Raw genomic sequence first — 56,778 nt, forward strand, 5'->3', positions numbered from 1 at the left:
GAGTTCGACGCCATCCGCAAGGGCCAGATCGACGCCACCGTCTCCCAGCCGGCCGACCTCTACGCCAAGTACGCGCTGTACTACGCGAAGGCCGCTGCCGAGGGCAAGACCTTCAAGCCGGGTGCGACCGACCACGAGTCCACGATCATCAAGATCCCGAACGGCCTGGAGGACCAGCTGCCCGCCCCGCTGGTCACCAAGGACAACGTGGACGACAAGACCCTGTGGGGCAACAACGTCGGCTGACGGCCGGCAGCTCACGCCCGCGGTGCGGAGAGACGGGCTGTCCCCTCTCTCCCCACCGCGTCACACCCGCGTTCCCCGCCCCACCTCCGCACACGAAGGACGGTATCCACCATGGCGGACACCGCGACCGCCCCGGCGACCGGCCCCGAGCGCCCGGCCCCGGTGGCCGAGGCGACCGGCATCAGCAAACGGTTCGGCGCCACCGTCGCGCTGCGCGACGCACGCATCACCATCGCAGCGGGCGAATCGCACGCCCTGGTCGGACGCAACGGCGCCGGCAAGTCGACGCTCGTGTCCATCCTCACCGGCCTCCAGCAGCCCGACACCGGCTCCCTGCGCTTCTCGGGCGAGCCGGCGCCGTCCGTCGGCGACATCGACGCCTGGCGCTCCCGCGTCGCCTGCGTCTACCAGCGCTCCACGATCATCGGTGACCTGACCGTCGCCGAGAACCTCTTCCTGAACCGGCAGAGCGCCGGAGCGGTACAGCCCATCCGTTGGAAGCAACTCCGCCTGCGAGCCGAGGAGTTGCTCGGCGAGTATGGGGTGGCTGTCGACCCGGCCGCGCGGGCGAAGGACCTGACGGTCGAGCAGCGGCAGTTCGTGGAGATCGCCAGGGCGCTGTCCTTCGGCGCGCGCTTCATCATCCTCGACGAGCCGACCGCGAAGCTCGACGCCCGTGGCATCGGCAGGCTCTTCGACAAACTCCGTGACCTCCGGGACCAGGGCGTCGCCTTCCTCTTCATCTCGCACCACTTGCAAGAGGTGTACGACCTCTGCAGCACGGTCACGGTCTACCGCGACGCGGCCCACATCCTCACCGCGCCCGTGGCCGAACTCGGCCACCAGGACCTGGTGGAGGCGATGACGGGGGAGTCCGCCTCCTCGGGCAGCGCCGTCGTGAGCGGGCCCTCGGCGGCGCGGACCGGTGGCGCGGAGCTGCTGGCGATCGACGGCCTGACGCTGTCCGACGCCTGCCAGGACCTGTCCCTGTCGGTCCGCTCCGGTGAGGTGGTCGGCCTCGCCGGAGCGACGGCCAGCGGCAATGTGCAGGTGGGCGAGGCGGTCGCCGGTCTCCACCGGGCCGAGGACGGCAGGATCTCGGTGGGCGGCAGAAACGTGCGCACGGGCAGTGTGCCGTCCGCCCTCGCCGCCGGGGTCGGTTTCGTCCCCGAGGACCGCCACCTCCAGGGGCTGGTCAACAACCGCAGCGTGGCGGAGAACGCGACGCTCACCGTCACCGGCCAGCTCGGCCCGTTCGGCACCGTGCTGCCGGCCCGGACCAGGGCCTTCGCCGGGCGCATGATCCGGGACCTCGACATCAAGACGCCGGGGGCGGCCACCCCGGTCTCCGCGCTGTCCGGCGGCAACCAGCAGAAGGTCGTCGTCGCCCGCGCCCTGGCCACCGACCCCCACGTCCTGGTGGCCATCCGGCCCACCAACGGCGTGGACGTCAAGTCCAAGGAGTTCCTGCTCGGCCGGATCCGGCAGGTGGCCGACGCCGGCAAGGCCGCGCTGATCGTCTCCGACGAGCTCGACGACCTCAGGGTGTGCGACCGGGTCGTCGTCATGTTCCACGGCCGGGCGGTCGCCGAGTTCGCCGGCGGCTGGAAGGACGAACATGTCGTCGCCGCCATGGAAGGCGTCGGCACCACCACCGCATCCACCGCATCCGGCACCGACGAGCACGGAAGGTAGTCATGTCCGCCACCACAGATCTCACCGAGTCCACCGCGAGCGCGGCGGAGCCGGCCACCGCGGACACCGCCCGCCGCCGGGTCGACCTCGGCCGCTTCCGTGAGCTGTCCCTGGTCCCGGCGATCCTGGTCCTGATGGTGATCGGGTTCATCGTCTCGCCGGCCTTCCTGACCGCCGACAACCTCATCGGCGTGGCCCAGCAGTCCACCGAGCTGAGCCTGCTCGTCCTCGCCACCACCTTCATCCTCATCAGCGGTCGGATGGACCTGTCCCTGGAGTCGACCATCGGCGTCGCTCCGGTCATCGCCGTGTGGCTCGTACTTCCCTCCAGCGGCGGGCGCTTCACGGGTCTCGGGCTGTTTCCCGAATGGATGGCGGTCCCGCTCTGCCTGCTGGTGGGCGCGGCGATCGGCGCCGTCAACGGCTTCCTCATCCTCAAGCTGCGGCTCAACGGCTTCATCGTCACCCTCGGCGCCCTGACCATGTTGCGCGGCCTCCAAGTCGCCCTGTCCGAGGGCCAGTCCATCGTCGAACTGCCCTCCTCCTTCACCTACCTGGGCAAGGCGTCCTGGCTGGGGATGCCCGCCGCGATCTGGGTGTGCGGGCTGCTCTTCGCGGTCGGCGGCAGCGCGCTGGCCTGGCTGCGGCACGGCCGGGCGCTGTACGCGATCGGCGGCAACGCGGAGGCGGCGCGCACCGCGGGCATCCGGGTCGACCGGATCGTCTGGGTCGTCCTCATCCTCGGCAGCCTGCTGGCCGCGTTCGCCGGCATCCTCTACAGCGGTCACTACGGTTCCATCTCCGCCACCCAGGGCAGCGGCTGGATCTTCCAGGTCTTCGCCGCGACCGTCATCGGCGGGGTCAGCCTCAACGGCGGCAAGGGCTCCGTCTTCGGCGCCCTAACCGGCGTACTCACCCTCCAACTGGTCGTCAACGTCATGACGCTGGCGGGCGTGCCACCGCTGTGGAACCAGTTCCTCAACGGCGCGATCATCATCGTCGCGCTGGTCATCTCCCGCTTCGCCTCCGGCGAGAAGCAGGAGTAGACGCCGGCTCACGGCGGCTCCGCCCGGCGCCCTCAGGTGCACCGGGCGGAGCGCGACGGCCCCTACGCACTCCGCACAGAGAGGCACCCTCGTGGCACTGACCGACGAGGCGATGGACAAGATCAAGGCGATGATCGTCGCCGGGGAACTCGCGCCCGGCTCCCGCCTGCCCAGGGAGGACGTCCTCGCCGGACAGCTCGGCCTGTCCCGCAACTCGCTGCGTGAAGCCGTCCGAGCACTGACCGCCATGCGGATCCTGGTCACCCGGCAGGGCGACGGCACATATGTCTCCAGCCTGGAGCCCCACCTCCTGCTCGAGACGCTGTCCTTCGCCGCCGACGTCTCCCAGGGGCGCACCGCCCTGCAACTGCTCCAGGTACGCAGATTCCTCGAATCCCAGGCGACCGGGCTGGCCGCGGCCGTACTGCAGTCGCAGGACCTCCAGGAACTCCGCGACATCCTCGACCGGTGCCGCTCCGCCGCCACGGTCGAGGAGTTCGTCGCCCACGACATCGCCTTCCACCTGCGCATCGTCGAAGCCGTGGACAACCCGGTCCTCTCGATGCTGCTCCAGGTCCTCTCGACCCGCACCCAGCGGGCAGCCTCCGCCGCGACCGTCCACATCACCGCCGTCGAGCAGTGGCTGGCGACAAGCCTCAACGACGCCCCCCTCCCCCCGATCGACTGCTGACCGCCCGGCCGGCCTCGGTGTCTCAGGTGCGCTGCATGCGCCCCAGCATCATCGTTGTCAGCCCCAGCACAATGGCCACCGCTCCGGTGATGACGTTGCTGACGACGACCTTCGCCGTATCAGGGGCGCCGGAGACGGCCCACGGAGCGATGATCGTCCAGACGCCGATCGCGGCCGCGACCCACCCCATGCCGTAGGTGCGCTCGTACACCCATCCGAAGCCGAGGGCCAGTACCGCGAGGGCGATGCCCGTGACGAGGTTGTTCACGGTCAGCGTGCTGCTTTCGTTGAACCCGACGACCCAGGGGGAGATCGCCAGGTAGAGCCCCGCCAGCAGGGTGAGGCCCTCGGTCGCCTGAGCGGTCGGCCTCGCCGATGCCTGCGCATAACGAGTGCGCAGGGCCATGATGTCGGGGTGTTGCTCGATCCGTGACGGTTGCGTGGCCATTTCGGCCGCTCCCTTCACTTGAAAAAGCTGCCTTCTTTATCCGTGTGTTTCCTGATTCACCGAGGCGAACCATTGCACAGGGCAAAAATCCTCTTGGGGCTGACGAAAGAGGTGTTAAGCGGCAGCACCAGGGGGTACCGATGACGGGCGGCGCGCCAGGTGCCGTCCGTGGTCGCTGGGAGGCTGGCATGGATGCTTCGGTGGACCGGATCGCGCAGCCATGGGGCAGCCGTACTCCGTACGGCCGAGACGAGCCGTGGCCCGAGCGCGTGGACACGTATCTCATGGCGGGTGTCGAACCCGGCCAGGTGCAGCGCTGGGTGCAGGCCGCGTCGGTCCTGCATTCCGACGGTGATGCCATGGACATCGCGGTCGTGGACGGGCGTATGGCAGGGGTGCGCGGGCGGGCGGACGACCGAGTCAACCGTGGCCGGCTGGGGCCGAAGGACCTTTTCGGCTGGCAGGCCAATGCCTCACCGGACCGGCTGACGATGCCGCTGGTCCGCGAGGGAGGTCGTCTGGTGGAGTGCGACTGGGGCACGGCGATGGATCGGATCGTCGCCCGCTCGCGGGACCTGCTGGAGAAACGTGGTCCGGGGTCGATCGGTTTCTACACCACCGGGCAGCTCTTCCTGGAGGAGTACTACACGCTCGCGGTGCTGGCACGGGCCGGGATCGGCACCAACCACCTGGACGGCAACACGCGCCTGTGCACGGCGACGGCCGGCGAGGCATTGAAGGAGTCCTTCGGCTGTGACGGACAGCCGGGCAGCTACGACGACATCGATCACGCCGACGTCATCGCGCTGTTCGGGCACAACATCGCCGAGACGCAGCCCGTGCAGTGGATGCGGATCCTGGACCGCCTGGAGGGCGCCGACCCGCCCCGCCTGATCTGTGTCGACCCGCGCCCCACGCAGGTGGCCCGCAAGGCGGCCGTGCACCTGGCTCCGCGCCTCGGTACGAACGTGGCGCTGCTCAACGCACTCCTGCACGAGATCATCCGCACCGATCGGGTCGACCACGACTACATCGAGACGCACACCGTCGGATTCGAGGAACTGGCCTCCCGGGTGGGGGAATGCACCCCGCGGTGGGCGGCCCGGATCTGCGACGTGCCGGCCGCGCGGATCGGCGAGGCCGCGGAACTCATCGGCACCGCCGACCGGCTGCTGTCGACGGTGCTGCAGGGCGTCTACCAGTCCCACCAGGCCACCGCGGCGGCCGTGCAGGTCAACAACCTGCACCTGATCCGCGGCATGCTGGGACGGCCCGGCGCCGGCGTGCTGCAGATGAACGGCCAGCCCACCGCCCAGAACACCCGCGAGTGCGGCGCCAACGGGGACCTGCCCGGCTTCCGCAACTGGCAGAACGACAGCCATGTCGCCGACCTGGCGAAGGTATGGAACGTCGACCCGGAGACGATCCCGCACTACGCCCCGCCCACTCACGCCATGCAGATGTTCCGCTACGCCGAACAGGGCTCGATCCGCATGCTGTGGATCAGCGGCACCAACCCCGCGGTGTCGCTCCCGGAACTGTCCCGCATCCGCTCGATCCTCGGACAGGACCGCCTCTTCACGGTCGTGCAGGACCTGTTCCTGACCGAGACCGCACAGCTCGCCGACGTGGTCCTGCCCGCCGCGACCTGGGGCGAGAAGACCGGCACGTTCACCAACGCCGACCGCACCGTGCACCTGTCCGACAAGGCCGTCGAACCGCCCGGCGAGGCGAGGCCGGACCTGGCCGTCTTCCTCGACTACGCGGCCCGGATGGACTTCCGCGACAAGGACGGCGCCCCGCTCATCACCTGGCACGACCCGGAGTCCGCGTTCGAGGCGTGGAAACGGTGCAGCGCCGGCCGGCCCTGCGACTACACCGGCCTCACCTACGACAGGCTGCGCGGGGCAAGCGGGATCCAGTGGCCGTGCAACGAACAGGCCCCGCACGGCACACAACGCCTCTACACCGACGGGATCAGCTGGGCGCACCCCGACGTCTGCGAGAGCTACGGCAAGGACCTGGTGACCGGCGCGACCGACGACGTGGTCGAGTACCGCTCCCTCAACCCGGACGGCAAGGCAGTGATCAAGGCGGCCGCTTATCTGCCACCGCACGAGATGCCCGACGAGCAGTATCCGTTCCAGCTGACCACGGGCCGCACCATCTACCACTTCCACACGCGCACGAAAACCGCGCGGGCGCCCCAGCTGAACGCGGCGGCTCCCGACGTGTGGGTCGAGGCCTCCGCTGCCGACGCGGCCGCGCTCGCACTGGACGAAGGCGACCTGGTCGAGGTCAGCACCCCGCGCGGCGCCCTGCGCGGTCGGCTGCGGGTGACCGACATCCGGCCGGGACTGCTGTTCGTTCCCTTCCACTACGGCTACTGGGACACCGAGGCCGGACACCGCCCCGATGGCGCCACGCCCGCGCGTGCCGCGAACGAGACGACCGTCACCGACTGGGACCCCGCCTCCAAACAGCCGCTGTTCAAGACCGCCGCAGCCGCCCTGCACCTCGTGGAACGCGGAGACGGCCGCCCTGCCCCGGCACCGACCACCACTGCGTCCGCGCCCTCGCGCGCCGACGCCGTACCGGCGACCGCGGGCGGAACGTCCGCCCGCGCGACGCAGGCGGTGCCCGCCGGCCGTAAGGAGGCCGCCGAGTGAACGGCATCACCCTCACCCTTCGCACTCTGCACCACGGCGAGAAACACCTCGCCCGGCACCTGACGACCGTGGCCGAACGCCACCGCACCAACCACGAGATCCACCATGTCGCCACCGACCTCGCCGCATGGTCCCGCGAACACGTCCAGCGCCTGGCGGACACCGCCCACATCCATGACCTCGACCTCCACGGCGCACCCGGCGACCCCACCCCCGGCGTCCTGTCGACGCTCCGGGAGAAGGCCGCCGAAGCCGTCGGCCACCGCCCCGAAACGGGCCTGCTGCTCCTGCGCGACCTGCGGGAACTGCACCTGGACGCCACCGAGAACTCGCTCCACTGGGAGATGCTCGCCCAGGCCGCGCAGGCCACCAAGGACGACGAACTCCTCACCCTGGCCTCCGCGTGTCATCCGCGGACCCTGCGACAGATGCGCTGGACCAACACCATGATCAAAGTCCTCTCGCCCCAGATCCTGACGAGCCTGTGACGGGCAGGCGCAGGGCCCCGGAGCGCGTGGCGCAGCGCCCTCCGGCCGGGGCCCGGCACCCGGCGGGGCCCGGTTCGCTCGGCCGTCCGGGTGGTGGCATGCCGTGTCCGTGAAGCCTTGGCGTTCGAGTGGGACGTATGGCCTCTGAGCGCTGCGCCGAGCCGGGCGTCCAGGACCACCGACACCACCGAAGGCTGTGCACCGAGAGGAGTGCCCCGTCATGGGACATGAAGGAAACGTCATCCAGGAACTCATGGCCGATCACCGCGAGGTCGAAGCGCTTTTCGAGCAGATCGGAAGGCAGACGGCGGACGCCGACGCGCGCCGTGCCCTCGCCGACCAGTTGACGATGGAGCTGGTCCGGCACTCGGTGGCCGAGGAGCAGCACCTGTACCCGGCGGTCCGCCGGTACGTCGACGATGGTGATGATCTCGCCGACAAGGAGGTCGCCGACCACAGAGAGGTAGAGCGAATGCTGAAGGAACTGGAGGACTGTCAGCCTGCTGACGCACGGTTCGACCTGCTCATCAACCAGCTGAAGTCATCGGTCACGGCACACGTGAGGGACGAAGAGGACCGTCTCTTCCCGCTGCTCGCCGAGGCATGCCCGGCCGAGTCGCTCAATGAGCTGGGCGACAAGGTCCGGGCGGCGAAGAAGACCGCTCCGACCCGTCCCCACCCGGCGGCACCGGACACACCGCCGCTCAACAAACTCCTCGCACCGGGAGCCGGCATGGTCGACCGCGTCCGCGACATGCTCACCGGGCGAGGCCGGCAGGGCTGAACGCCAAGCAGGCGTGGCGGTCTCGATGCGCCACCGTCGGCGTCAGACTGTTCCGCCCTTCGGGGGACGGCGGCCTCCCTGGGGTGAACCCGGCGGGGCCGGGTTGAGCGGGTCGTCGACGAGGCCATGGACGCGGCGAACTTCGTCGAAGGGGTCCACGGCCATCTCGTCGGCGGCCTCGGTCAGCGCCCTCAGGGCGGGAACGAGAGCCGAGCGCGCTTCGGCGGGCAGGCGTTGCACGAGAGCGCGGATCTCGGTGCGCCGGTGGGCGAGGACGCGCTCCACCAGTTCTCGCCCTGCGGGCGTGAGGCGAAGGATGACCTCGCGCCGGTTGTCGGGATTGGTTCTGCGGTCCATGTGACCGGCGGACTCCAGGCGTTCGACCATGCGCAGGGCCGTCGAGGGGTTGACTCCCAGGGTCGAGGCCATGGCGGCGAGTTTGACGGGTCCGCAGGTGTTCAGTACGACCAGGGCGCGCAGCTGGGGCAGGGTCAGGGTGTCGTCGGTGGAGGCGAGCGCGCGGGCGGACACTGCCACGAGCAGCCTGGATGCCGCCATGACGGCGAGCGTGACCTCCTCGGCCTCCTGGTCGAGTTCCGCATGAGAGGGCGGCGGCTCGGTGGCGGGCTCGAGCCGGTGTGCTTTCTGCCGCGTCATCGTGTCCGTCCCACCTCTTTCTTCGGTGACCTCACGGTCCGGCACGGTCTGCTCCGCCACCGCAATCATTGCAGAATGCAATGTTAAGCTGGGTGTGACAGCTCTGGAGCCGCGCGGCGCGACGATTCCGGGACGAGGGCGTGATGACGATGAAGTCCGGGCCGATACATGAAGCCTATTCGTTCGTGTGTCTGCGCTGCGGGCATGCCTGGGAGGGCACCTACGAGATCCGGCACTCGGTCGATGGTCAGGGCCGGGTACGCGCGGACTACTACGTACACAGCCTCAAGGTCCCTTCACCGCTGACCGCGAACCGGTGCCGTGTCTGCTGCGGCTGCCGGATCCGGATCCTCCGTCCCGGTCGAGTGCGGTCGGCCAGCCCACGGTTCGACTGACCGTCGCGCAACAGTCTCCCTGTGCATGCCCCCGTGGAGTTCGCCGACGACCAGGACCTCGAAACGACGTCCCCGGTCAGGCGGTCACCCGCTGGAACTGCTGGTTGGTGCCGGTCCCGCAAGCCCACTGGATTCGCCGGGCGCCGTTGGCGGTGGACGCGTTCGCCACGTCCAGGCACTTGCCGCTGTGCCGGGCGATCAGCTTGTAGTCGGGACCGCCGCCCGCCCCGCCGATCGTGCCGGCGTCGGTGTCGACGGGGATCTGCGGGTACCACGGCAGGTGCGAGTCGTTGACCGTGCCGCCCATGGAGTCGCCCCAGCGGTCGCCCATGTACAGGTACGAGGTCTCCTGAGTGCCCTGGACGGGCAGCACGAACGCGGTCTGGGAGCCGTAGGCGGTGTCGTCACCGACGTCGGTCATGACGGTCCAGGGCCCCGTGATGCTCGTGGCGGTCGCGTACCTCTGCTGGTTGGGCTTCCAGCCGCTGTTGCCGGAGGTGAGCATGAAGTAGACACCGCTCCGTTTGAATAGCGCGGGAGCCTCGCGGAACGTGCCCGGCCAAGGATTGGTGGCCAGGCTGTCGTAGGAGGTGTGGTCGGCGCTCAGTTTGAAGATCTGCAGGTCGGCGTTGTTGTTGGCGGATCGGCGTTGTTGTTGGCGGAGGTGATCTGGTAGGCGGTGCCGTCGTCGTCCTTGAACAGCGTCATGTCGCGGGACGTGGTGCCGGTGGGCGGCCGGAAACTGCTCTGGTAGGTGTAGTCGACGGTGTTGGACACGGCGACGACGGCGCGGGCCTGCGTGTAGTCGCTGCCGTTCTCCTTGTGCATACACATCACGTAATTGCCGGTCGTGCTGTGGTAGATGACCTTCGGGCGCTCGATGTTGGCGACGGCCAGCTCGGGGTCACTGCTCTGCGTCAGGACGTTGTGCGAACGGGAGAGCGTGGACCCGGTGCGGGCCACGCGGGCCCATGTCGCTCTGCATGTAAGAGAGTTGCGCCAAACGCGTCTGCAAGGACTACATCAACCGCACGATCATCCCGGCGCCATGCACGAAGGCCGGGTCCCCGCCAGCGACGTCCGCGCCTAAATCACCAGCCAGGCCCAACTCCTCGAAGCCAGGGAGAACCTGCAGCGCATGCTCGCCGCCATTCCGCTGACCGAGGACGAGCAGGCTGCCGTTGATGACGGCCAAACCGCCATTGACGCTCTCCTTGCCCGGCTTTCCGACATCCCCACACCCGCCGGCCCCGCATCGCGGGAGCTTGGCCTCCCCGTCAACGTCACCATGCTGCCGATCGTCGAGGTCCGGCGGGATGCGGACGACGGTCGGTGGCACCCGCACGTCAGCGGACGTCGGGCGCCTCCGGGACGCCGGATCGGCCGCCAGACCGATGCCGCAACTACGCAGAGTTGCTTGCCGCTTCGCCGAGCCTCAGGGAAGCCCGTGCATTCGGTTGGGTCGATACTCTTCGCGGCATCAGCGAAATCGAGCGAGGAGTCGACGATGCCTAACACGAAGACCCGAGGCCAGCGGGTAGTCGCTACCCGTAAGAAGAGCAGGACCGAGTCGCAGGAACGCCGCCGGAGCGACCGTATCCGTCTCCTTGCCGCGCTGGTAGGAGTGTCCCGGCTGGCCTGGGACATCGCGCTCAAGCTCACCGCCTAGAGGCGCTCGGCTCGGCCTGCCTTCGACGACAGGTCAGCGCACGTCCCTCGGCAATGCTGCGGCTGTCCCCTGGACCGGACAAGGTCGGTATCTCCCGCGATGGGGACCCTGCGGCCAACGACCGGCACCCGAACGTCCTCAAGGTGCACAGGCGCTGCGATCCGGCCTGCGACCACTGCTACGTCACACGCCGTCGACTACTGAGCGTTACCCACCTGTGAGATCGGATCCCCAGAAGCGAGTCCGGGTCGGCAGCACGAGATCCGAGGCCAAACGCTGGTACAGGCCGAAGACGGCGATCGAAAGCAACGGCATTGCGGCCAGGGGGTGTTCCCTCGATCTTGGAGTATCTGTCCTGATCGGGTGGTGCAGCCTTTACGCTGCGGGAATGCAGGAGTAGCCCCAGCTCTACGGCATCGCCTACCGCGTCCTCGGCAGCACCGCGGAGGCCGAGGACATCCTCCAGGAGGCGTGGCTGCGCTGGCAGCACACCGACCGCGGCGCGGTCCGCGAGCCCAAGGCGTTCCTCGCCACCGTCACCGCCCGGCTGGCGATCAACCTCGCCCAGTCCGCCAGGGTGCGGCGCGAGTCGTACATCGGTCCCTGGCTGCCGGAGCCGATCGACACGCGAGCCGATCCGCAGTTGGGCGCCGAGCGGGCCGAGGCGCTCGACCTGGCGGTTCTCTTCCTCCTGGAGAAACCGCCCGCGCTTCTGGCCGCGCAAGGAGATCGAGTGGGTCGAGGCCAACGGCGGGCCGGCCGCTCTTGTCTAGGACGGTGGGACGGCCGTGGTCCTGCTGACCCTCGACATCTCGGAGCGCGGCATCGAGCGGGCCATGTGGGTCATGAACCCGGAGAAACTGACACCTTACGTGGCATCGCTGGGCACCTGAACGGGCCGGGTCGTCACACCATCGGGCACTCGTCGGTCAACCAGTGGTCCGAGACCCCATGGCGGCCCACGGGAGAGCCTCGGGGAGGGCGCGCTCGGACGACGGGATCCTCGACCTCGACCTGCGCCTCCCCGCCGAACTGGGCGGAGACGGCCGGGGAACCTACCCCGAGCAGCTGTTCGCCGCCGGGTTCGCGGCCTCGCGCACGCCTTCGACCTCAAGTCGGCCGCGCTCGCCGCCCGGCCCACCCTCGAATCGGCGCTGGAGCGCCGCGAGACGCGTGGCTGCCACAACCGCAGTGACTACCCCGGCCTGGATTCCGCTCTACAGGTGAATCTCGTGTGGTCCCCGACGACGGGCGTCACCCGCGAGAGCATTCCGGCCGTCCCCGACGAGATTTCCCCCCTGATGGCGGAAGTCGCGACCACGGGAAAACTCGTCGAATAGAAGTCGACCAGAAGGTGTCACAAACAGATCCGGTGCCCGGTCTCTACTGATACAGGCATCAGGAGAACCCGAAAGGAATTCCGTCATGAAGGTCGTAGTGATCGGTGGAACCGGGCTCATCGGCTCGAAGGTGGTCGCCGGGCTCGGCGAGCACGGGCACGAGGCGGTCGCGGCGTCGCCCAACACCGGCGTCAACACGCTGACGGGCGAGGGGCTGGCCGAGGTCCTGGAGGGTGCGTCGGTGGTGGTCGACGTGTCGAACTCGCCCTCGTTCGAGGACGAGGCCGTCATGGGGTTCTTCCGCACCTCGACGACCAACCTGCTGAAGGCCGAGAGCCAGGCCGGCGTGGCGCATCACGTGGCGTTGTCCGTGGTCGGCACCGACCGCCTCCAGGGCAGCGGGTACTTCCGCGCCAAGCAGGTCCAGGAAGACCTGATCAAGGCGTCCGGCAATCCCTACTCCATCGTCCACGCCACCCAGTTCTTCGAGTTCGCGAAGGGCCTCGCCGACGGGGTCACCCAAGGGGACACCGTGCACCTCCCCGATGCCAAGATCCAGCCCATCGTCTCCGACGACGTGGCCGCGGCCGTCGCCCGCACCGCGGTCGGCGCACCGGTGGGCGGAGTGGTGGAGGTCGGGGGCCCCGACGTGTTCCAGCTGGAGGAGTTCATCCGCATGGGGCTGACCGCCCTGAACGACCCGCGCAAGATCGTCACGGATCCGCAGGCGACGTACTGGGGCGCCCCGCTGCAGGAGAACACGCTCCTGCCCGGCCCGGACGCGCAGATCGCCGGGACCCGGTTCGCCGACTGGCTTGCCCAGCAGAAGTAATTCCTCGGGGGTCGCCCTCACCGAAAGGAGAGGGCCACCCAAGTCCTTTGCGTTGTTCAAAATCGAGAGGGCACGGCAGATCCTCGGGGACAAGGTGCCGGTGGTGCAGGCCGATGCGCGCGATCTCGATGCGCAGCGTGGCCTGGCGGAGCGGGTGGGTAAGCATTTCGGGGAGCTGGACGTGGCGTTCCTGAACGCCGGCGTCTCGGACTGGCGGCCGTTCGAGGACCACACGGAGGACAGTTACGACCGGCTCTTCGACATCAACGTCAAGAGCGTCTTCTTTCTCACCCAGGCCCTGGTGCCCGTGCTTGCCAACCCGTCGTCGGTCATCCTCAACGCGTCCAACAGCGCGCACGGAGGCTACGGGCAGTCGAACGCCTACGCCGCGACGAAGGCGGCTGTCGGCTCGCTGATGCGGTCGTGGAACGCGGACCTGCTCAGGTCGCAAGGCATCCGGTTCAACGCGGTCAGCCCCGGCCCGGTGGACACCCCGCTGTACTCCAAGCTCGGGATCGAGGATCCCGCGCAGCAGACGGCGGTTCTGGAGGCGATCAGCTCCGGCATTCCTCTGGGTCGCATGGGTATGCCCGAGGAGGTCGCGGAAGCCGTCGTGTACCTGGCCTGCGATGTCTCCGCTTTCGCTGTGGGCCAGGACCTTATCCTGGACGGCGGCCAGACCATCCTCTGACATGTGAGGACGCGTCTGAGGAACGCGACAAGGGGCGTGGGTATGACGGCGGCGGACCGTGACCGAGCGGAAACCGGTGGCGATACGTGCCAGGCTGGGTATCACGCGCAGATCAAGGCGGAGAACCGCGCGCGCATCATCCGCGCTGCCCGCGACCTCTTCCTCGCCCGGGGATACGACAAGACCTCCCTGGCCCAGATCGCCAGGGAGGCCCGAGTCTCCACCGGCACCCTCTTCAAGCGGTACCCGTCCAAGGCCGCGCTGTTCGCAGCCGTCACCTCCGAACAGTGGCAGCTGGATGTGCAGTACGCCGAAGCGCCCCCGCCCGGCGATCCCCGGTACGGTCTGGACCACATCGGCCGCGACTATGCCTGCCTGGTCTCGCGGCCCGGCACGGCGGCGCTGTGCCGCCTCATCATCACCGAACTTCCCCAGATGCCGGAACTCGCCGACATCGTCGGCACCGGCTTCGCCATCGACCGCGGACCCTTCTTCGACCGGCTCCGCGACTACCTGGATGCCGAAGCACAGGCCGGCACACTCGACTTCCGTTCGGCCGACGGACAGACACAGCCGACATCCGCCGTCGCCGAACAGTTCCTCGGCATGATCTGCGGCCAGCTCCTGTGGCCCCAACTCGTACGGACCGACTTCATTCCGCCCGACCCCACCGACACCACGATCGTGGACGAAGCGGTAGCCCTCATGCTCACCCGCTATCGCGCCGGATCCTGGCATGGGTGGACTCGGCCGACAACGAATACGGACGAGTGAGGTTCCCCCGAGATGCAGGGAGAGGTGACAGCAGGCCAGATGGGGCTCACGAGAGGAGTTCTGACGATGCCTGCCCCGAGGAAGTACCAGCTGGAGTTGCGTGAGCGTGCGGTGCGGATGTAGCGCGCTTCCGAGCCGAAGCCCGTGATCCGCCGCATGGCCGAGGAACTCGGCGTGCACCATGAGGCCCTGCGTAACTGGATTCGCCAGGCCGAGGCCGACGCTGGCGAGCGAGGCGACATGCTCACCACCGCCGAGCGTGAGGAGCTTGCCGCCCTGCGTAAGGAGAACGCCCAGCTCAAGCGTGCGAATGAGGTATTGCGGACGGCCTTGGCTTTTTTCGCGGCCCAGCTCGACCCGACCCGGCCCAGGTGACGGCGCTCGCCTGATCACTCACCGCCATGTCCAACGCCTTTGCCTCTCGGTAGCCCGGGGATGCGAATCGAACCGAGCACTGCCGGGAGGCCCTGACGTCGTCAACTCCGCGCGCGTCTATACGATGATTCCGCAACGTCTGATGGAAGGTCACCATACATGCACAGAAGTCGGGTTTACGCCGTCATAATCGACACACCCGAAGCCGAGTCTGCCCAGTCAGCGAACTTCTGGGCAGCGGCTCTCGGCGTCGATGCTCAACCGTTTCGCCCGGCACCACAGTTCACCACCCTCCATCAGGCTCTGCCAGGACTCATCACTGCCGTCCAGGCGGTCGACGACGCACCTCGTATCCACCTGGACATTGAGACTGACGACGTCGAGGCGGAAACAACGCGCTTGATCGCCCTAGGTGCGGAGCAGATTTCACGGTGGCAGGAGTGCCACGTGCTACGCGTACCTGGTGGGCACCTGGTCTGTGTACTACCCGTGGAGAGCGGTCCCGAAGTCTTCCAAGCAGGAGCCACCGTCTGGCCGTAACGACGCAGCTATAGCTATGCAGATCTTGGGACGTGCGGGTCGAACAGGTTTCCCGCCGGGGTGATCTTCCCGTTGGGCACGCCGAGTCCGTCCAGTTCAACTCGACTGCACCATCGTGTGATTGCCTCGCCCACGTGTACGGCAACGCGGCCGACCATCCCGATCGGGTCCGTCGGTATCCGTCGGACGGGGAGGCTTGTCTGGCAATGCCCAGGGCCGTATCGGCGGCGTCTATGAGGGCGGTGTGGGACGCGGTCTACGACGCGCCGTCGCTGGCAGCCTCGCTGCGATGCGGCTCCAGGCGATCGACTGCTTGCTCGCTCCATGCCCGGATGACTGATGCCTGCTCGGGGGTCAGTGAGTCGAGGAAGTGGCGGCGGATGTTGCCGCCGTGCACGAGGACGGCACTCTGCGCGGCGCGACGACCCTCGGTGGTCAGCCCGATCCCCGCGCGACGACCATCAGCCCCGTACTGCGTGCGCTTGACGAAGCCGCGTTTTTCCATGCGAGTCAGCTGATGCGAGACGCGGCTCTTGTCCCAGTCGAGCGACTCGGACAGCTCGCCGACACGCATTTCGCGGCCGGCGGCCTGCCACAGCGGTGCATGAGGCCCGGTTCGTGGCCGATCACGTGATAGGACGTGGCGAGCTGACGCACGCTGCATGGGAGGCGCTGAAGCCCCTACTGTCAGCTACCGATGGGCCAGGCGGCCCGTGGCGCGACCACCGGCAGGCGGCAGGTGATCAACGGCGTGTTAGGACCTGGGCCCACCTCCTGGAGCAGATTTAGGCGCAGGACGACTCTGTCGGAGCGGTGGATTGGACGGTGTCGATGGACTCCACCATCAACCGCTCCCACCAGCAGGCGGCCGGCGCCCGGAAAGGGGGGCGGGCGCGAACGGCGGGCTGGAAGGTCCGGCACGCTCGGCGGCCGACCAGGCGCTGGGTCGCTCCCGCGGCGGGCTGACCACCAAGGTCCACCTCGCCTGCGACGGTCGTGGCCTGCCCCTGGCTGTCGTCCTCACCCCCGGCAACGTCAACGACCGCACCGTATTCAAAGCAGTCCTGGAATCTGTGCGGGCCCCGTGCAGGCGCCGGGCGGCCGCGGCAAAGACCCGACACGGTCATCGCAGGCAAAGCGTACTCATCACGGGAGGTCCGACAGGACCTGCGGCGCAGGGCCCTGCTGCGTTGCGGTCAAGGCTGCTCCTTGCTACTGACATTCCAATGTCGGAATTGCCTCCGCCCGTATCGCACCGCGCGGGGCAACGCCAATGATCAGGAAACCAGCCGGTTTGGCTAACCGGCGATCGGCTGTTATGTTCCGGCGCTGTCTGGCCCGCCACCGCCGGCCTGCATGCTCAGATGCCCACGCCAAGGGCCGGCCGACGTCCCAGGACGCCCCCCGGTCCGTTATGCGATCAGTGAACCGCGTGGCGACGCCCCTCCAGAGGTGGGCAGCGCACGTGAGGATCGTCCTCTTCGTCGTGGCAAGCGTCTGGGTGAGGGGCGACCGATTCCCTGGCCAGGACCTGACGGAGTGTCAGCAAAGTCGGCATTTGGTCAGCATGAGTCCTGGAAAACCCTGCAGCCAGCACCCGCACACGAGACTGGTCGTTTTCTTAAGAAACTGGTTCTGACCTGCAACGATTCAAGCAGAGGGCCTGATATCGAGGTCACCTCCGGACCGCGCTGAATTTTCCTGAGGAAAATGCCAAAGGTGTCGCTTTCGGCCGACACTTTCCGTAGCCTCAGGGTCACCTGAACGACCCCGCGCCGCACCGCACTTGATCCGCATCAGTCGACAACGCGCCGAAGGGACACCGGTCATGGCCGTCGAGGCCGAGGTTCTGAACGAACTGCACCGGCTGCGCAGCCGTATGCCACAACTGACGGGGTCGTTGGCGGCCAGCGTCGACGGACTCGTCCTCGCCCAGGACATGCCGGACGGGGAGCCGGAAGGGCTGGCCGCGCTCACCGCCGCGGCGCTCGGCGTGGGGCGCCGCATGGTCGATGTCGCGACCCGCGGCGAGTTCCGCGAAATGATCGTGCGCGGCGCCGGTGGCTACCTCGCGACGTACGCCGCCGGTCCGTCCGCCATCCTGACGCTGCTCGCCGACGACCGCACCAACGTCGGCCGTCTGCACCTGGAGGGGCGGCGCAGTGGCGCCCGCATCGCCGAACTCGCGGCGACACGGTTCGCGGGCGAGCGGCCCGCCGTCACCCGGGGGCAGCCGGTTCCGCCGCCGACTGCCCGTGGCCGGATCCTCGGCGCCCTGCCGGTGCGTATACCGCCGCAGTCCCGGCATCAGCCCTGAGAGAGGACCACGGCCGGGTCAAGCCCGGCCCGGCCCGGTCATGCCGCGCCGCCCTCCGCCTCCGCGCGTCCGCGCCGTCGGCCGGCCCGCCGTTCCGGGCCGGTGCCGGCGCCCGACGAGGGTGCGCTGAACCCGCCGGGGACGAGTCGCGGCGGCCCCACGGTCGGCGTCGCAGGACCGGACGGAGCGGGACGGCCGTGAGCCTCCCGACCCATCGCCGGGCCTGTGCCCGGACCTGTGCCCCGGCTCGTAGAGGTGTCCGTCTCCGCGTCGGGAACGCGCGGCGGTCGCGGGACCGCCCGGCTCAGCAGGCGGGTGTGCGGCATCAACGCGGCGCACGCGGAGCAGACTTCGCTCAGTGTCCAGACCTGGCCGACCGACGGGTCGTGCCGCAGGACGAGGACGACCGCGCCCGCGCAGCTGATCCGGGTGCCCTCGTGCAGCGCGCACCGCTGGCGGCGGCACGAGCAGGCCGCGTCGTGATGCACCGCCGCCGCTCGGGCGTGCGCGGCCGCGTGGGCCTCGGCGAAGCGGCGCAGGGCCGCGATGTCACGGGAACGCGGCGGCATCGTGCACGCCGAGGAGCAGGTGACCGACGCGCTGCGGTCCCGGTGTCCGACCACGCGGATCGTCCAGGAGCGGCCCGGACGGCGGGCCGAGGGAGCGTCAGGGTGCATAAGAGCCAAAGCACATGTCCTTCGCGGGGGAGGGAACGGGCACGGGAGGGTGACGGTGAGTCGCGGAGCGGTCCGGGGTGGCGGTTCCGGCACGGACCGGCGGAAGTGACCTCGTTGACAGCATGCCCGTGACCCCGCGGACCATTCACGGTGTGCTCCCTCTGGCGGACACGCCGCCTGTCGGCGCGTACCCCTAAGCTCCTGCCATGAGCACAGGGGAACCCCACAGACGTGTCGTCGACGGCCGCTTCGAACTGGTCGAGCGGCTCGGCGGCGGAGGCATGGGACTGGTGTGGCGGGCCCACGACCTGGCCCTGCATCGGGACGTGGCCGTGAAGGAGGTCCGGCCCCCGGATCCGGACCTGGCCGAGTACGACCCCGAGGGCGCCCGTACGCTGCGCGAGCGCGTCCTGCGCGAGGCGCGTGCGCTGGCCCGCGTCCACCACCCCAACGTCGTCACCATCCACCACATCGTCGACGGCGGCGGGAACACCTACCCGTGGATCGTGATGGAGCTGGTCGAGGGGGGCTCTCTCCAGAACCGGCTCGAGCGGGGCCCGATGACCCCCATCGAGGCCGCGCGCGTGGGCCGCGGTGTGCTGTCGGCGCTGCGCGCCGCGCACGCCGTCGATATCGAGCACCGCGACGTGAAACCCGCCAACGTCCTGCTGCGCCCCGACGGGCGGCCTGTGCTCACCGACTTCGGGATCGCCGCCGTCCGGGAGTCCGCCGGTCTCACCGCCACCGGCGCCGTCATCGGCTCGCCCGACTTCATGGCGCCGGAACGGGTCAGCGGCAAGGAGGGCGGTCCCGCCGCCGACCTCTGGTCACTGGCGATGCTGCTGTACGTCGCCGTGGAGGGCCACCATCCGCTGCGCAGGGCGAGCACGCTCGCCACGCTCGCCGCCGTACTCGGTGAGGACGTGCCCGCGCCACTTCGGGCCGGACCGCTGACCGGCGTCCTCACGGCGCTGCTCGTCCGGGACCCCGAGGTCCGCCCCGACGCGGCGGAGGTCGACCGGATGCTCGAGGCCGTGACCGAGGACGCCCCGGAACCGCCCGGGTGGGCTCCACAGGCCCAGCAGGCTCAGCGGTCCCAGCAGGCTCGGCCGACCTCCTACCCGCTCGCGCCGGCCGCAGCCCCGGCCCCGGCCGCGGCGGCCGTCACGCTCACCCCGTCGCAGGCCGGCGGCCCGGCGCGGGGCCGCCGGGTCCCCGCCGCGGCGGTCACCGGAGCCGTCGTCGCCGTGGCGCTGACGGGAGTTCTGGTGTGGGCGCTGCTGCCGCAGACGAAGCACGACGACCCCGGCAGTGCGCCCACAACCGGTCCGTCCCCGTCCCCCTCGCAGAGTGTCCGGCAGGCGTCCTCCGGCGGCTCGTCCGGCGCCGCCGCCGCGGAGACCGTCGACCTGCTCACCGGCGACGGGGTGCGGACGACGGTGGCGAAGCTGACCGCGGCCATGGGCGGGACGAAGGTCACCAGCCTCGCCGTGTACGGGGAGTACGCGATCGCCGACGCACCGGTCGCCGGCCACCCGAAGCTCTACGACCGGTACGTCTACCGGGGCGGGGACGTGGCGGTGAAGGACGGGCCGGGCGGCACCGTCATGGGCGGCGCCGTCCCCGTCGACCTGGACCTCTACGACTGGGACGCCGTGCCCGCGCTGCTCGCCCGGGCCGCAAGGACACTCGGCGTGCCCGAGCCCACGAACCGCTACCTGACGATCAATTCCGCCTCCACCGTCTTCCACACCGACCCGTCGATGAGCGTGTACCTCTCCGACGACTACGGCAGCGCCTACCTCCGGGCCGACGTGCGGGGCCGGGTGATCGAGACCCATCCGCGTGAGGATGGCTGACCGCGGACGTCCGGGCGGCGATCCGGCGGTGCCCTGCGGCGATCCGCCGGTCCGGTCATCGGCGGGTGAAGACGCCGAGGCCGTTCTCGTCGAACGCCTCCACGGTCACCCGCGTCGCCTTGCCGTTCCGGTCGCCCTGGAAGGTGACGCCGGACAGCCCCACGGCGTTCTCGCCGACGGTCCGGAAGCTGTAGGTGTCGCCGTCGTAGTGGGTGAGCCGGAACGTGGTCGGCTTCGGGCCCAGCCGCATGGTCAGCTCGCCGCCGGACGCGGTGACGGTCAGCGGACCGTAGTAGCCGTTGGCGTAAGTGCCGGTGCAGGCGGCGAGGGGGCGGGCCGCGGCGGCGTCGGCCGGCGGCCTGGAGTAGTCGGTGGGGGAACGGCCCGCCGCCGCCTCCTGCGCGTAGATCTTTCCGATCAGGTCGAGCCAGTCGGCGGTGGCCTTCCCGTGCTCGGCGGTGTCGAAGAAGGTCTGTGCGATGGCGTCGGGGAGGCCGGTGGGCGCGCCGTTGGTGAGGACCACGATGCCCAGGTCCTCGCCGGGCAGCATGGTGACGTTGGTGTTCGCGCCGAGGTCGAAGGCGCCCGAGTGGCTCAGCCGCAGACGGCCGAGGGTGTCGTAACCGACGTTCCAGCCGAGGCCGTAGAAGCCGGCGCGGCCGGCGGCGGCGGGCGGGGGTTGCGAGACGATCGCGGGGACGTGCGTGTGGTCGAGCTGCTCGGCCGGGATGATCTGCTTGCCGTCGAGCTTGCCCTCCGCCAGTTGCAGACGCAGCCAACGGGACATGTCACGGGCGGAGGAGCTGGCGCCGCCGGCCGGTGCCTGGGCGTCGGCGTCGCGCACGTACTGGGCCTTCCAGGTGCCGTCGGCGGTCTTCACATGCAGGTCTGCCCGGTCCCGTGAGGCCTCGTAGTCGGCGAAGCGGTAGCTGGTGGAGGCCATCCCGGCGGGCTTGTAGAGGATGTCCTCGGCGAGCTTCTCCCAACTGGTGCCCACGGCGTCGGCGACCGCCTGTCCGGCCGCCGTCGGGCCGTAGTTGGTGTAGGCGTACGTGGCGCGGAACGGGGCCAGCGGCTCGTACCGGAGGCGCCCGAGGATGTACGTGCGGTCGTAGCCGAGGTCCTCCAGCAGGTCGCCCGCGTGGTCGGGCAGGCCGCTGCGGTGCGAGAGCAGATCGGCCACCGTGACGTGCTGTGTCACCCAGGGATCCCTGAGGGCGAAACCGGGCAGACGTCCGGCCACGCGGTCGTCCCAGCCGACGGTCTTGTCGCCCACCGCTCCCGCGATCACGGTCGACGTCAGCGGCTTCGACAGCGAGGCCAGCTCGAACACCGTGTCGGGGTCGATCCGCCCGGACCGGCCCTCGTGGCGGACGCCGAAGCCCTTCAGATAGACGACCCGGTCCTTGTGGACGACGGCGACCGCGACCCCGGGCACGCCCGTGCGGGCCATCCCGTCCCGCACGATGCCGTCGAGCCGGCCGACCGCCGAGTCCACCTCGGACTGCGTCAGCTGCGGAGGAGGCTGAGGAGGGGGAGCAGCGCCGAGGACGCACGGGGCGAGCAGAAGCGGAGCCAGGACGAGCGCCGCCCCGGCCTTCCCCCGGCAGCGTGACGTCCTGCGCCGAACGCTCATGGGCACCATTGAACGCCCCACCGGAGGCGGTGTCCTGCGGAGCTGGTGACGGTCCGGACCGCTCCGGCTCGGTGTTTCGCTGTGCAGGATATATCGGAAGCCGATATATTCAGTCCATGGGATCGAGGAGCATGACCCAGGCTGCCTTCTTCGTGCTGACGGCCCTCGCCGATCAGCCCCGGCACGGTTACGGCATCCTGCGCGAGATAGAGGAACTCTCGGACGGAGAGGTCCGGTTGAGAGTCGGCACGCTGTACGGCGTGCTCGACCGGCTCACCGCCGACGGCCTCATCGCCCTGGACCGCGAGGAGGTGCAGCAGGGCCGGCTCAGGCGCTACTACCGCGTCACCGAGGACGGGGTGCGGGCCCTCGACGCGGAGGCGGAGCGCATGGCGGCCGGCGCCAGTGCGGCCCGGCGCCGTATCGCCGAGGGCCGCGGCGCTCCCGGAACCGTCACTCCGCCCGCCACCGGGCACGGACTCGCCGGAGGTCTGGCATGACGACTGCGACTGGCACCACGACCCTGCTCGAAGCGCGCTACCGCACCGTCCTGCGTCTGCTGCCCGCGTACTACCGCAGGGAGCGCGAGGAGGAGATGGTCGAGGTCTACCTCTGGGACATCGACCGTGACACGCAGGACCAGAGCCGGCCCACGCTCGGCGAGGTGGCGAGCATCGCCGCCCTCGCCGTGCGCACCCGGCTGGGCACCGCAGGGGCGCCCCGCCGCTACGTCCTGCTCGGCTCGTCCGTTCGTCTCTTCGCGCTCTTCGCGGTGCTGCTGCAGGCGACCGCCGCCGTCGTCGACCGGGTGCTGGAGCTGACCTGGGCGACCACCGGCGGGTCCGCGCCCTGGCACATGTTCCTCACCGGGTTCACCGGCGGGGGAGCCGTCCGAGGGGTCGCCGCCGTGGCGATCTGGCTGCTGCCCCTGCTGTGGACCGTCGCCTACTTCGCGCTGCTGCACGACCGCCGCCGCCTCGCGCAGGTCGCCGCGCTCCTCGCCGCACTGCCCAGCCTGTGGCCGTTCCTCGCGCCGCTGGTGACGGACGCCTTCCTGCCGGACACGCCGTACGCCTCCGTCTCCGTGGTCTTCGCCTGGCTGTCGGCCCTGGCCCTGTGCGCCGCCCATCACCGCGACGCGCCCGCGGCCGTGCTGCCCGCGATGCCACCGGGCCTGGCCTACCTGGCGTGCTGTGTGGTGATGGGCGCCTCGACCGTGCTGGTGCCGATGGCCGCCGACCCGGTGTGGGCGCCGACGACCTGCTTCCTCGTCGCGGCCCTGGGCCGGCTCGTGTGGCGTACCCGCCACCCTGCCGCGAACGGGGAGGCCACGCTGGCCCTGGCCGTCCTCGGTCTGCTGGTTCTCGCGCTGCGCCTGGCCACCCTGTACCCGTGGCTCGACGTCCTCCCCGCCGTGACACTGGCGGCGTTCGTCTCCCAGGGCGCGGCCGCACTGCTCGTGACCGCGGCGCTGGCCGTCACCGCCGGACGGGACCTCTCGGCCCGCTGACGGACTGTGTCAGTGGGGGAACGCCCGGGGCTGCCGCAGAACCGGAAGGCCCTCCCGGAACTCCTCGATGCGGGTGCTGATCTGACGCATGAGCACGGTGTCCTCCAGCCGGTCCAGATAGAGGTTGCGGCGGGCCAGGCCCACGGCGTCGACACAGAAGTACAGCGCCATGAGCGGGTTCACGAACAGCTCGCTGTCGCGGGTCCGTTCGGTGAAACGCACGTCGCCGAAGTCACCGCGCACGGCGGCCGCGACCGAGCCGTGCACGATGCTCGGATGGCCGGGGGTGGCCGCCTGGGCGTGGGCGACCGCGTCGAGGTAGAGGGCGCCCTCCGTGCTGTCGCGGGGCAGGGAGAACGCGCCGAGCCAGGTGCCGTCGCGGTCCAGCGCGGCCAGGTTCTCCAGGACCAGCGCGTGGTTGACGCCGTGGTAGGCGTCCACGCCGAAGCCGAGGCAGGCCACCAGCCGGTGCGGGACCTCGTCGAGGGCGCGTACGGCCGCCAGGCTCGCCATGTCCTCCTCGGGAGTGCCGAGGCCGTGCTCGTCGCCGCGCATCAGGATGTCCGTGCCGCCGTCGACCAGGACGATGGCGTCGATCCCGCCCAGGTGGTCCAGGAGGGCGCGGTAGGCGTCCCGCAGGGGTTTCACACCGGTCCGCGGGAAGGCGTACACCGTTGCGGGCAGGTCGTGTCGGTCCAGCCAGGTGGCCAGGGTGTGCTCGGGGAAGTAGTCGCCGCGGGCCGGGGTGCCGGGGCGGACCGCCGCCACGTCCGGCTCCTGCCACACCTCGGTGGGCAGGCCGTACAGGTCGGCGAAGGAGAGATTGGCCAGGTGGACTTCCTTGCCCGCCGACCGCAGGGCGAGCGCCAGCGGCAGGCCCGCGTACACGTCGAAGCCGCCGCCCGCGCCCGCGACGAGCACCCGGCGCGCCTCGCGCAGCCGGGTGAAGAAGGGCGGTTCGTGGAGGGAGAACACCCCGGGACGCTAACAGGTGTCGATCACGTGGCCCAGCGAATACCGGCAACCGCCCTCGATCGCCGGTGAGTCGGGGTTCGGGCCGGGGCCCTGCCGGCACGCCGGGAAGCCTGCCGGGGGCCTGAAGCGGCCCCCGGACCCTGCTCCTCGGACCCTGCTCCTCGGACTACGCGCCGCTCTCCCGCAGCATGTCCTCGCGCTCGACGATCTTCACGCGGTCGCGGCCCTGCGGCTCGCCCAGCGCCCTCTCGGCGGCGTCCAGCCTGTACCAGCCCTCCCAGGTGGTGAAGCGGACCTCGCGCTCGGCGAGGAACGCCTCCACGGCTTCCGGCTCGGGGGAGACGGGCGTGTGCAGACGGCCGTTCGCGTGGTCGTCCAGCAGGTTGGACACCGTCTCGTTGGCGTCGCCCTTGGTGTGCCCGATCAGACCGATCGGACCGCGCCGGATCCAGCCGGTGACGTACGTGGACTGCAGGTGCGCGCCGGACTCCTCGATGACGCGGCCGCCCTCGTCCGGGACCGTGCCCGAGTCGAGGTCCCAGGGGAGCTTCGGCAGCTTCTCGGAGAGGTAGCCGACGGCGCGGTAGATCGCCGTGACGTCCCAGTCCTTGAACTCGCCGGTGCCCTTGACATTGCCCGTGCCGTCGAGGGCGGTGCGCTCGGTGCGCAGGCCGACGACCCGGCCGTCCTCGCCGAGGATCTCGGACGGGGACTCGAAGAAGTGCAGGAACAGCTTGTGCGGGCGCTCGCCGACGTCGCGGATCGCCCAGTTCTCCAGCGTCTTGGCGACCATGTCGGCCTGCTTGTTGCCACGCCGGGTCGCGATCGAGCCGTCGTCGTAGTCGATGTCCTCGGGGTCGACGATGACCTCGATGTTGGGGGAGTGGTCCAGCTCGCGCAGCTCCATCGGGGAGAACTTCGCCTGCGCCGGGCCACGGCGGCCGAAGACATGGATCTCCAGCGCCTTGTTGGCCTTCAGACCCTCGTAGACGTTCGCCGGGATCTCCGTGGGCAGCAGCTCGTCGGCCGTCTTGGCCAGGATGCGGGCCACGTCCAGCGCGACGTTGCCGACGCCCAGGACCGCGACCTTCTCGGCCTCCAGCGGCCAGGTGCGCGGGACGTCCGGGTGGCCGTCGTACCAGGAGACGAAGTCCGCGGCGCCGTAGGAGCCCGCCAGCTCGATGCCGGGGATCGACATCTCGCGGTCGGCCATCGCGCCGGTCGAGAAGATCACCGCGTCGTAGAAGGCGCGCAGGTCGTCCAGGCTGATGTCGCCCGGGTAGTCGACGTTGCCGAAGAGGCGGATCTGCGGCTTGTCGAGGACCTGGTGCAGGGCCGTGATGATGCCCTTGATGCGCGGGTGGTCCGGGGCGACGCCGTAACGGATCAGGCCGAACGGGGCCGGCATGCGCTCGAAGAGGTCGATGGAGACACCCGGGTCGGCGGCCACATCGGACTTGAGCAGCGCGTCGGCGGCGTAGATCCCGGCGGGGCCGGCTCCGACAATGGCTACCCGCAGGGGGCGGGGCATGATCAGTTTCCCTTCGAGTGGCGACAGATCGACTCGGGGGAAGCCTAAGCTGAGGCAAGCCTTACCCGGTACGCGGGTCCGGTCTATGGACTCATAAACATCATTTATGAGTAACTCGGGAATCAACGCCCGTCACGGCAGCGGCTGTTCAGCCCAGATGATCTTGCCGTTGGGTGTGTAGCGGGTTCCCCAGCGATCGGTGAGCTGGGCCACGAGGAACAGCCCGCGCCCGCCCTCGTCCGTCATGGCCGCGTACCGCAGGTGCGGTGACGTGCTGCTGCCGTCCGAGACCTCGCAGATCAGCGTGCGGTCCCGCAGCAGACGCACGCGCACGGGCGCGCTGCCGTAGCGGATCGCGTTGGTGACCAGCTCGCTCAGGATCAGTTCCGTCGTGAACGACAGATCATCCAGGTCCCAGCGCGCCAGCTGCCGGACCACCGCCGCCCGCACCTCGCCCACCGCCGCCGGATCCACCGGTACGTCCCACTCGGCGACCCGGTCCTCGCCGAGCGCCCGGGTGCGCGCCACGATCAGCGCGATGTCGTCGTTCGGACGGGCGGGCAGCATCGCGTCCAGGACGGCCTGGCAGGTCTGCTCCGGCGAGCCGTCGGCACCTCGCTCCAAGGCGCTGTGCAGCATCTCCAGACCCGTGTCGATGTCCCGCGACCGGTCCTCCACCAGCCCGTCGGTGTACAGCACGAGCGAACTGCCCTCCGCCAGCTCCAGCTCGACCGTCTCGAACGGCAGGCCGCCCAGCCCCAGCGGCAGCCCGGCGGGCACTTCGGGATACTCCACCCGGCCGTCGGGGTGGACCAGCGCCGGCGGCGGATGCCCGGCCCGGGCGACGGTGCAGCGCCGGGCCACCGGATCGTAGATGGCGTACAGACATGTCGCCCCGGAAACCGGCGCGTTGACACCGTCCGCCGCCTCGTCCTGGTCGATCCTGGTCACCAACTCGTCCAGCAGCCCCAGGAGTTCCTCGGGCGCCAGGTCCAGGGCGGAGAAGTTGTGGACCGCGGTGCGCAGCCGGCCCATGGTGGCCGCCGCGTGCAGCCCGTGACCCACCACGTCACCGACGACGAGCGCCACCCGCGCCCCGGACAGCGGTAGCACGTCGAACCAGTCGCCGCCCACGCCCGCCTGGGCCGGCAGATACCGGTAGGCGATGTCCAGGGCGTTCTGCTCGGGCAGGGTACGTGGCAGCAGACTCCGTTGCAGCGTCACGGCCATACCGTGCTCACGGGTGAAGCGGCGCGCGTTGTCGATGGAGATGGCCGCCCGCGCCACCAGCTCCTCCGCGAGCGCCACCTCGTCCGGGTCGAACGGATCGGGCCGCTCCGACCGCCAGAAACTGACCACGCCCAGGATCAGCGCCCCGGCCCGCACGGGCACGGTGATCAGCGAGTGGATGCCGAACTCCACGACCTGCTCGGTCCGTTCCAGATCCTGGGCCCGCCAGCCAGGGGACCGGGCGAGACGCGCCTCCAGAACCGCCTGCTCCCCGCTCAGACTGCGGGCCTGCGGGGCGGAGTCCACGAACCGGAGCCGCTCGCCCACTGCGTACAGCGGCGCGCCCTTGCGGATCCCGCTCATCGCCGTGCGCCGCAGCGCGCCCCGCGCCTCCGGCTCCTCACCGCTCAGGACGGCGTCGAACAGGTCGACGGTCGCGAAGTCCGCGAACCTCGGCACCGCCAGCTCCGTCAGCTCCTCCGCCGTCCGGGCCACGTCAAGACTCGTCCCGATGCCCACCCCGGCCGCGTACAGTATGTCCAGGCGCTCACGGGCCGCCTCCGCGCGGCCCGACAGGGCACGCAGCTCCGTGGAGTCGCGCAGCGTGGCCACGCTGCCGGCCGGTCCGCCCGCCAGGTCGGTGGGCCGCTGGTTGATCGCCAGCAACCGGTCCCCGACCAGGTGCACCTCGTCCGTGACCATCCGCCCCGAGGCGAGCAACTCGGCCGTGTCCCGGTCCAGTCCCAGATCCAGGACCTGGCGGCGTTCGGCGTCCGGGGGCAGGTCGAGCAGCCGATGCGCCTCGTCGTTGGCGAGCAGCAGATCGCCCTCCCCACCGACGATGATCACGCCCTCGCGCACGGCGTGCAGCACCGCGTCGTGATGCTCGTACATGCGGGTCATCTCGCGCGGTCCCAGACCGTGCGTCTGGCGCAGCAGCCGACGGCTGACCAGCGCCGTGCTCGCCGTGGCCAGGGCGAGGGCCACCGCCGCGCTGGCGAGGACCAGCGGCAGCTGGCGGTCGGCGTTGCCGCCGACGTGCGCGGTGGTGATCCCGGATGACACCAGCCCCACCACCCGCCCGTCGGCCGCCTTCACCGGCACGACGGCCTGCACCAGCCGGCCAATGGTCCCGTTGACCTCCTCGACCACGACACCGCCGTCCAGCGCCGGCTGGATGGTCCCGACGAACTTCTTGCCGATACGGTCCGGCTTGGGGTGGGTGTAGCGGATGCCGTCGGTGTTCATGACGACGAGGAAGTCCATCTCCGCGGCCTTGCGGGCGGCCTCGGCCCGGGGCTGGAGCACGGCCGTCGGATTCGGGTCGGCCAGCGCCTGCACCATGCCCGGCGAGTTGGCGAAGGTCTCCGCGACGGCGAGGGAGCGGTTGCGGGCCTCCTGCGTCGTGTCGTGCCGCACCTGGAGCAGCAGCGCCACCACGGCCGCCACCACCAGCACCAGCACGATGACCACCTGCAGGACGAACACCTGCGCGGCGAGACTGCGCCCGCCCAGCGCGGATTCGGGTGTACGCCGCACCCGCGGGCCCCGGGGACGACGGGCCGGCCGGGCATCCGAGCGCCCCAGGAGTCGGACCATGTGCCATGTCTACACTGCCCGGCCGCGTGAGGCGAGAGGCATCACGGAGGGTCACCGGCCGTCGGGGTCACGCTCGCCTCGGGTGAGCCCCGTCGCCACGCCGCGTGGCCAGCAGCAGGGCGATGTCGTCGGGCCGGTCGACGGCCTGCCGGGCCGTCGCGGTGAGCCGGTCGGCGACGTCCGCGAGGGAACGGCGCACGGGCCCCTCGGCCTCGGCGAGGACCGTGCGCAGCGCCGTGATGCCCTCGTCGATGTCATGGCCGGCCCGCTCGACCAGTCCGTCCGTGTACAGGGCGAGGATCGCGCCCGGCTCCAGCCGCAGCTCCGTCATCGGGTAGTGGGCACGCGGATCCACCCCGAGGACCACACCGCCGGGCAGCTCCACCACCTCGGTTCGCCCGTCGGCGTGGCGCAGCAGCGGCGGCAGATGCCCGGCGCGGGCCGCCCGGGCCACCCCGGTAACCGGGTCCAGCCGGACATAGCAGCAACTGGCGAACTGACCGGGATCCAGGTCGATGAGGAGATGGTTCGTGGCGCCCATGACCTCCTGCGGGGGCCGGTCCCCGAGCGCGAACGCCCGCACCGCGCTGCGCAACTGCCCCATGGTGGCCGCCGCCTGCACCCCGTGCCCCTGGACGTCCCCGATGACCAGCGCCAATCCGTCGCCGGCCTCCACGACGTCGTACCAGTCGCCGCCCACGTCCATGCCCTCCGTGCCCGGCAGGTAGCGGCCGGCGGTCTCCACACCGACGTGCTGCGACAGCCGCCGCGGGAGCAGCGCCTGCTGCAGCCCACGGGCGAGGGCCGCCTCGGTGTCGTAGCGCTGGGCCTTCTCCATCGCGTGGGCGATCAGCCCGGCGAGCGCGGTCAGCACCGTGCGCTCCTCCGAGGTGAAGCTGCGCGGACCGTCGAAACCGAGGATGCACGAGCCGACCGGACGGCCGGAGGCGATCAGCGGGAGGAAGGCGCGGGAGCCCTCGACCGCATCCAGGGCGATGCCCGGATAGGCGGCCGCGAGCTGCTGCATCGAGTCGAAGAAGAGCGGGCGGCCCGTGGTGAGCGTCTCCACGCCGGGCAGCCGGGCGTCCAGGGCAACCCCTTCGAAGGGGGCCAGGAAGCCTTCGGGGAAGCCGGACTCCCACGCCAGATACAGGTGCCGCTCCTGGAGGAGGTAGATGGCCAGCCGACGGCCGCCGAACGCCGGCAGCAGCTCCTGCATGACCACCGCCGACACCTGCTGGGCGGTCACCGCCTCCGTCAGCGCGATGGCCAGGACGATGGGACGGTACTGCGGGGCCGTCGAGGCGGCGGAGTCCGGCGCGGGAGCGTCCGGGTCCATGGGCTCGGGGGCGTCGTGCGGCACCCGGCTCGCCGGGGCCGCCGTGCAGGTGATCAGGTCCGGGCCGGGGTACAGCGACACATGCAGCCAGTCGCCCTCGTACGGCCGCGCGACGGAGGGCGGCTCGGTGCCGGCGGGCGGCTCGGCGGCGGGCAGCCGCACATGGAAGTGCGCGGGATCCGGCGTCAGCAGGGCGCCCCGCAGATGCTCCTCGGACGTCGCCTGGTTCAGCCATGGCACGGTCTCCCACAGCGGCCGCCCGACCAGTCGCTCCCGCGGCACGCCCAGGAGGTGCCCGGCCCGGGGATTGGCGTAGACGACGAGCCCGAGCCGGTCGAGACAGAACACGCCCTCGGGGAGCAGGTCGGCGGCGCCGTCGGCCAGAGCGCCCGGCCCCGGGTCGAGGAGGACGCCGGCGATGGGGCGGGGCGCGGCGCAGGACGCGGCCGGCTCGGCCCCCGTGCTCGTCGCCTCCCACAGCTCCAGCAGCCGCAGCCCGCCCTCGGTGGTGCGCACCTGGATCGGCAGCGGCGGGGGCCGGCCCAGAGCTGTCCGGTGCAGCAGGCCGGGGAGGCGGTGGGCGTCCGTCGGGTCGACGGCCCTGGCCAGGGCGTCCAGCGTGCCCGGGAACGCGCCCGGGGGCAGCCCGAGCAGGGCGCGTGCCTGCTCGTCCAGGGTGACGGCGTCGGTGGCCGGGTCCCATGAGAACCGCCCGACCCGCCCCGGAGGCGGTCCCGCGGCCGGCGGCCGTACGCACAGCGGCTCGTCGTCCCAGGTCACGGCCCGGCCGCCCGCACCCAGCCGTAGCAGGTCCGCGCCCAGGGCGTCCGCCACGGCCGTCAGCTGCTCCCGCTCCGCCAGCACCTGCGCCGCGTCGTCCGCGGCCGGGCGCAGCACGGTCAGCACCCCGAAGGAGCGCCCGTCCGCCACCACGGGCACGTACAGCGAACCGAACTGGAAGGGCAGGCCCGCCGCGAACTGTGCATAGCGGCGCATCGTCTCGGTGGCGTTCGCCAGCACCACCGGCACGCCCGTCCGGAACACGTCGGCCACCGGGAACGGGCGGTCCACCTGCACCCGCCACCAGGGGCGGAACAGCGGACCGGGCAGCCCCGACAGGACCGCCAGGCGCAGCAGCCCGGACGTGGCCGAGCACAGGTACACGCCACCGGCGCGGCCGTCCGTCGCCCGCAGCGCGTCCGCCACGGCCCCGGTCAGCAGCGCGGGCGGCGGTCCGGACGGCTTCCGCTCGTCCCCAGCGCTCCCAGTCATCGGCCCTACCTCGTCCGTGCGCCGCCGCTTGGGGCGACACAGCAAGAATGCGCCACATCCGGCCGGATGCGCATCCGCGCGCCGCACGAGGACGGGCCGCGGGCCGAGGTCTGCCCGCCCGGCTGCCGACCGTCAGGCGGCGGTGGTGCGCAGCGTGCTCTTGGCGAGTTCGTACGCCGGGAGCATCGCGGTGTGCTCCCCGTCGTCGAGCCCGCCCAGATGCAGCACGACGGGACCCTCGGACGTGGTGACGGCGAGGGCGTGCTCCGTCCTCGGCTCATCGAGCAGCTTGCTCGTGACGACGTACTCGACCTCGGCGCCGGTGACGTCGCCCGAGGTGAACGTGCTGTACTTCGCCCCGCTCGCCTCCTTCTCGGCGGCCACGAAGCCCTCCAGCGTGGCGCGGGCGTCGGCGCCGCCCGGCTCGCCGGTCCACACCCGCAAAAACCCGATCTTGCCTGCGGGCTTGGCGTCGATCTCGCAGGCCATGGTGACCGGCCCCTGATGCAGCAGCGCGTCGGCGAGGTCGGCCAGGTCGCCGCCGGCGTTGCTCGCCTTCCCGGCGTCGACGGCCTTGGCCTTCCAGAACTCGGCGATGTCGAAGGTGACGGGAAGCTCGCAGGCGGACCCCTTGGCCCCGACGGATCCGCCGCGCTGCGCGACCTTCGCGGTCGCCTTCGCCGACGCCGTCGAGGCCGCGTCCGGGCGCCCGCCGTCGGTGCCGCATCCGGTCACCAGACCCGCCACCAGGACCGCCAGTGTCAGCCCCCGCCCCATGTACCCCACGTTCCCCGCCCCCACGCGCACTGCTGTGTCCCCTCTCGCCACCGGCCCGATGCCGACGGGGAACTGTAACCGAGAGCCCCGACCGATCTCCGACGCGCTGGAGTGACGTGCCGTCACATCCCTGCCCGGCTGGGAATCCATAGCGGCACGAGCAGGATCGCGCCGACCCTCGTCACGGCGTTCCCACCGCTTCCTCCGCTCACAGGGGCACACACCACATGGCCGAGTCGACGCGCGACCGGGCTCCGAGCTGTACGAGCGGGGCGTACGGCCGCAGCCGGAGGGCACGTTCGAGGACGACCCCCGGGCCGCCCGGCTGCCGACCGTGTCCTGTGATCCTGCCGCCGGGGCCCCGGTCGGAGCACCCGGACTACCTGCCGGCGGCCGGGGCGGCCTTCGTCGCCTCCAGGATCGAGGCGATCGCGGCCGACCCGAAGGTCCGGCGCACGACCGCGTTCATCCTCAACTATGACAAGAACGACGGCCTGTTCGACGTCGGCGGCGACTTCCGGGTCCCCGCGATCATCGTCTCGCCCTGGACCGTGGGCGGCTGGGTGGCCACGGAGCCCTTCGACCACACCTCGGCCCTGCGGTTCCTGGAAGAGCTCACCGGGGTCGAGCAGCCCGACATCAGCGACTGGTGGCGCAGTACCTTCGGCGACCTCACCTCCGCCTTCCGCTTCGCGTCCGCCATCCCGCTCGCGCCGACGCTGCCCGACGACACGGCCGAGCAGCTCCAGCAGGCGCAGGAGGAGGTCGCCACCCTGCCCAGACCCACACTGCCGGGTGCCGAGCAGACCTTCCCGTACCAGGAGCCGGGCCGTCGGCCACACCGCTGAGCAGGACGGCCAGGCTCACCCTCGAGCGACGGCGTCCGGCGGTTCTGCGCGCGTAGAAAGGGGAGCGCCCTGCGCAAGGAAGAAGAGGGCGCAGATGCGCAGGGGCTCCCGCTCCCGGTTCTCCGCCCGGTGCACGCCCTGCGGCCCCACGGGCTCGACGATGCACCCGCCGGCGGTCGTCACACACTCGGACCCGTCCGCCAGGGTCCGGGTCAGGACGCCCGCCGTCACCACCGCGACGACCCGGCCCTCGTGGTAGTGCCAGGGCAGCGAGCCGCCCGGCGGAATCTCGTAGTCCGTCACCACGACCCTGCTGTCCTCGGGGACGTCCAGAGCGAGCCGTTCGGTGAGGAGGCCGTCGGCGAGCAGGGTCGGCACGGGTTCGTCGGCGGGGCGGTCTTCCACGGGCGACGGGCGGTTCACGCGGTGGTCGTCCGGGACGGTCGGGGGCCAGGGACGCCGTGGGCCGGTCGGGCCCGCTGTGCGACGTAACCTGGCGGGGGTCATGTTCCGCTGGTCAGTGCGTTCCACGGAAGTGACATTAACCCACTTGAGTTACGCCGGTGTGACCGGATGTCATCGCGGACTCCGGTGAAATGTGAGGTAAACGGCTTGCGGACGCAGTGAGCCTCGCGGGCCGTCTTTGCGTCTTCCAGGGCGTGACTCGTACGAAACCCCGTGCGACGAGTGCCTGGGGGGAGACCTTGAGCATCCTGCGTCCGGACGTGGAGCGGCCCCGCGACAGCCACGCGGAGGGCGAGCCTCGCGACCGCAGCGCCGAGGACGGACCGCGCGGCGGCCGTACCGAGGACAGACCGCGCGGCGGAATCCGCGTGCTCGCGGCCGCCGCCGCGTTCGTCGCCCGGACGCTGCGGGGCGAGTGGTACGGCATCGTCGTCGACCCCCTACGACAGCTGCGCCGGCGCGGCCCCGGTGCGCTGCTGCTGGCCTTCGTGGCCTGCGCGGGCGTGATCTTCTTCCACGCCATCGCCCAGCACCCCACCGGCGAGACGGCGGTGCGGATCCTCGGCGGGGTCCAGGGCGACCTGCCCCTGTGGGTGGCCCTGTTGCGCACCCCGGTCTCCCTGTACGTCCCGGCACTCGACCTGCCGGTGTGGGCCGGCATCACCCAGCTGTTCCTCGCCTTCGCCCTCGCCGAACTGGCCCTCGGCCGCCGCAGGACCCTGCTGATCGCCTACGCGTCCACCGTGGCCGGAACGCTCACCGTGCGGGTGATGCTGGCGATGGGGCCGGGCTGGTGGGGTCTCGGCCTGCCGCCCGAGATCGGACATGTGCTCGACACCGGTCCCTCCGCGGCGGTCGTCGGGCTGTTCACGTACCTCGCGGTCGTCCGCCGCGCGCCCATCGTCTTCTTCCTGACCGGCGGCTCGATGGTCATGGAATCGATCGCCAAGCCCAACCTCGCCGGCCGCGAGCACCTCATCGCGGTCGCCGCCGCCATCGTCCTGGGCCTGCTGCACGAGCGTGCCCAGTGGCGCCGACGGCGGATCGCGTCCGTGCCTGCGGACATATCGGTGCAATGAGCAAAGGTCCAGGCCAGAGCGTTTTCCTGAGATGGTGCCATGAATTCGTGGGAACTGGCCGGAGTCGGCGCCGTCACGATCGACTGCCCGGACGTCGGAAACGGCCTGACGTCCGTCCCGGAGGCGGCCAGGCACGAGGTCGACCGCGAACTCGCCCTTCTCGACGAGCAGATCGCTGCCGCCCACCGACAGCTCCAGGACCAGGCGTAGGCCGTGCGGGAGGACCACTCACCGCCATGCCCCGGCTGCTGCGCATCATCACCGGCGACGCCAAGGCGTTCGTCAACGGCCCGGCCAACGCCAACGCGTCCTGCAGCTGCACCGGGTTCGAGGACCGGCAGCTGAACGACAAGTACCCGCTGTGCCCGGCCGGCAGCGACGTGGTGCGCACCTTCCGCTTCCAGAGCTGCTGGGACGGCGCCAACATCGACAGCGCCAACCACCGCACCCATGTGGCCTTCGCCGCCGTCGACGGCTCCTGCCCGGCAGGCTTGCGCGCCGTCCGCACCTGGTGCAGCGCATCGTGTACGACGTCGACGCGCCGAGCCTCGCCGACGGCGGCCGGACCACCCCGCTGTTCGCGGTGGACTCCTTCCCCGAGCAGTTGCACAAGCCCGTCACGGACCAGGCGACTTCGTCAACGTCTTCGACGACGACCTGATGCGCAGCTGAAGTTTGCCGCCGCCCTGGCCGACGTACCCGTACGGGCGTCTTGCCTCTGCCGCCTCGAGGCCGTCGCCGACACGGGCGACGGCACCGGGAGCGCGGTCACGCCAGGGTGCCGCGCCATGGACAATTGATCGAGATCATTGGCGCTGTCGACGCACAACAGGGAGCCTCGGAGCATGGCGGGCGCACGGTGAACGAGACACGTAGGACGAAATGGGCGCTGCCGCACCTCGGCCGGGCGCAGCAGGACGCCGTCGCCCGCGCGCGGGGCTGGGCCCGGCTCGCCCTGGTGCTGGTCGCCGGCTGCGTCGCGATGGTGATGGCGGGCGCGGGATCCGGTGGCTGGCTGATCCTGCTCGCCGGATTCGCCCTCCTCGCGCTGGCCGCCGCGGGCGTGTGGTGGATGCTGGCGCACCGGGGCGGACCCCGGGTGCTCGGCGGCCTGCTGGCCGTCACGGCTCCGGTGGGCGTCATGGTGCTGTACGCCATGTCCGGCCTGTGGCCGGTGGCGGTGGGCGCGCTCGGTCTGTGGGCGGGGGCCCTCGCCTCGGCCCGGGCTTCGCTGCGCAGTGTGCGCCGGCCCAAGGGCACGCACGGCCGCCGGACGCCGCCGCCGAGCCGACCGGTCCTGATCATGAACGTCCGCTCCGGTGGCGGGAAGGTCGAGAAGCACGGCCTGGTGGAGCGCGCGGAGGCGCTCGGCGCCAAGGTCGTCCTGCTGGGCGCCGACGACACCTACGTCGACCCGGCGGCGGAGGCCCGCCGGGCCGTCGCCGAGGGCGCGGACCTGCTCGGAGTCGCGGGCGGCGACGGCACGCAGGCGCTGGTCGCGGCCGTCGCCGCCGAGCACGACGTGCCGTTCCTGGTGATCGCGGCCGGCACCCGCAACCACTTCGCCATGGACCTCGGCCTCGACCGCACCGACCCCGTGCTCAGCCTCGACGCCCTCACCAACGGCGTCGAACTCCGGGTCGATCTCGGCGACGTCAGCGGGCGGCCCTTCGTGAACACCGTCTCCTTCGGGGCGTACGCGGAGATAGTGCAGAGCCCCGAGTACCGCGACGCCAAGGCCTCCACCGCCCTCGACCAACTGCCCGACCTGCTGCAGGGCGGCTCCGGCCCGACCCTGGACATCCACACGGACGACACCCATGTCCACGCGCCGCAGGCCCTGCTGGTCAGCAACAACCCCTACGCGCGCGCCGACCCGCTCGGCGGCGGCCGCCGCCCCCGGCTGGACGCCGGACTGCTCGGCGTGATCGGCGTCCGGGTGGAGGGCGCTGCCCAGGCCGCCGAGCTGGCCCTGCTCGGCGAGCGTGCGGGCAGCATCATCTCGGTGACCTCCCGGCGGGTCGTCGTCGAGGCCGACCGAGAGCGCATCGCGGTGGCCGTCGACGGCGAGGCACTCGAACTGGCCACCCCCGTCGTGTGCACGGTACGGCCCGCCACGCTGCGCGTCCGCGTGCCTCGGCACCGTCCGGGCGCCGCCTACGCGCCCCCCACGGTCGACTGGCGACGCGTCGTCCGCCTCGCGCTCGGCCACCCCGACCCCCGCACGATCAAGGAGGCCTACGATGTCTGACCGTCGGCAGAAGCTGTCCACCCTACGTCTGGTCAGTGACCTCGCCACCCTGGACCAGGCCCTGTACGAGGCGGTCACCGTGACCAGGACGCCCACCCTGGACACCGCGCTGCGCCGGCTTTCGGCCGCCGCCGACCACTCCAAGCTCTCCTTCGCGGTCGCCGGGGCGCTCGCCCTGCGCGGCGGCCGCCCGCGCCGTGCCGCCGCCCTCGGGGTCGCGGCCATCGGCGTCGCCTCGGCGACCGCCAACCTGCTCGGCAAGCAGCTCGTGCGGCGTCCGCGACCGCACCGGGCCGAGGACTCGCCGTTCCCGGGCCGGCATGTGCCGATGCCGCAGTCGGCGTCGTTCCCGTCCGGGCACACCGCCTCGGCCGTCGCCTTCGCCGCCGCCGTCGGCCCGGCCCTGCCGGTCGCCGCGGTCCCGCTGGGCCTGCTGGCCTGTGCGGTCGGCTACTCGCGGGTCCACACCGGCGTGCACTACCCGGGTGACGTGGTGGCGGGCGCGCTGCTGGGCACGGGCGCGGCGGCGCTGGTACTGGCGCTCGCCGCCCGCAGCGACGTCTGACCGCCTCTACTGCCTTCCGCAGCAGAGGAAGAGGTGGGGCTCGGGCACGGCCTCGGGATGGTCGGGGGTGAACAGCACGTTCTCCTCGGCCAGCACGGTCAGTCCGGCCCCGGAAACCACGTCGACGAGATCCTCACCCGCGAAACTGGTCACCCGTACGGGCTGCCCCATGAACACGGCGTCGACCCCCTGCACGTCCAGCGGCACGGTGGCGAGCACGAGACTGCCGCCGGGCCGTAGCGCCCGCGCCAGCCGGCCGATCAGGGCGCTCTGCTGTTCACGCTCCAGCTGGAGCAGCGAGAAGTACACGCAGACCGCGTCGAACGAGCCGTCCTCCAGAGGGAGTTCACGCACGTCGACACAGCGGAACGTCGCCTGCGGCACCTGGCGCGCGGCAAGGTCGACCATCACGGGGGAGACGTCCACGCCCAGCACCCGGTGACCCGCCCGGGCGAGGGTCTCCGCCGTGGGCCGCCCGGTCCCGCTGCCGACGTCCAGCACCCGACTGCCCGGCGCGAGGCGGCCGAGCAGCCACTCCAGGGACCGGTGGTGCGCCTCCGCGTGCGCGAACGCCTTCTCGTACGCGGCTCCCAGCGCGTCGAACACGCGCGCCGCCCGCTGCCGGTCGTCCTCGTCCGTCAAGCCGGCCTCCCCGTCGTGTGGTGCAGGTCCCGCGCATCCTCGCACTCCTGAGGGGGCCTCACAACGCCGCGTCGACAGGGCCGTTCATCCCGCCCCGCCCGAGTCGAGCAGGGCCAGCAGCGCGCGGGCGTCGCGGACGGTGGGATGCCCCTCGCCCAGCAGGCGGGCGGCCTCGGCCACCGCCCGCTCGGCGCGATCCACCCCACCCGGCTCCGCACAGCCCAAGAGGGCGTACGACACCGAGAGCCGCAGGGTGAGCGGATGCCGGCCGCCCAGCCGCGCCCGGGCCTCGGCGCGGAACTCCCCGCACTCCCGGCGAGTCTGCTCCGTGGACCTCGCCCCGCCCTCCTGCTCCCACGCCAGCACTCGCGCCTCGATGTCCCGGGCCGCCTCCCGCGACGCCTCCGCCCGGTCCTCGGCCTCGTCGATTGCCGTCGCGAGCGCCGTCGCCGTCTCGGCGTCACCGGTGTCTGCGACGGCGGTCCGCTGCGTCTCGTTCCGCGTGTACGCCAGCGTCTCGTGCCGCAGGGTGACCGGCAGCGTGGCGTGCTCACGGATCAGGGCACGGGCCTCCGCGGACAGCGGCGGTGCGTCGAGGGGGCCCGACTCGGCCGCCTCCGGGAGCAGTTGCGCGGCGACCTCGGCGGGTGTGGGCCGCCGGGCCGGGTCCGGGTGCAGACAGTTCCGGACGACACGGTCGAGGCCGGCGGGCAGGCCCGACAGGTCGGGCGTGTTCGTGCGGATGCTCTCCACGACGGCCGGCGCGTCGCTGCCCCACGGCAGCCGGCCGAGCGCGAGCCGGGCCAGCAGCGTGCCGAGGGAGAACACGTCGCTGGCCGGGGTGAAACGGGCCTCGCCGCGCAACTGCTCGGGGGAGGCGTACGCGTAGGTGCCCGCGAACCCCTCGCGGGGCTCGGTCAGCCGCTCGATCTGGGCGATGCCGAAGTCGATGACGCGCGGCCCGTCCTCGGTCATCAGCACGTTGGCCGGTTTCAGATCGAGGTGGACGATCCCCGCCTCGTGGATCGCGGTGAGCGCGGTCGCGATGCCCGCGCCCACGCGCCGTACGGTCGGCTCGTCCAGCGCGCCGAACCGCTGGACGAACTCCTGCAGAGAGGGCGCGGACACGTACGGCACGGCCATCCACGGGGTGTCACCGGCGGTGTCGGCGGCGATCACGGGGACGGTGAACCGTTCCTCGCGCACCCGGCGCGCGGCCTGTACCTCGTGGGCGAAGCCCTCCCGGATGTCGGCGTCCGCCGCGTACTCGGCGTGCAGCGTCTTGACGGCGACCAGGATCCCGTCGGCGTCCCGGCACAGGTAGACCCGTCCGAACCCGCCCTTGCCGATGCGTTGCAGCACCTCGTAGGAGCCGAAGGCGGGCGGGTCGTCGGCCACCCGGGACGCCCTGGCCCGGGGAGCCTGGCGCCAGCCGCCGAGAGCCACGGCCCCGTCGTCGAACACGGTGACCGCGGGCGGCGCGACGGGCGCGGGCGGCCGGTCCTGCGGTCCCTGCTCCGCGACCACCTGCAACGTCACCGCCACGGGGCCGTCGGAGCCGAACGAGAACGCCTGCGCCTCGACGTGTTCGCCGTCGCGTGCCCGCACGCACACTGCCGGCAGTCCCAGCCGCCCGCACAGGTCGGCGTCCTCGGCCGTCGGCTCCGGCGCGGGGCGGGCGAAGTACAGCGCGAGCACCTCGTGGCCCTGGTCCGCCAGCTGCTTCAGCAGCAGCTGCCACCGTTCGAAGGGCACCGCCTGCGGGCCGCGCCCGCCGGTCTGTTCCGCGAGGCCGGTGACCACCGTGGCGACCCCGGTCCCGCTCCTGCCCGTCACCAGGCCGAACGCCGTGACCGGAGCCGACACCACGTCCTGGGCCAGCGCCCGGCTCGCCTCCTCGCCGATCCGCAGGACGGTCTCCGCGGCCCTTGCGGCCAGCCCGTCGCGCTGGGCGCTCAGGATGTCGTACTCCGTGGTTCCCGGGCCCTGACCCCGCAACTCCAGGCAGTCCAGTACCTGTTGGAAGACGCGGCTCGCCGTCGCGAACTCCTCCGCGCCGACCGCCGCCTTCGCCTGGGCGACCCGCGCGTCGAGGGCCTGTTCGCTGCCGGCTCCGTACAACTGCTCGCTGGTGTCGGCGAGTTGCCCGTACATGCGCAGGGCGCGCCGCAGATCGCCGGACTCCTCGATGGCGCGGGCCGCCTCCCTGAGGTCCCGCAGACCGTCGTGACCGCCCTCCTGGCCGAGCGGCAGGCTTCCGGCGAGGCGGGCGTAGTAGCTCCTGGCGATGCCGGTGATCCGGTGGGCCGGGCCCAGTTCCTGCTCGGCGCCGCGCAGCATCTCGGTGAACGTGCGGAGCGCGGCGGCTGTGTCGCCGGACTCCAACTGCCAGTGCCCGACGTTGCACTGAAGGTCCAGCGCGGCCTCGGCACGACCCTCCGTCTCCGCCGTGTGCCGCATCGCCTCGTACCGGCGTACGGCCTCCTCGGGACGGCCGGCCCGGCCGTACCAGTGGGCCAGCTGGTGACGGGCGAGGTGGGTGTGCGGATGCCCGGCGCCCTGATGGGTCTCCTGGTCCGCGGACAGCCGCGCGAACAGCTCGATCGCGGCCTCCGGATTCCCCGACTCCCCGGTCCAGTGGGCGTGTTGGTGACGCATGATCAGCGTCTCGGGGTCGTGCGGCCCCAGCGTGCGGGTGGCCCGGTCGGCCAGCGCGCGGTACTGACGCTCCGCCTCCGTGTACCGACCGGCCCTGCCGCTCCGCTCGGCGACGGCGGCCGCGGAGTGCAGCTCCTGCACCACGCGCTCGCGACCGTCCCCCTCGGACGCGCTCTGTCGTCGCCCGGCTCCCCACCGCATCCGGCACCCCCGTTGGTCGTCACGCACTGATCAGTTCACGCCAGAGAGGTGGAGACGGTTCCAGAACCGGCCGGAATCCTATTTTCGGCTACCGTAAGTAACATGATCCAATCCTCTTGACGTGGGCCTACTGGTGAGTAGCCACGGCCCCGGTAACCGCCGTTCCCGTTCGGAGGACCCCCCATGCCCTCTCCCGAGGATGCCCTGCAAGAGGCCCGCACCGCCTACGAGGAGCACGTCCGCACGTGCCGTCAGTGCCACTTCGACATGTCGCCGTGCGCCGTCTCCAAGCACCTGCTGCGCATCTACAACAACGCCAGAAGAGCCCAGGCGCGCCCGAACTCCGCGGCGCGCTGAGGAAGCCGGCGGCTCAACCCCGCCGCGGGGGCACCGTCACCGTCAGGTTCCTGATCTCGTAGCCGCCGATCTCGTCCTTGAACGAGACCCGCGGTGAGCTGGTCATCCGCAGACCGTCGAGCGCGAAGAGCCTGCTGAGCAGGACGTCCGCCTCCAGTACGGCGACCCCGGCGCCCGGACAGCGGTGGGCGCCGTCCCCGAAGGCCAGCCCGGCCGTCCCCGGGCCCAGCTCCAGCTCCCGGCCCGGGCGCAGCAGGCACGGGGCGCGGCCCACGACGTCCGGATCGGCGTTGGCCTCGTCGACGAAGATTGGTGATCAGCTCCCCGGTGCCGACGGACGCCCCGCCGACCCGCATCGGAGCCGTGGTCCGGTGCGACAGACGGCCCACGACGGGCTCCAGTCGCAGGATCTCCCGGAGCAGTTCCAGTCGCTGCGGCTCCTCGGCCGCACGGTAGCGCTCCAGCAGGCGCGGGTCGTCGAACAGGTGCCAGGCGGCGACGCAGAGGAACTCGCGGGTGGTGACCCATGCCCGCCGCCGCGTAGGTCAGGTACTCGCCGAGGATCTCCGCGCCCGAGCACCCCTCGGCGACCAGATGCGCGATCAGGTCGTCCCGCTCCCGCTCCCGGCCCCGGTGCGCGCGGATCGCCGGGCGGACGTCGGCGAGGTGGATACGCAGCCAGTTCGCGTTCTGGCGCAGCAGCCGGCGCAGGCCGTGCAGACTGGTCAGCCCGGCCGACCGCCCCCTCGGTCGACCTTTCGCACGCTGTCCCGCGCGTCCCCCATCGGACCGCCCTCCCGGTTCGCCGCCCCGAAGGCCGGTGTCACCGGGGCGAGCGCCCCCGCGATGCCTCTTTACCGGCCATGCCCCGGCACAGAGGCGGCCCGCTCAAGCGGGCCGAACGGCACCGCGCAGCGCACCCTCGCCGAACGGGAGGATCGCCTCCTCGCGGATGTACGCACCCGGACCCGGGGCGTGGACCATCGTGGCGCCGTCCGTGCACAGGCCGACGTGGCTGAGGTCGTCGTGGAAGAACACCAGGTCGCCGGGGCGGAGCTCGTCGAGGCCAACACGGGTGAAGGCCTTCGCCTGGTCGATGGCGGACCGCGGCAGACTCACCCCGGCGGCCAGCCAGGCGGCCTGGGTGAGGCTGGAGCAGTCGTACGACTCCGGTCCTGTGGCGCCCGGGAGGCAGGGCCGCCCGATCTGCGCACGCGCGAAGGCGAGCGCCTTGTCCGCCTTTCCCAGATAGGCCGTGCCGGTCGCGCTGAACGTGGTGCCGACGGGGGCCGCGGCCGGAGCAGGCATCGGCGCGGGGGCGGGTGCGGGCGCCACGAGAACCGGCCCCGCGGGGCTGCCCATCGCCGCCCCCATGACGTCCGTCACGGGGAGGGCCATGCCCGGCATCGGGGCGGCGACGCCGACTCCGGGAGCCGGGTAACCGGACACGGAGGCGGCGCCCACGAGTTCGGGTTCCCACAAGCCCGCCGCGGCCGCGGTCAGGGCCGCCTCGGGCACGGGGATGCCGGCAGGCGGCGTCGCGAAGCCGACCTGGGGCATCGGGGCGCTCGCCGCGGGTGCGGCGAAGACGGTGTCGGGCGTGGGGAAGGCGAACGAGTCGGTTCCCGGTCCGGCTTGGGTCATCGGGAATCCGGTGGCCGGCGTAGTGGCGTCGGCCGCGGGATACGGGAAGCTGAACGGAGGCTGCGCCGCATCGGGTGCGGACGACGGGAAGCCGCCCCCGGCCGGCGCGGCGGCGACGACCGGGATGCCGGCGGCCGGGGTGGTGGGACCGGCGTCGGGCATCGGGAAGGCGAACGAGCCGGTTCCCGGTCCGGCTTGGGCCATCGCGGTGTCGGGCATGGGGAAGCCGAACGAGCCCGTCGCGAAGTCCGGTGTTGCGGCGGCGTCCGGCATGGGGAAGCTGAAGTCGGGCGCCGGCCCGGCCTGGGGCATCGGGGCGCCGAAGTCCGGTGTGGCGGCGGCGTCCGGCATGGGGAAGCTGAAGTGGGGCGCCGGTCCGGCCTGGGGCATCGGGGTGCCGGCCGCGGGCGTGGCCGCGGCGGCGTCCGGCATGGGGAAGGCGAACGGGCCGGTGTCGGAGCCGCTCTGCGGAGCCGGGGCACCCGAAGGGCCGGCGCTCATGGCATCGAAGTCGGGAAGGATGAACGTGCCCGTCGTGGGATCGACTTCGGGCATCGGAAAGCTGAACGCGGGCTTCGCGACGCCGAATTCGGACGTCGGGAACGCGGACGCGCGCTCACCGCCGCCGAGTGCGGAGCCCGCGCCCGGCGTCATGATCTTGAACTCGGGCAGTTGGTCACCGCCGCCTCCACTGAGCTCCGCCGCCGCGTCAGGGCCAGGCGCCGCCGGGGCGGCAGGCGGTCTCATCGGCTGAGGCATCGGTTGTGTCATCGACGGCGCGGCCGACGGCCGGGACACGGACGCCAGGGCCTTGGGCTCCGCCCGGCGCGCCTCGGGCGCCTGCTCGGCCGCCGGGGGCGGCGCGGCGACGGCTCGCGCGGTCAGCTCCGGTACCCGGCGCTCGGGCGCCTCCAGTTCGAGTCGTGCACGCGAGGCACTGCCCTCGAAGGCCCTCTCCAGTTCCTTCGGCACCCGGGGAGCGGACGGGGCGACGGGACGGGCCGGCATCCGGTCGGTGGGCAGAACTGCCGGGACCGTGGGACCAATGCTGTTGCGCGCCCCGTCGAACCACTTCCGGGTCACTGCCTCCAACGACGGGTCGGCCCCTCCGCGCCCCCGGGTCAGAGAGATGCCGGATCGACGGCCGCCGCTCGACTGAGCACGTGTCACGTTGTGTTTCCCGGTGTCGTTCTCGGCCCGGTCGTACAGCGCGTTGACCGCCTGCTGGATCTCCGCTCGGCTGGGCTCGTCGGCCTCCGTCGCCATGGAAGACGTACTCCTTCCGTGCTCCGTGGGCGGAACCGGCCCGCGGATCCGGACGCTCCCCGAGTCGAGGGCGCCCCAAGCTCTGTGCCCTGTCGGGCTGTTGGCCGCTTGACCCGGCGGTCGTGCCAGAGTCGTTCATGCGGTCTGGGCGTCAACTTAGCCAACTTGTGTGACTGGTGTGAAGATTGAAACGCTAAATGTCCGATACGTATTCGTGACCTTCGTCTCTCTCCGCCCGTGGGCCGCCGAACGGCCGTGTGAGGCGGTCAGGGGCGGAGGTCTTGTGCATCGGCGTCGGGATGTCCGGCGCGCCCCGCCTCGTCCTGGATCAGCAGTGAGAGCAGGGCCGCCACGCTCAGGCCCGCCTCGGCGGGATGGCGCAGTACCTTGCCGGGCTCGATCCGGTAGGTGTTGCCGCGCCCTTCCCTCGTGTGGGACAGGTAGCCGTCCTGCTCCAGGTCGGCGATGATCTTCTGCACGGCCCGCTCCGTCAGCCGGCAGTGCGCGGCGATGTCCCGGATGCGGGCGCTGTGGTTTTCCGCGATGACCGCCAGTACGCGGGCGTGGTTGGTCAGAAACGTCCATCCGTTGTGCGACTCGGGCACTCCCTCCATGGGGTAATCCTACGGCTGATCGTTCACGTATACAAAGGCCGGAACTTTATTTCATGTATCTATTGACGTATGACGGGCAGGGGGGTGAGGCTTGACGTGACATGTGGAGTGACCGGGGGAGGCGGTCATGCAGGAATCTGCCGATGACGCGAACGCCAAAGGCGGGGACGCCCGTATCGGGGCGAGGACGAGCGGTACGGAATCCATGCGGCCTGCTCCCGGGCCCGAGATCGGTGTCCGTCCCGACGGCGACCGTGTCGTCGTGGCGGTGCGGGGCGAACTCGACCTCGAGTCGGCCGAGCAGCTGGAGCACGCCCTGCGCGCCGCTCTCGGCGCCGCGGTCGGCGGCGTCGACCTGGAACTCGGCGGGGTCGCGTTCTGCGACTGCTCTGCCCTGAACGTCCTGCTCGGCCTGCGCGACCAGGGCCTGAAGCAGGGGAAGACGGTCGCCCTGCGCACGGTCGGCCCGGCGGTCGAACGGCTGCTGACCCTGACCGGCACCCGGACCCTGTTCGACACTTCCTGCTCCGACGACGACGGTGGCGACGGCGACGGCGACGGCGGCTCGGACGACCGTGGCGAGGGGCGCCGTGCCGGCGCGTCCGCCGCCACCGCGGGCGACAGCGCTCTACAGGACCTGCGCATCGAGGTCGTGCAACTGCGGCGCGCCATGCAGACCCGCCCGGTGATCGACCTGGCCCGCGGCATCCTCATGGCGTCCTTCGGCCTGAGTGTCGAGGAGGCCTGGCGGGTCCTGGTCCTGGCCTCCCAGAACACCAACACCAAGCTGCACCACCTCGCCCACGACCTGGTCCTTGCCGTACGAGGAGACCCGCCCGCCGACGCCGTGCAGGAACAGGTGGCCGCGGCGGTGGCCAAGGTCAGGTCGCAGGCCGCGCCCCTGCTGGGCGACGGGAGCGATCGCCTGGGCGACTGATTCCCCGACGACACCGTGCGAAGGAACGAGGGCGTGGGCGGAGCCCCGTTCCGCTTCCGGGGGCTCTGTCGGGTAGAACTGGCCGACATGCGCGTTGACTACGATCCCGCGGCCCTGGGCGCCGGAGCCTTCTACCGGCTGCTCACCGCCCTCGTCGTGCCCCGGCCGATCGCCTGGGTGTCGACCCTGGCCGCGGACGGCACGACCGCCAACCTCGCCCCACACTCCTTCTTCACCGTCGCCTGCACCGACCCGCCGATCGTCCAGTTCACCTCCGTCGGCCGCAAGGACTCGCTGCGCAACGTCGAGGCCACCGGAGAGTTCGTCGTCAACTTCGCGTCCGAGCCGCTCTTCGAGCAGATCAACGCGAGCGCCGTCGACTTCCCCGCACACGAGGGCGAGTTCGACGCGGTGGGCATCGAGCGGGAACCCTCGCTGCGGGTTGCGCCGCCACGCGTGGCCGCCTCGCCCGTGGCGCTCGAGTGCCGGCTGCACTCCACCCTCGGCATCGGCAACTCCACGCTGGTCCTCGGCGAGGTCGTGCACGCCGCCGTACGGGAGGACGTCATCGTCGACGGCCACCCCGACATCCGGCGTCTGCGACCGCTGGCCCGGTTGGGCGCCGACGAGTGGGGCACGGTCGGCGAGATCCACGACCTGGCCCGCATCGCCTACCGCGACTGGCCGCCGACCTGACCGCGTCGAACGTATCCTCCACCCATGACGACTCGCCGCCTGACGGTTCGCCCCATGACGACGCGTGACGGCGCCGACGCCTCCTGGCGTTCGCTGTGGTCGAAGAACTCGGCGCTGTCGATCGGCTCCGTCGACTCGTTCCTCTCCATCGGCTCCGTGGGCAGCGCACTGTCCATCGCCTCGGTCGGCAGCTTCCTGTCCGTGGGGTCCGTCGGCTCGGCCGCCTCCTTCGCCTCCGTGGGCTCCTGGCTCAGCGCGGGCTCGGCCCTGTCCGCCCGGTCCACCGGCTCGGTCCTGGCCCGCGGCCCCCGGGGCGCGGCCGCCGCGGTGGCGACCGTCGCCGGGCTGGCGGTGCTGTACACCCTGACGTCGGGCCGCGGGCGGGCTGCGGCGGGCCGGCCCCACCGCCGGGGAGACCGCTGACCGCCGGGCCGCTCAGCCGGTCGGGAGCGGGGCGCCCCGTGCGCCGTGCCACTCGCGTGGGGAGAGCCCGCAGGCGGCGCGGAAGGCCCGGCTGAAGCCGTCCGGGTCGGCGAAGCCCCAGCGCTCACCCTCCGGGGTGATAAGCCCGCGGTGCGCCCGGCCCGCACCGCCGTCAGCAGCCGCTCCCGCAGCGCCTCGTCCAGGCCCGGACCCTCCGCGAGCGCGGCCGCCGTGCGCCGCGGCGGAGCCGCCCGCCGCCCCGCTCCAGGTCCCCGATGTCCCGCGCGCACACGCCCGCCGCCTGCGCCCAACCCTCGACGGTGGGCGACGCGGGCAACCACAACTCCCGCAGCAGCGCCCCGAACACCGCCGGCTCCCCGCGCGATCCGCATGCGGACGGCGTTGTCAGTGGTCGCCGGTAACTTCATCGATGTCGCGCCATTCCGGTGTGACAACCCCCCTGTGCTGCGCCGATTCGGCGTGCGGAGCCCCGTGCTGCAAAGGAGATGGTGTGTTGTCGGACTGGGAGAACGCGAGTACGGCCCGGGTGGTGCCGCCCGCGCGACCGCGAAAGCTGGCCAAGGTCCCCTTCGTCGAACTGGCCGACGGACGCCTGCAGGGCGTGGTCTCCAGCGGCTCGGACATCGAGCGGGTGTACGTCTCGTCGGTCGCCGCCGGCACCTACGCCTTCGCCTGCAGCACCAACAACAACCGCCCCTGCGGCGGCGCGCGCGGATCGTTCTGCAACCACATCCGCGCCCTGATCACCGAGGCCGTCCTGCAGTACGGCGCCGACCGCGTCGGCCGGTACCTGCGCGTCGAGCCCGCGGGCGCCGAGGCGGACGCCGCCGCCCTCACCGCCGCCATGACCGGCACCCACCCGCCCCAGGCGGACGGCAAGGCCGCCGCCGCACCCGTCTTCAGCCGGTTCCTGCGCCATCTCGCCTACCTCGAACTGGCCCCGGTCACCACCCCGTTGCCGGAGCTGCACTGGTTCCCGCCGACGCGGTCCGCGGCCTCCTCGGGGGCGCCCCCGCGCGAGCCCGGTGCGAGCACCGACGAGCAGATCGGTCGGCTCAGCGACCCCGTGGAGGGGCTGGACGAGGCACTGGCGGCGGTCGACGCCTTCGACCGGACCCTTGTCGACGGCCTGCTGCGCCTGCGGCCCGACCGGGTGGGAGACCTCACCGGACTCGCCCACGCCGTCGCCGGCACCCCGCTGGCCGCGCGAGTCGCCGAGGCCGCCGAGAAGGCCGCGGCCGGAGCCGCCGGCGAGGACGACTTCGTGGCGCTGGCCGCCGCCCGCACCGCCCTCTTCGGCGCCGTGCACGACGCGCTCACCGCAGGCGTCGACGAGATCACGGGCCGCACGCGGGAGGAGCGCGCACCGGCGGCCCCTGCCGAGCGCCCGACGGTGAACCTGCAGGCCGCCGCCCGCACCTGGCTGTCGGACCTCGCGCGCACCGGCTGGCAGGGCATCGACCACGACCTGGTCGGCGGAGCCGCGCCGATCGTCTCCGCGATGCTGCCGCACCCCGAACTGCGCCGCCTGGCCACCCTGCTCGACGGCTTCGCCGCCGAACTCGCCGCCTCCTGCCCCGGCGCGGTCCTGGAGCGGATCCCGGCCCGCCGTTGGGGCGACCTGTGGGCCCGTGCCCTGCTGCTGACCCGGCCCGGCGCGGCCGAGCCGACCGGCGTCGGCACCGCCACCGGCCGGCTGCTGCCGTTCGGCGTCGACCTGCACGAACACGCCACCGCCGCGCAGGCCCAGGTCCACGCGGTGTTCGAACCCGCCGACGGCACCGCACCCCGCCTGGTCCGCGCCGGCGTCTCGGTGCCGAAGCCGGACACGGTCGTCGAGGCCGGCGTCTGGCAGCTGCTGCGGCCCCATCTGTCACTGCTCGCGGCCGTCGGCGAAGGCCGGGCGATGGAACTCGACGCCATGCCCCTCACCGACGAGGGCGACCTGATCTGGGACGACGCCCGAGCACGCGCGGGAGACCCCGCCGACGCCCTGACCACCGCACGCGTCCTCCTGCCGGCCGCCACCGCCCCACCCACCACGCCCCTGGACCGCCACCCCGTGCGCATCTCCGAGCCGGTGTTCCTGGAGGGCTACACCAGCGAGCAAAACGGCGACACTCTCACCTTCACCGTCGCCGGACACGCCCTCCCCGTCGACACGGACCGCATCCCCACCGCGAGTCCGCTCACCCCCGAGGCGGTCGCCGCCTCCGGCGCGTGCATCGGCCTGCTCCGCTGGGACGGCGGCGGGTACCGTCTTCAGCCGCTCGCCGTCGAGACCACCGTGCGCAAGAAGGCCGTCGCCCTGCACGCGGGCGCGTGGGCCGGCGGCACCACCGACAAGGCCGGAGTCCGGGCCGAGAAGGCAGCCACGGACGCCGTCACCGTCCTTCGGGAACGGGCGGGGAGGCTGCTGCGGAAATGAGCGACCACGTGCACCGGACACCCCCCTTCGGGCCGGTTCCCGACGACAACCGCCGACAGGTCCTCTACTGGCGGCTGCTGGCCCGCCTCTTCGACCCCGAGGAGCAGGCCGGCCTGGAATCGGCGAGCCTCGCCGTCGTCCAGGACATCGGCCTGCCGCCCGCACTGCTGGACCCACAGACCTCCGTCGACTCCATCGTGCAACGCCACCCCGAACTGGCGGCGGAGTTCGACCGGTTGATGATTCCCGAGACCGAGACCGAGACCGAGACCGAGACCGAGACCGAGACCGAGACCGAGACCGAGACCGAGACCGAGACCGAGACCGGGGCCGAGGCCGCGGCCGACGAGGACGCCCGTGATCGTGCGGCCGAGGTGCGGCGCGCCGCCCTCGTGTCCAAGGTGCTGCTGAACGTCTTCGCCACCGGCTCCGGTCCCGTCAGCGCCGGGCAGCTGTCCCGCTGGCAGAGCGACGCCGGCTGGCTGGAGCGCGCCCTCGGCTGCCCGCCGGGTGGGCTGCGCGGCGGCCGAGGCACGACGCCCGACGGCGGCGACCTGGTCCCCGGGATCGGTCCGGAACTCGGCGCCGTCGAAGCGGACCTCGTCCAGCGCATGCACCTGCGCGAGGTGCTCGCCGACCCCGAGCTCGCCGCCCGGCTCACCCCGAGCATGTCCCTCATCGAGCAGCTGCTGCGCGACAAGGACAACCTCTCCGGCGTCGCCCTGGCCAACGCCAAGTCCCTGATCCGCCGGTTCGTCGACGAGGTCGCCGAAGTGCTGCGCACCCAGGTGGAGAAGTCCACGGTCGGCGCGGTCGACCGCACGGTCCCGCCCAAGCGCGTGTTCCGCAACCTCGACCTCGACCGGACCATCTGGAAGAACCTCACCAACTACAGCCCCGAAGAGGAACGCCTCTACGTCGACCGCCTCTACTACCGCCACACCGCCCGCAAGACCACACCGCAGCGGCTCATCGTGGTCGTGGACCAGTCGGGCTCGATGGTCGACTCCATGGTCAACTGCACCATCCTGGCGTCGATCTTCGCCGGACTGCCCAAGGTCGACGTACACCTGATCGCGTACGACACCCGGGCGCTCGACCTCACCCCGTGGGTGAACGAGCCGTTCGAGGTGCTGCTGCGCACCAAGCTGGGCGGGGGCAACGACGGTCCCGTCGCCATGGCCATGGCCCGGCCGAAGATCGCCGAGCCCAAGAACACCGTGCTGGTGTGGATCTCGGACTTCTACGAGTTCGGCCGCTCCCAGCCGTTGTTCGAAGGCATCGAGGAAGTCCACCGCTCCGGCGTGAAGTTCATCCCGGTCGGCTCGGTGACCAGCTCCGGCCGCCAGGAGGTCAACCCCTGGTTCCGGGAGCGGTTCAAGGCACTCGGCACCCCGGTGATCTCCGGCCACATCAACAAGCTCGTCCACGAACTCAAGACGTTCCTCGCCTAGGACTTCCCTCCTTCCGCTGTCACGAGAAAGGCCCTCCCATGACCGACCTCCTGCGCGCCCCCGCCGAGCTCAAGTACGCCGAGGAACTCGACTGGCTGGAGTCGATCGACGACAATCCCAAGCCGTTCTCCTGGCGGCTGTCGCCGAAGATGGTCCGGCTGTTCATCCTCGGTTCCGAGCGCGCCGATGGCCTCGACCGGGAGATCGCCCAGAAGTGGTTCGGTGACCGCAGCTTCGTCGAGCGGTCCATCGTCACCCTCGCCTCCGACCGCGGGCTGCTGCTCATCGGCGACCCCGGCACCGGGAAGAGCTGGCTGGCAGAGCTGCTGTCGGCCGCGATCTCCCGCAACTCGACCCTGGTCGTGCAGGGCACCGCGGGCACCACCGAGGACCACATCAAGTACTCGTGGAACGTCTCGATGGTCATCGCCAAGGGCCAGTCGCGCGAGTCGATGATCCCCTCACCGATCATGACCGCGATGGAGACCGGGTCGATCGGCCGCTTCGAGGAGCTCACGCGCTCCACCAGCGACGTCCAGGACGCGCTGATCTCGATCCTGTCCGAGAAGTACATCTCGGTCCCGGAACTGGGCAGCGACCAGGACAGCGACAACATCGTGTTCGCCAAGCCCGGATTCTCGGTCATCGCCACCGCCAACAGTCGCGACCGGGGTGTCAACGACCTCTCCTCGGCGCTCAAGCGCCGCTTCAACTTCGTCCGCATCCCGGTGGTGACGAACAAGAAGAGCGAGGCGGAGATCGTCCGCTTCCGCACCGAGGAACTGCTGCGCCGCCACCGGATCGAGCTCGACGTCCCGCCGACCCTGCTGGACGTGCTGCTGCAGAGCTTCGCCGACCTGCGGGCCTCCTCCTCGGCGGCCGGCAGCGACGACGAGAAACTGGAGTCCGCGCTGTCCACCGCCGAGCAGATCGGCGTCCTCGAGGACGCGATCCTGCACAGCAACTTCTTCGGCGAACGCGCCCTGACCGCCCACACCCTCGCCTCCTCCCTCGTCGGCTCCCTGGCCCGCCGCGCGCCCGAGGACCTCGCCATCCTCAACAAGTACCTGCACGGCGTCGTCGAACCGCGCAGCAAGGAACAAGGCGGCTCCTGGCCGGAGTTCCTCGAAGGCGGCCGCGACGCGATCGCGACCCTGTCATGAGCGGCGCTGTGAGCGGCGGCACCTTCGAGGCGCTGCGCGGCCAACTGCACCGGGCGGCAACGGCGTTCGCGGACGGTCCCGCAGCTCTGGAGGGCGTCCTGCGCGGCATCGTCGACGACGTCGAGCGCGCGGCGCGCGAGCCGCTGGAGATCTTCCCGGTCTGCCACCATTCACCGGCCTCGGCGATCGCCATGGCCCGCCGACTGCGCGAGAAGCAGCCGAAGGTGGTCTACCTGGAGCTGTGCGAGGACATGGCACCCCTCCTCACCGAGCTGCGCAACTGCCGCCTCCCGGTGGCGGTCCAGGCGTTCGCCAGCGAGGTCGAGGGCTTCCCCGCCGACTGGGCGCCGCTGTCGGTGGTCGCCCCGGTCACCGAGGCCTCCGCCGAGTACCAGGCCATCGCCTACGCCCTCGACACCCCGGGTGTCGAACTGGTCCTCGTCGACCGCTCCTCGGACCATGTCTTCCAGTGGGAGACCGAGCCGGACGCCGACCCCGCGGCGCAGGCCGACCCCGACGCGCCACAGGCCGAGGAAGAGACGGCGCTGCACGGCGACGCCGTCGGCGTGGAGATCGGCGATCTGCGCCCGCGCTTCGCCGAACTGGAGGAGTACCTCCTGCGCCACGGCCGGGTGCGGCACTGGTCGGAGTGGTGGCACCAGTACGTCGAACTGCCCCTCGGCGACAGCGACCACGACACCTACCGCCAGGTGATGCTGCTCATCGGCAGCCTCTTCCGCCGCCTCGCCCCCGGCGACCCCGCCAAGGTGCGGGTCGACGAGGACCGCGAGCGGTACATGTGGACGAGGATGCGCGAGCACCTGACCGCGACCGGCGCCGCCCCCGCGGACTGCCTCTACGTCTGCGGCGCCTTCCACGCGGCCAGCCGCGTCGCGGAGTTCGGCGTGCACGGCAGCGACTCCTTCACCATCAGCCCGCCGAGCCCCACCAGGTGGCGGCACGGCCTCATCCCCTCCAGCCACGCCGCGATCGAGGCGCAGTTCGGCCTCGCCGCGGGCTCGGTGTCCATCGCCGCGACCGAGTGGGCGAAGAACGTCAAGCGCACCGGCGTCCGCCCCTACCGCCTGGAAGGCCAGGCGGGCACCAAGAAGAGCACCAAGCCGAAGAAGGCCCTGCCCGCGGTTCCCGCTCCCACGGCCCCGCCCGCCGACCGGCTCACGGGCTTCCTGCAACGCCCGCCCGCCCTCGACGCCCTGGACGAGGCCGAACTGCTCGGCTGGTCCGTCGACATCGTGCGCGCCGCGCGCCGCAACGGATACCTCGCCTCCACCGCCGACGCCATCGCCGTCTTCGAGACGTCGATCCTGCTGGCCGCAATGCGCGACCGCGCCAAGCCGACGCCGTACGACTTCCAGGACGCGGCCGTCACCTGCATCGAGAAGGACGCCGTACCGGGCCGGCGGGACGTGGGCCGGCTGGTCGAGATCATGATGGGCGGCGACCGTGTCGGCCAGGTCGGCTATGACGCGCTGCCGCCGCTGGCCCGTGACGTGCACGACCGGCTCGCCCCGCTGAACCTGCGGCTCCAGCAGCGCGGAGTGCAGCGAGCCCTGCTGGACATCGCCTCCCGGCCGGAACTGGAGCCCTGCTCCGACCTGCTGTGGATGCTGCGCCGCCTGCTGCCCCACGGCGCCGCCCGCCCCATCATGGGCGAACGGCGACTCGGCGAGCGACCCATCCAGGAATCCTGGGACCTGGCCCTGGGCACCCATCAGCGGGCCCTCATCGAACTCGGCTACGAGGGCGTCAGCATCGAGCAGGTCCTCGAACAGCGGCTGCGGCGTGCCGCGTACGCCCCGCAGGCCACGGCCGCCCAGGTCCTGGAGGCCGTCGAGGACGCCACGCTCCTGCTGCGCAGCCGCCGCCTCGCCGACGAACTCGGCACCCGGGCCCTGGAGGTCCTGGCGGGCGAACGCAGCGTCGACGGCGCGCCGGAGGTGCTGCGCCGCGTCCGCCGGCTGCTGGCCCACTACCGCACCGCGGAACCGGTGCTCCCGCCCTGGATCGAGTCGTTCGTCAAGACCGGCTACGCGCACTACTGCACCCTGCTGCCGACGGCGTTCACCGACGAGGACGCGACGGTCCGTCAGGTCGCGGCGATGCTGGGCTTCCTGTTCGGCATGGAGAGCCTCGCCCTGTCCCTCGGCTGCGACCGCGCCCAGCTCGAACTCGCCCTCGCCCAGTCCCACCCGACCGAGCCCTCCCGCACCGCACTGCTGTGGGCGGCGCAGACCCATCTGGGCACCCTGGCGAGGACGGCGCTGCGGGAGCGCTGCGCCGAACTGCTCGGCAACCCGCTGGTCGTCCCCGCCTACCCCCGCTACCTCAGCGGGTTCGTGCACGCTCTGGAACCGGTGCCCGGCCTGGCCGACTTCGTCGTCGAGGCCGTGTCCAACGCGTTCGCCGGTCTCCCGGACCCGGTTCTGCTGCCCTGGCTGCCGACGCTGATCAGCACCCTGCGCGCGAGCGGCACCGAGCTGGCGCCGCTGCTGATCCGCGAGGCAGGCCGCGTCTTTCCCGCCCGGCTCACGGAGCTCGACACCTGGGTTCCGCCGTGGCGCCTCCGGCAGGAAACGCCGCCCGCGCGGCCGAAGTCGGCGGCGGGCGCCGCAGGCGGTCTGCCGCTCCTCGCCGCCCACCCCGCGACGTGCGACGCGCTGGCGGATCTGCTGGGCTACGACGGGACGTGGGAGACCGCCGACGCCACGTCCGGCACGCCGTCCGGAGCGGCCCTCCTCGGCCGCTATCCGGGGACCGCGCAGGCGCTGGCGGCGCTGTTGACCATCAGCTGACAGTCAGCCGACCGGCAGCGCCGCCGCCAGGGCGCGCAGCGCGCCCTCTCCCAACGCCGGGTTGGCGGCGGCGTGGTGGGCGAGCTCCTCGTCGTCGAGAAGCTCCGTCAGCCGGGCGGGCGGAAGGTTCGGGTGGCGCGCGAAGGCCGCCCGCACGGCGGCCTCGGGATCCCGGCTGAGCCGCTCCACCGTGGCCGGCGGGGTCCCGGGGTCGCGGGCGGCCAGCGCCCGCACGGCCGGATCCTCGTCGTCGGCGTAGACGGCCAGCCCGTCGGTCGGGAAGTGCGGCCGGGCGACGAGATGCGCGCGCTCGGGGCCGATGTACTCCAGGAAGCTGCGCAGCAGGAGGGCCGCCGGGGCGTCCGGATGGTTCTGGGCCAGCAGGACACGGACGCCGAGGTCGTCGTCGGCGGCCAGCCGGGCCACGAGGTCCGGTGGCAGAGCGTGCTCCCTCGCGGCCTCCCGGCGCAGCATCGGGTGCCCGGAGAGCGCGTCCCGGCGGACGGCCTCGGGGTCCCTGGTCACCAGACACTCGGGGTAGAAGCGGAACGGCTCGTCCAGGGGGACCTCGTAGTCGATCGCGGTCCGTTCCACCTCGGTCCACCCGGGGTGGACGGACACGGACAGCCGCACCTTCGGGTCCGGGTCCGCCGCGAGGACACGCCGGTCGTCCTGGTCGAGGTCCGGGTGGCGGGCGACCGTCTCGCGCACGCCGGCTTCGGGATCCGCGACCAGCGCGCGGCGCTCGACGGCGCCGAGGTCCGCACGGCGCGCGATCTCCCACCGGACCTCCGGGTCCGGATCGGCGGCCAGGAGGACCACGACGTCGGGAGGGAGACTGGGGTTGCCCGCGATCATCCGCCGGTCCTCGGGACCGGCCGGCGCGGTGAGGACGCCGTCCACGACGGCCCGGCTGAGAGCATCGTGCAGCAGCATGCCGGTGCGGGCGTGACAGGGCCGGTCGGGCAACTCGCTCTCCACCCACGCGGGATCCTCGTGGCGCAGCCAGTCCTCGGCCCTCTTGCGGACCTCGTCGTCGGGGTCCGCGAGCAGCGCGGCCCGCGTCTGCGCGTCGTGCCACGTCCACATGCCGACGCCCCAGGCGCGGACCTTCGCGTCCGGGTGCGTCGCCATGGAGCGGCGCAGTCCGAGGGAGAACTGCCAGTAGAAGCTCCCGCCCAGGTGCTCGGGGTCGTAGGTGTTCATCATGTGGACGACGGCGTCGTCCGGCAGCGGCCGGGACTCGGCCGGGGCAGTGGCCCGGGGCGCCTCGGCGAGGTGGGCGCGCACGAACCAGTGCGGATCGTCCAGCAGCCGCACTCGTTGCGCCGGGTCGACGTGGGGGTTGCGGGCGAAGAAGCTGCGGGTGCGGTGGTCGGGATGCTCGATGACGGCGTCGACGACCGCCTCGGGCAGGATCCGGTCCCGGCACAGCACCATCCGCACGGCGAGCGGCGCCCGTGCCAGCAGGTGCAGCAGGACGTCTTCCGGCGTCGAGGGATTCAGGGCGACCCCGGCAAGGCGCCGGGTGGCGAGATCGGCGTCCTGCCAGATCTGCTCAGGTGTGGGCATGCGTCGTGTCCCCCCAGGAAACGATTGGGCCCCCTGCCTCGGGCAGGGGGCCCATGACCTTAACCGCCCGGCTCGATCAAGAGCCAGACGACTGCGCTACCGGTGCCGGAGGCCGACCGTGAGGACGCCGGTGACCTTCGCCGGGCGGCCGCTGTCGTAGACCACCTTGCCGTCGGACTTCTTCCAGATCTTCATGACGAAGAAGTCCGGGTTGTCGGTCGCGGTGACGCGGAAGGCGTAGCCGCTCTTGCCGTCGACCGTGCCGGAGCCCTGCAGGACGGCCTGCGAGCCGGACACGACCAGCCAGTCGAAGCCGGTGGAGCGGAACTTCAGACGGGGCTGCTTGAGATCGAAGGCGAGCTGCCCGACCGGGGCGGAGAAGCCCGGCAGATAGCCGGCGGAGAGGGAGAACTTCGCCTTGCCGGCGATCCCCGCACCCACCACCGGGCCGGCCGCCCGGTCGTACACGATCAGCTCGGGGAGCGTGCTGTTGACCGAGCCGCCGTCGTCGTCGGTGACGGTGATCACCGGACGCCGGATGCCCGCCGAGGCGTAGGTGTGCTCCGCCCGGCAGCCGGACGAGGTGACCGTGCCGGGGGCCGGCTTGCCGCCGTCCTTC

46 protein-coding genes and 10 pseudogenes (1 of these 56 only partly in view) are annotated in these 56,778 nt (G+C 71.7%); 36 read left to right on the forward strand and 20 right to left on the reverse strand.

Annotated elements, in window-relative coordinates; genetic code table 11:
* From ACIBTS_RS19560 to ACIBTS_RS19575, 4 genes and pseudogenes are all read left to right on the forward strand, one after another.
* Positions 1-246 (forward strand): annotated as a pseudogene (locus ACIBTS_RS19560) (sugar ABC transporter substrate-binding protein); the annotation flags it as partial.
* A gap of 111 nt (positions 247-357) precedes the next feature.
* Positions 358-1,941 carry a sugar ABC transporter ATP-binding protein gene (locus ACIBTS_RS19565; RefSeq protein WP_399320821.1) on the forward strand — a complete coding sequence of 528 codons (1,584 nt, stop codon included), beginning with the start codon at positions 358-360 and terminating at the stop codon, positions 1,939-1,941.
* 2 nt (positions 1,942-1,943) lie between these two features.
* Entirely contained in the window at positions 1,944-2,987 is a 1,044-nt protein-coding gene (locus tag ACIBTS_RS19570) for an ABC transporter permease (protein WP_399320823.1), read from the forward strand.
* 91 nt (positions 2,988-3,078) lie between these two features.
* On the forward strand, positions 3,079-3,678 hold the full coding sequence (locus ACIBTS_RS19575) for a FadR/GntR family transcriptional regulator (protein WP_399320825.1): 600 nt from the start codon (positions 3,079-3,081) through the stop codon (positions 3,676-3,678).
* A 22-nt stretch (positions 3,679-3,700) separates the two neighbouring features.
* Here the strand turns inward: ACIBTS_RS19575 and ACIBTS_RS19580 are convergent, their stop codons facing one another.
* On the reverse strand, positions 3,701-4,126 hold the full coding sequence (locus tag ACIBTS_RS19580; RefSeq protein WP_399320826.1) for an SPW repeat protein: 426 nt from the start codon (positions 4,124-4,126) through the stop codon (positions 3,701-3,703).
* Positions 4,127-4,314: 188 nt separating this feature from the next.
* On the opposite strand from ACIBTS_RS19580, the gene ACIBTS_RS19585 reads away from it, so the two are divergent.
* From ACIBTS_RS19585 to ACIBTS_RS19595, 3 genes are all read left to right on the forward strand, one after another.
* Complete coding sequence (locus tag ACIBTS_RS19585) at positions 4,315-6,795, forward strand: molybdopterin oxidoreductase family protein (RefSeq protein WP_399320828.1); 2,481 nt, start codon at positions 4,315-4,317, stop codon at positions 6,793-6,795.
* A complete protein-coding gene (locus ACIBTS_RS19590) occupies positions 6,792-7,283 on the forward strand; it encodes a hypothetical protein (protein ID WP_399320829.1) in 492 nt (163 codons plus the stop codon). The genes ACIBTS_RS19585 and ACIBTS_RS19590 overlap by 4 nt, the downstream gene beginning before the upstream one ends.
* A 220-nt stretch (positions 7,284-7,503) precedes the next feature.
* On the forward strand, positions 7,504-8,067 hold the full coding sequence (locus tag ACIBTS_RS19595; protein ID WP_319676394.1) for a hemerythrin domain-containing protein: 564 nt from the start codon (positions 7,504-7,506) through the stop codon (positions 8,065-8,067).
* Positions 8,068-8,109: 42 nt separating this feature from the next.
* Here ACIBTS_RS19595 and ACIBTS_RS19600 read toward each other — a convergent pair whose 3' ends face one another.
* From ACIBTS_RS19600 to ACIBTS_RS19610, 3 genes and pseudogenes are all read right to left on the reverse strand, one after another.
* The gene (locus tag ACIBTS_RS19600) at positions 8,110-8,625 is read right to left on the reverse strand and encodes a MarR family winged helix-turn-helix transcriptional regulator (protein WP_399321081.1); all 516 of its coding nucleotides are present in this window, start codon (positions 8,623-8,625) and stop codon (positions 8,110-8,112) included.
* Positions 8,626-9,213: 588 nt separating this feature from the next.
* A pseudogene (locus tag ACIBTS_RS19605) lies at positions 9,214-10,049 on the reverse strand (family 43 glycosylhydrolase); the annotation flags it as partial.
* An 88-nt stretch (positions 10,050-10,137) separates the two neighbouring features.
* Complete coding sequence (locus ACIBTS_RS19610; protein ID WP_399320831.1) at positions 10,138-10,314, reverse strand: hypothetical protein; 177 nt, start codon at positions 10,312-10,314, stop codon at positions 10,138-10,140.
* Positions 10,315-10,626: 312 nt separating this feature from the next.
* On the opposite strand from ACIBTS_RS19610, the gene ACIBTS_RS19615 reads away from it, so the two are divergent.
* The 9 genes and pseudogenes from ACIBTS_RS19615 to ACIBTS_RS19655 all read left to right on the forward strand — a co-directional run bounded on the left by ACIBTS_RS19615 (position 10,627) and on the right by ACIBTS_RS19655 (position 15,340).
* Entirely contained in the window at positions 10,627-10,788 is a 162-nt protein-coding gene (locus ACIBTS_RS19615; RefSeq protein ID WP_319676715.1) for a hypothetical protein, read from the forward strand.
* Between the two features lie 400 nt (positions 10,789-11,188).
* A pseudogene (locus ACIBTS_RS19620) lies at positions 11,189-11,681 on the forward strand (sigma factor); the annotation flags it as partial.
* A 58-nt stretch (positions 11,682-11,739) separates the two neighbouring features.
* A pseudogene (locus tag ACIBTS_RS19625) lies at positions 11,740-11,880 on the forward strand (peroxiredoxin); the annotation flags it as partial.
* Positions 11,880-12,128, forward strand: a pseudogene (locus ACIBTS_RS19630) (succinate dehydrogenase); the annotation flags it as partial. The pseudogenes ACIBTS_RS19625 and ACIBTS_RS19630, both read left to right, overlap by 1 nt.
* Before the next feature lie 85 nt (positions 12,129-12,213).
* On the forward strand, positions 12,214-12,960 hold the full coding sequence (locus ACIBTS_RS19635; protein WP_399320833.1) for an SDR family oxidoreductase: 747 nt from the start codon (positions 12,214-12,216) through the stop codon (positions 12,958-12,960).
* Entirely contained in the window at positions 12,944-13,651 is a 708-nt protein-coding gene (locus ACIBTS_RS19640) for an SDR family oxidoreductase (protein WP_399320835.1), read from the forward strand. Before ACIBTS_RS19635 ends, ACIBTS_RS19640 begins: the two co-directional genes overlap by 17 nt.
* 42 nt (positions 13,652-13,693) lie before the next feature.
* Complete coding sequence (locus ACIBTS_RS19645) at positions 13,694-14,425, forward strand: TetR/AcrR family transcriptional regulator (protein WP_399320836.1); 732 nt, start codon at positions 13,694-13,696, stop codon at positions 14,423-14,425.
* Between the two features lie 138 nt (positions 14,426-14,563).
* Positions 14,564-14,800, forward strand: a pseudogene (locus ACIBTS_RS19650) (transposase); the annotation flags it as partial.
* A gap of 159 nt (positions 14,801-14,959) precedes the next feature.
* Positions 14,960-15,340 (forward strand): VOC family protein, encoded by a 381-nt coding sequence (locus ACIBTS_RS19655; protein ID WP_319677465.1) that lies wholly within the window; start codon positions 14,960-14,962, stop codon positions 15,338-15,340.
* Between the two features lie 256 nt (positions 15,341-15,596).
* On the opposite strand, the gene ACIBTS_RS19660 is transcribed toward ACIBTS_RS19655, so the two are convergent.
* Positions 15,597-15,914 (reverse strand): MarR family winged helix-turn-helix transcriptional regulator, encoded by a 318-nt coding sequence (locus ACIBTS_RS19660; RefSeq protein WP_399320838.1) that lies wholly within the window; start codon positions 15,912-15,914, stop codon positions 15,597-15,599.
* 56 nt (positions 15,915-15,970) lie between these two features.
* Here ACIBTS_RS19660 and ACIBTS_RS19665 point away from each other — a divergent pair.
* Positions 15,971-16,525 (forward strand): annotated as a pseudogene (locus ACIBTS_RS19665) (transposase); the annotation flags it as partial.
* Positions 16,526-17,168: 643 nt separating this feature from the next.
* Positions 17,169-17,657 carry a roadblock/LC7 domain-containing protein gene (locus ACIBTS_RS19670; protein ID WP_399320839.1) on the forward strand — a complete coding sequence of 163 codons (489 nt, stop codon included), beginning with the start codon at positions 17,169-17,171 and terminating at the stop codon, positions 17,655-17,657.
* 38 nt (positions 17,658-17,695) lie between these two features.
* Here the strand turns inward: ACIBTS_RS19670 and ACIBTS_RS19675 are convergent, their stop codons facing one another.
* A complete protein-coding gene (locus ACIBTS_RS19675) occupies positions 17,696-18,334 on the reverse strand; it encodes a hypothetical protein (RefSeq protein ID WP_319677469.1) in 639 nt (212 codons plus the stop codon).
* Between the two features lie 206 nt (positions 18,335-18,540).
* On the opposite strand from ACIBTS_RS19675, the gene ACIBTS_RS19680 reads away from it, so the two are divergent.
* Positions 18,541-20,193 (forward strand): serine/threonine-protein kinase, encoded by a 1,653-nt coding sequence (locus ACIBTS_RS19680; RefSeq protein WP_399320842.1) that lies wholly within the window; start codon positions 18,541-18,543, stop codon positions 20,191-20,193.
* 55 nt (positions 20,194-20,248) lie between these two features.
* Here the strand turns inward: ACIBTS_RS19680 and ACIBTS_RS19685 are convergent, their stop codons facing one another.
* Complete coding sequence (locus ACIBTS_RS19685; protein ID WP_399321082.1) at positions 20,249-21,838, reverse strand: serine hydrolase; 1,590 nt, start codon at positions 21,836-21,838, stop codon at positions 20,249-20,251.
* Between the two features lie 122 nt (positions 21,839-21,960).
* On the opposite strand from ACIBTS_RS19685, the gene ACIBTS_RS19690 reads away from it, so the two are divergent.
* Positions 21,961-22,329, forward strand: coding sequence for a PadR family transcriptional regulator (locus tag ACIBTS_RS19690; protein ID WP_399321084.1), 369 nt, complete (start codon positions 21,961-21,963; stop codon positions 22,327-22,329).
* Positions 22,326-23,339: a hypothetical protein gene (locus ACIBTS_RS19695; protein WP_399320844.1), complete on the forward strand. Its 1,014-nt coding sequence runs from the start codon at positions 22,326-22,328 to the stop codon at positions 23,337-23,339. Before ACIBTS_RS19690 ends, ACIBTS_RS19695 begins: the two co-directional genes overlap by 4 nt.
* Before the next feature lie 9 nt (positions 23,340-23,348).
* On the opposite strand, the gene ACIBTS_RS19700 is transcribed toward ACIBTS_RS19695, so the two are convergent.
* The 5 genes from ACIBTS_RS19700 to ACIBTS_RS19720 form a co-directional block, all read right to left on the reverse strand.
* Complete coding sequence (locus ACIBTS_RS19700; RefSeq protein ID WP_399320845.1) at positions 23,349-24,314, reverse strand: DUF1152 domain-containing protein; 966 nt, start codon at positions 24,312-24,314, stop codon at positions 23,349-23,351.
* 166 nt (positions 24,315-24,480) lie between these two features.
* Positions 24,481-25,845: an FAD-dependent oxidoreductase gene (locus ACIBTS_RS19705; protein ID WP_319675899.1), complete on the reverse strand. Its 1,365-nt coding sequence runs from the start codon at positions 25,843-25,845 to the stop codon at positions 24,481-24,483.
* A gap of 132 nt (positions 25,846-25,977) precedes the next feature.
* Positions 25,978-28,674 (reverse strand): SpoIIE family protein phosphatase, encoded by a 2,697-nt coding sequence (locus ACIBTS_RS19710; RefSeq protein ID WP_399320847.1) that lies wholly within the window; start codon positions 28,672-28,674, stop codon positions 25,978-25,980.
* Positions 28,675-28,741: 67 nt separating this feature from the next.
* On the reverse strand, positions 28,742-31,285 hold the full coding sequence (locus ACIBTS_RS19715) for a SpoIIE family protein phosphatase (protein WP_399320848.1): 2,544 nt from the start codon (positions 31,283-31,285) through the stop codon (positions 28,742-28,744).
* A gap of 132 nt (positions 31,286-31,417) precedes the next feature.
* Positions 31,418-32,062, reverse strand: a complete 645-nt coding sequence (locus tag ACIBTS_RS19720; protein ID WP_399320850.1) for a lipoprotein — start codon at positions 32,060-32,062, stop codon at positions 31,418-31,420.
* A 238-nt stretch (positions 32,063-32,300) separates the two neighbouring features.
* Between ACIBTS_RS19720 and ACIBTS_RS19725 the strand changes: the two are divergent.
* A pseudogene (locus ACIBTS_RS19725) lies at positions 32,301-32,910 on the forward strand (alkaline phosphatase family protein); the annotation flags it as partial.
* Between the two features lie 15 nt (positions 32,911-32,925).
* Here ACIBTS_RS19725 and ACIBTS_RS19730 read toward each other — a convergent pair.
* Positions 32,926-33,333, reverse strand: a complete 408-nt coding sequence (locus ACIBTS_RS19730) for a cupin domain-containing protein (protein WP_399320852.1) — start codon at positions 33,331-33,333, stop codon at positions 32,926-32,928.
* Between the two features lie 404 nt (positions 33,334-33,737).
* On the opposite strand from ACIBTS_RS19730, the gene ACIBTS_RS19735 reads away from it, so the two are divergent.
* From ACIBTS_RS19735 to ACIBTS_RS19755, 5 genes and pseudogenes are all read left to right on the forward strand, one after another.
* Positions 33,738-34,454, forward strand: a complete 717-nt coding sequence (locus ACIBTS_RS19735) for a hypothetical protein (RefSeq protein ID WP_399321086.1) — start codon at positions 33,738-33,740, stop codon at positions 34,452-34,454.
* Between the two features lie 39 nt (positions 34,455-34,493).
* Positions 34,494-34,664, forward strand: a complete 171-nt coding sequence (locus ACIBTS_RS19740; protein ID WP_399321106.1) for a hypothetical protein — start codon at positions 34,494-34,496, stop codon at positions 34,662-34,664.
* 17 nt (positions 34,665-34,681) lie between these two features.
* Positions 34,682-35,126: pseudogene (locus ACIBTS_RS19745) on the forward strand (DUF1996 domain-containing protein); the annotation flags it as partial.
* A gap of 187 nt (positions 35,127-35,313) precedes the next feature.
* The gene (locus ACIBTS_RS19750; RefSeq protein ID WP_399320853.1) at positions 35,314-36,705 is read left to right on the forward strand and encodes a diacylglycerol/lipid kinase family protein; all 1,392 of its coding nucleotides are present in this window, start codon (positions 35,314-35,316) and stop codon (positions 36,703-36,705) included.
* Positions 36,698-37,270: a phosphatase PAP2 family protein gene (locus ACIBTS_RS19755; RefSeq protein ID WP_319675274.1), complete on the forward strand. Its 573-nt coding sequence runs from the start codon at positions 36,698-36,700 to the stop codon at positions 37,268-37,270. Before ACIBTS_RS19750 ends, ACIBTS_RS19755 begins: the two co-directional genes overlap by 8 nt.
* A gap of 6 nt (positions 37,271-37,276) precedes the next feature.
* Here the strand turns inward: ACIBTS_RS19755 and ACIBTS_RS19760 are convergent, their stop codons facing one another.
* Positions 37,277-37,912 (reverse strand): class I SAM-dependent methyltransferase, encoded by a 636-nt coding sequence (locus ACIBTS_RS19760; RefSeq protein ID WP_319675275.1) that lies wholly within the window; start codon positions 37,910-37,912, stop codon positions 37,277-37,279.
* Positions 37,913-37,996: 84 nt separating this feature from the next.
* Positions 37,997-40,714 (reverse strand): protein kinase, encoded by a 2,718-nt coding sequence (locus ACIBTS_RS19765; protein ID WP_399320854.1) that lies wholly within the window; start codon positions 40,712-40,714, stop codon positions 37,997-37,999.
* Positions 40,715-40,954: 240 nt separating this feature from the next.
* Between ACIBTS_RS19765 and ACIBTS_RS19770 the strand changes: the two genes are divergently transcribed.
* Positions 40,955-41,128, forward strand: a complete 174-nt coding sequence (locus tag ACIBTS_RS19770) for a hypothetical protein (protein WP_319675277.1) — start codon at positions 40,955-40,957, stop codon at positions 41,126-41,128.
* A 13-nt stretch (positions 41,129-41,141) separates the two neighbouring features.
* Here ACIBTS_RS19770 and ACIBTS_RS19775 read toward each other — a convergent pair whose 3' ends face one another.
* The 3 genes from ACIBTS_RS19775 to ACIBTS_RS19785 form a co-directional block, all read right to left on the reverse strand.
* A complete protein-coding gene (locus ACIBTS_RS19775) occupies positions 41,142-41,402 on the reverse strand; it encodes a hypothetical protein (RefSeq protein ID WP_399320855.1) in 261 nt (86 codons plus the stop codon).
* 614 nt (positions 41,403-42,016) lie between these two features.
* Positions 42,017-44,038 carry an NlpC/P60 family protein gene (locus tag ACIBTS_RS19780; RefSeq protein ID WP_399320856.1) on the reverse strand — a complete coding sequence of 674 codons (2,022 nt, stop codon included), beginning with the start codon at positions 44,036-44,038 and terminating at the stop codon, positions 42,017-42,019.
* A gap of 266 nt (positions 44,039-44,304) precedes the next feature.
* The gene (locus ACIBTS_RS19785; protein WP_399320858.1) at positions 44,305-44,652 is read right to left on the reverse strand and encodes a helix-turn-helix transcriptional regulator; all 348 of its coding nucleotides are present in this window, start codon (positions 44,650-44,652) and stop codon (positions 44,305-44,307) included.
* Between the two features lie 127 nt (positions 44,653-44,779).
* On the opposite strand from ACIBTS_RS19785, the gene ACIBTS_RS19790 reads away from it, so the two are divergent.
* The 8 genes and pseudogenes from ACIBTS_RS19790 (at position 44,780) to ACIBTS_RS19825 (ending at position 54,587) form a co-directional block, all read left to right on the forward strand.
* Entirely contained in the window at positions 44,780-45,589 is an 810-nt protein-coding gene (locus ACIBTS_RS19790) for an anti-sigma factor antagonist (protein ID WP_399320860.1), read from the forward strand.
* Positions 45,590-45,676: 87 nt separating this feature from the next.
* Positions 45,677-46,285, forward strand: coding sequence for a flavin reductase family protein (locus tag ACIBTS_RS19795; RefSeq protein ID WP_399320862.1), 609 nt, complete (start codon positions 45,677-45,679; stop codon positions 46,283-46,285).
* A gap of 54 nt (positions 46,286-46,339) precedes the next feature.
* A complete protein-coding gene (locus ACIBTS_RS19800; protein WP_399320864.1) occupies positions 46,340-46,708 on the forward strand; it encodes a hypothetical protein in 369 nt (122 codons plus the stop codon).
* A gap of 547 nt (positions 46,709-47,255) precedes the next feature.
* Positions 47,256-47,726 (forward strand): annotated as a pseudogene (locus tag ACIBTS_RS19805) (hypothetical protein); the annotation flags it as partial.
* A 48-nt stretch (positions 47,727-47,774) separates the two neighbouring features.
* Positions 47,775-49,157 carry a hypothetical protein gene (locus tag ACIBTS_RS19810; RefSeq protein ID WP_399321087.1) on the forward strand — a complete coding sequence of 461 codons (1,383 nt, stop codon included), beginning with the start codon at positions 47,775-47,777 and terminating at the stop codon, positions 49,155-49,157.
* Positions 49,154-50,611 (forward strand): VWA domain-containing protein, encoded by a 1,458-nt coding sequence (locus ACIBTS_RS19815; protein ID WP_399320866.1) that lies wholly within the window; start codon positions 49,154-49,156, stop codon positions 50,609-50,611. Before ACIBTS_RS19810 ends, ACIBTS_RS19815 begins: the two co-directional genes overlap by 4 nt.
* Positions 50,612-50,649: 38 nt before the next feature.
* Complete coding sequence (locus ACIBTS_RS19820) at positions 50,650-51,774, forward strand: AAA family ATPase (RefSeq protein WP_399320868.1); 1,125 nt, start codon at positions 50,650-50,652, stop codon at positions 51,772-51,774.
* Positions 51,771-54,587, forward strand: coding sequence for a hypothetical protein (locus tag ACIBTS_RS19825; RefSeq protein ID WP_399320869.1), 2,817 nt, complete (start codon positions 51,771-51,773; stop codon positions 54,585-54,587). The genes ACIBTS_RS19820 and ACIBTS_RS19825 overlap by 4 nt, the downstream gene beginning before the upstream one ends.
* A gap of 3 nt (positions 54,588-54,590) precedes the next feature.
* Here the strand turns inward: ACIBTS_RS19825 and ACIBTS_RS19830 are convergent, their stop codons facing one another.
* Both ACIBTS_RS19830 and ACIBTS_RS19835 read right to left on the reverse strand, forming a co-directional pair.
* A complete protein-coding gene (locus ACIBTS_RS19830; protein ID WP_399320870.1) occupies positions 54,591-56,159 on the reverse strand; it encodes a hypothetical protein in 1,569 nt (522 codons plus the stop codon).
* Between the two features lie 96 nt (positions 56,160-56,255).
* Positions 56,256-56,778, reverse strand: the 3' portion of a protein-coding gene (locus ACIBTS_RS19835) for a family 43 glycosylhydrolase (protein ID WP_399320871.1). 4,646 nt of this gene lie beyond the right edge of the window; the window shows 523 of its 5,169 coding nt (coding positions 4,647-5,169); its start codon lies off the right edge, out of view; it ends in the stop codon at positions 56,256-56,258.

The organism is Streptomyces sp. NPDC050121, assembly GCF_044460385.1.
GTDB classification, from domain to species: Bacteria; Actinomycetota; Actinomycetes; order Streptomycetales; family Streptomycetaceae; genus Streptomyces; species Streptomyces soliscabiei.

Excerpts from the sequence above, each read along its gene's own strand:
- ACIBTS_RS19565 (WP_399320821.1), top strand. The coding sequence starts at position 358 with ATGGCGGACACCGCGACCGCCCCGGCGACCGGCCCCGAGCGCCCGGCC.
- ACIBTS_RS19570 (WP_399320823.1), top strand. The coding sequence starts at position 1,944 with ATGTCCGCCACCACAGATCTCACCGAGTCCACCGCGAGCGCGGCGGAG.
- ACIBTS_RS19580 (WP_399320826.1), bottom strand. The coding sequence starts at position 4,126 with ATGGCCACGCAACCGTCACGGATCGAGCAACACCCCGACATCATGGCC.
- ACIBTS_RS19585 (WP_399320828.1), top strand. The coding sequence starts at position 4,315 with ATGGATGCTTCGGTGGACCGGATCGCGCAGCCATGGGGCAGCCGTACT.
- ACIBTS_RS19595 (WP_319676394.1), top strand. The coding sequence starts at position 7,504 with ATGGGACATGAAGGAAACGTCATCCAGGAACTCATGGCCGATCACCGC.
- ACIBTS_RS19600 (WP_399321081.1), bottom strand. The coding sequence starts at position 8,625 with ATGGCGGCATCCAGGCTGCTCGTGGCAGTGTCCGCCCGCGCGCTCGCC.
- ACIBTS_RS19615 (WP_319676715.1), top strand. The coding sequence starts at position 10,627 with ATGCCTAACACGAAGACCCGAGGCCAGCGGGTAGTCGCTACCCGTAAG.
- ACIBTS_RS19635 (WP_399320833.1), top strand. The coding sequence starts at position 12,214 with ATGAAGGTCGTAGTGATCGGTGGAACCGGGCTCATCGGCTCGAAGGTG.
- ACIBTS_RS19645 (WP_399320836.1), top strand. The coding sequence starts at position 13,694 with ATGACGGCGGCGGACCGTGACCGAGCGGAAACCGGTGGCGATACGTGC.
- ACIBTS_RS19655 (WP_319677465.1), top strand. The coding sequence starts at position 14,960 with ATGCACAGAAGTCGGGTTTACGCCGTCATAATCGACACACCCGAAGCC.
- ACIBTS_RS19660 (WP_399320838.1), bottom strand. The coding sequence starts at position 15,914 with ATGCGTGTCGGCGAGCTGTCCGAGTCGCTCGACTGGGACAAGAGCCGC.
- ACIBTS_RS19670 (WP_399320839.1), top strand. The coding sequence starts at position 17,169 with ATGGCCGTCGAGGCCGAGGTTCTGAACGAACTGCACCGGCTGCGCAGC.
- ACIBTS_RS19675 (WP_319677469.1), bottom strand. The coding sequence starts at position 18,334 with ATGCACCCTGACGCTCCCTCGGCCCGCCGTCCGGGCCGCTCCTGGACG.
- ACIBTS_RS19680 (WP_399320842.1), top strand. The coding sequence starts at position 18,541 with ATGAGCACAGGGGAACCCCACAGACGTGTCGTCGACGGCCGCTTCGAA.
- ACIBTS_RS19685 (WP_399321082.1), bottom strand. The coding sequence starts at position 21,838 with ATGGTGCCCATGAGCGTTCGGCGCAGGACGTCACGCTGCCGGGGGAAG.
- ACIBTS_RS19690 (WP_399321084.1), top strand. The coding sequence starts at position 21,961 with ATGACCCAGGCTGCCTTCTTCGTGCTGACGGCCCTCGCCGATCAGCCC.
- ACIBTS_RS19695 (WP_399320844.1), top strand. The coding sequence starts at position 22,326 with ATGACGACTGCGACTGGCACCACGACCCTGCTCGAAGCGCGCTACCGC.
- ACIBTS_RS19705 (WP_319675899.1), bottom strand. The coding sequence starts at position 25,845 with ATGCCCCGCCCCCTGCGGGTAGCCATTGTCGGAGCCGGCCCCGCCGGG.
- ACIBTS_RS19710 (WP_399320847.1), bottom strand. The coding sequence starts at position 28,674 with ATGGTCCGACTCCTGGGGCGCTCGGATGCCCGGCCGGCCCGTCGTCCC.
- ACIBTS_RS19715 (WP_399320848.1), bottom strand. The coding sequence starts at position 31,285 with ATGACTGGGAGCGCTGGGGACGAGCGGAAGCCGTCCGGACCGCCGCCC.
- ACIBTS_RS19720 (WP_399320850.1), bottom strand. The coding sequence starts at position 32,062 with ATGGGGCGGGGGCTGACACTGGCGGTCCTGGTGGCGGGTCTGGTGACC.
- ACIBTS_RS19740 (WP_399321106.1), top strand. The coding sequence starts at position 34,494 with ATGAATTCGTGGGAACTGGCCGGAGTCGGCGCCGTCACGATCGACTGC.
- ACIBTS_RS19755 (WP_319675274.1), top strand. The coding sequence starts at position 36,698 with ATGTCTGACCGTCGGCAGAAGCTGTCCACCCTACGTCTGGTCAGTGAC.
- ACIBTS_RS19770 (WP_319675277.1), top strand. The coding sequence starts at position 40,955 with ATGCCCTCTCCCGAGGATGCCCTGCAAGAGGCCCGCACCGCCTACGAG.
- ACIBTS_RS19780 (WP_399320856.1), bottom strand. The coding sequence starts at position 44,038 with ATGGCGACGGAGGCCGACGAGCCCAGCCGAGCGGAGATCCAGCAGGCG.
- ACIBTS_RS19785 (WP_399320858.1), bottom strand. The coding sequence starts at position 44,652 with ATGGAGGGAGTGCCCGAGTCGCACAACGGATGGACGTTTCTGACCAAC.
- ACIBTS_RS19790 (WP_399320860.1), top strand. The coding sequence starts at position 44,780 with ATGCAGGAATCTGCCGATGACGCGAACGCCAAAGGCGGGGACGCCCGT.
- ACIBTS_RS19795 (WP_399320862.1), top strand. The coding sequence starts at position 45,677 with ATGCGCGTTGACTACGATCCCGCGGCCCTGGGCGCCGGAGCCTTCTAC.
- ACIBTS_RS19800 (WP_399320864.1), top strand. The coding sequence starts at position 46,340 with ATGACGACGCGTGACGGCGCCGACGCCTCCTGGCGTTCGCTGTGGTCG.
- ACIBTS_RS19815 (WP_399320866.1), top strand. The coding sequence starts at position 49,154 with ATGAGCGACCACGTGCACCGGACACCCCCCTTCGGGCCGGTTCCCGAC.
- ACIBTS_RS19820 (WP_399320868.1), top strand. The coding sequence starts at position 50,650 with ATGACCGACCTCCTGCGCGCCCCCGCCGAGCTCAAGTACGCCGAGGAA.
- ACIBTS_RS19825 (WP_399320869.1), top strand. The coding sequence starts at position 51,771 with ATGAGCGGCGCTGTGAGCGGCGGCACCTTCGAGGCGCTGCGCGGCCAA.
- ACIBTS_RS19830 (WP_399320870.1), bottom strand. The coding sequence starts at position 56,159 with ATGCCCACACCTGAGCAGATCTGGCAGGACGCCGATCTCGCCACCCGG.